Source organism: Daejeonella sp. (assembly GCF_049655485.1).
Lineage (GTDB): Bacteria > Bacteroidota > Bacteroidia > Sphingobacteriales > Sphingobacteriaceae > Daejeonella.
On record NZ_JBASJU010000108.1, the window covers coordinates 1 to 45119 of the forward strand.

At 41.8% G+C, this 45119-nt stretch carries 40 protein-coding genes, 2 tRNA genes and 2 pseudogenes; 24 read left to right on the forward strand and 20 right to left on the reverse strand.

What is annotated here, in order from left to right; all coding sequences use genetic code 11:
* Window positions 1-97: 97 nt before the first annotated feature.
* Window positions 98-862, forward strand: coding sequence for an MBL fold metallo-hydrolase (locus WBJ10_RS04415; RefSeq protein ID WP_424288323.1), 765 nt, complete (start codon window positions 98-100; stop codon window positions 860-862).
* A gap of 536 nt (window positions 863-1398) precedes the next feature.
* Here WBJ10_RS04415 and WBJ10_RS04420 read toward each other — a convergent pair.
* Window positions 1399-1482 (reverse strand) — tRNA-Leu (locus WBJ10_RS04420).
* Window positions 1483-1563: 81 nt separating this feature from the next.
* A tRNA-Leu gene (locus WBJ10_RS04425) sits at window positions 1564-1647 on the reverse strand.
* Between the two features lie 98 nt (window positions 1648-1745).
* On the opposite strand from WBJ10_RS04425, the gene WBJ10_RS04430 reads away from it, so the two are divergent.
* The 5 genes from WBJ10_RS04430 to WBJ10_RS04450 all read left to right on the forward strand — a co-directional run bounded on the left by WBJ10_RS04430 (window position 1746) and on the right by WBJ10_RS04450 (window position 6820).
* Complete coding sequence (locus WBJ10_RS04430; RefSeq protein WP_424288324.1) at window positions 1746-2183, forward strand: DUF2147 domain-containing protein; 438 nt, start codon at window positions 1746-1748, stop codon at window positions 2181-2183.
* Window positions 2165-3196, forward strand: coding sequence for a YCF48-related protein (locus WBJ10_RS04435; RefSeq protein WP_424288325.1), 1032 nt, complete (start codon window positions 2165-2167; stop codon window positions 3194-3196). Before WBJ10_RS04430 ends, WBJ10_RS04435 begins: the two co-directional genes overlap by 19 nt.
* A 122-nt stretch (window positions 3197-3318) precedes the next feature.
* Complete coding sequence (locus tag WBJ10_RS04440) at window positions 3319-3855, forward strand: class I SAM-dependent methyltransferase (protein WP_424288326.1); 537 nt, start codon at window positions 3319-3321, stop codon at window positions 3853-3855.
* A 129-nt stretch (window positions 3856-3984) separates the two neighbouring features.
* A complete protein-coding gene (locus WBJ10_RS04445; RefSeq protein WP_424288327.1) occupies window positions 3985-5613 on the forward strand; it encodes an acyl-CoA carboxylase subunit beta in 1629 nt (542 codons plus the stop codon).
* A 49-nt stretch (window positions 5614-5662) separates the two neighbouring features.
* Complete coding sequence (locus tag WBJ10_RS04450; RefSeq protein WP_424288328.1) at window positions 5663-6820, forward strand: dipeptidase; 1158 nt, start codon at window positions 5663-5665, stop codon at window positions 6818-6820.
* Window positions 6821-6825: 5 nt separating this feature from the next.
* On the opposite strand, the gene WBJ10_RS04455 is transcribed toward WBJ10_RS04450, so the two are convergent.
* The gene (locus WBJ10_RS04455; protein ID WP_424288329.1) at window positions 6826-9006 is read right to left on the reverse strand and encodes a DUF5916 domain-containing protein; all 2181 of its coding nucleotides are present in this window, start codon (window positions 9004-9006) and stop codon (window positions 6826-6828) included.
* A 137-nt stretch (window positions 9007-9143) separates the two neighbouring features.
* Here WBJ10_RS04455 and trxB point away from each other — a divergent pair, with 137 nt between their 5' ends.
* The 3 genes from trxB (at window position 9144) to WBJ10_RS04470 (ending at window position 11578) form a co-directional block, all read left to right on the forward strand.
* Window positions 9144-10109, forward strand: a complete 966-nt coding sequence (gene trxB, locus WBJ10_RS04460) for a thioredoxin-disulfide reductase (RefSeq protein WP_424288330.1) — start codon at window positions 9144-9146, stop codon at window positions 10107-10109.
* 133 nt (window positions 10110-10242) lie between these two features.
* Window positions 10243-10842, forward strand: a complete 600-nt coding sequence (locus tag WBJ10_RS04465; RefSeq protein WP_424288331.1) for a DUF4230 domain-containing protein — start codon at window positions 10243-10245, stop codon at window positions 10840-10842.
* Window positions 10843-10927: 85 nt separating this feature from the next.
* Window positions 10928-11578, forward strand: coding sequence for a hypothetical protein (locus tag WBJ10_RS04470; protein WP_424288332.1), 651 nt, complete (start codon window positions 10928-10930; stop codon window positions 11576-11578).
* Window positions 11579-11746: 168 nt separating this feature from the next.
* On the opposite strand, the gene WBJ10_RS04475 is transcribed toward WBJ10_RS04470, so the two are convergent.
* From WBJ10_RS04475 to WBJ10_RS04490, 4 genes are all read right to left on the reverse strand, one after another.
* The gene (locus tag WBJ10_RS04475) at window positions 11747-12349 is read right to left on the reverse strand and encodes a hypothetical protein (RefSeq protein WP_424288333.1); all 603 of its coding nucleotides are present in this window, start codon (window positions 12347-12349) and stop codon (window positions 11747-11749) included.
* Window positions 12336-12830 carry an RNA polymerase sigma factor gene (locus WBJ10_RS04480; protein WP_424288334.1) on the reverse strand — a complete coding sequence of 165 codons (495 nt, stop codon included), beginning with the start codon at window positions 12828-12830 and terminating at the stop codon, window positions 12336-12338. Before WBJ10_RS04480 ends, WBJ10_RS04475 begins: the two co-directional genes overlap by 14 nt.
* 39 nt (window positions 12831-12869) lie before the next feature.
* The gene (locus WBJ10_RS04485; RefSeq protein ID WP_424288335.1) at window positions 12870-13388 is read right to left on the reverse strand and encodes a hypothetical protein; all 519 of its coding nucleotides are present in this window, start codon (window positions 13386-13388) and stop codon (window positions 12870-12872) included.
* A gap of 180 nt (window positions 13389-13568) precedes the next feature.
* Window positions 13569-14198 carry a hypothetical protein gene (locus tag WBJ10_RS04490; RefSeq protein WP_424288336.1) on the reverse strand — a complete coding sequence of 210 codons (630 nt, stop codon included), beginning with the start codon at window positions 14196-14198 and terminating at the stop codon, window positions 13569-13571.
* Between the two features lie 140 nt (window positions 14199-14338).
* Between WBJ10_RS04490 and WBJ10_RS04495 the strand changes: the two genes are divergently transcribed.
* The 4 genes from WBJ10_RS04495 to rpmA all read left to right on the forward strand — a co-directional run bounded on the left by WBJ10_RS04495 (window position 14339) and on the right by rpmA (window position 17427).
* Complete coding sequence (locus WBJ10_RS04495) at window positions 14339-15745, forward strand: dicarboxylate/amino acid:cation symporter (protein WP_424288337.1); 1407 nt, start codon at window positions 14339-14341, stop codon at window positions 15743-15745.
* 87 nt (window positions 15746-15832) lie between these two features.
* Window positions 15833-16333, forward strand: a complete 501-nt coding sequence (locus WBJ10_RS04500; protein ID WP_424288338.1) for a hypothetical protein — start codon at window positions 15833-15835, stop codon at window positions 16331-16333.
* Between the two features lie 195 nt (window positions 16334-16528).
* The gene (gene rplU, locus WBJ10_RS04505) at window positions 16529-16840 is read left to right on the forward strand and encodes a 50S ribosomal protein L21 (protein WP_079701537.1); all 312 of its coding nucleotides are present in this window, start codon (window positions 16529-16531) and stop codon (window positions 16838-16840) included.
* 113 nt (window positions 16841-16953) lie between these two features.
* The gene (rpmA, locus tag WBJ10_RS04510; protein ID WP_424288339.1) at window positions 16954-17427 is read left to right on the forward strand and encodes a 50S ribosomal protein L27; all 474 of its coding nucleotides are present in this window, start codon (window positions 16954-16956) and stop codon (window positions 17425-17427) included.
* A 50-nt stretch (window positions 17428-17477) separates the two neighbouring features.
* Here rpmA and WBJ10_RS04515 read toward each other — a convergent pair whose 3' ends face one another.
* From WBJ10_RS04515 to bamE, 9 genes are all read right to left on the reverse strand, one after another.
* Window positions 17478-18452 (reverse strand): polyprenyl synthetase family protein, encoded by a 975-nt coding sequence (locus WBJ10_RS04515; protein ID WP_424288340.1) that lies wholly within the window; start codon window positions 18450-18452, stop codon window positions 17478-17480.
* Window positions 18453-18563: 111 nt separating this feature from the next.
* On the reverse strand, window positions 18564-20693 hold the full coding sequence (rnr, locus tag WBJ10_RS04520; RefSeq protein ID WP_424288341.1) for a ribonuclease R: 2130 nt from the start codon (window positions 20691-20693) through the stop codon (window positions 18564-18566).
* 270 nt (window positions 20694-20963) lie between these two features.
* Entirely contained in the window at window positions 20964-21608 is a 645-nt protein-coding gene (locus WBJ10_RS04525; protein ID WP_424288342.1) for a YceH family protein, read from the reverse strand.
* 175 nt (window positions 21609-21783) lie between these two features.
* Window positions 21784-21969: a hypothetical protein gene (locus WBJ10_RS04530; protein ID WP_424288343.1), complete on the reverse strand. Its 186-nt coding sequence runs from the start codon at window positions 21967-21969 to the stop codon at window positions 21784-21786.
* Window positions 21970-22049: 80 nt separating this feature from the next.
* On the reverse strand, window positions 22050-22454 hold the full coding sequence (locus WBJ10_RS04535; RefSeq protein WP_424288344.1) for a hypothetical protein: 405 nt from the start codon (window positions 22452-22454) through the stop codon (window positions 22050-22052).
* Between the two features lie 23 nt (window positions 22455-22477).
* Entirely contained in the window at window positions 22478-25057 is a 2580-nt protein-coding gene (topA, locus tag WBJ10_RS04540) for a type I DNA topoisomerase (protein ID WP_424288345.1), read from the reverse strand.
* 108 nt (window positions 25058-25165) lie between these two features.
* The gene (gene mnmA / locus WBJ10_RS04545; RefSeq protein WP_424288346.1) at window positions 25166-26254 is read right to left on the reverse strand and encodes a tRNA 2-thiouridine(34) synthase MnmA; all 1089 of its coding nucleotides are present in this window, start codon (window positions 26252-26254) and stop codon (window positions 25166-25168) included.
* Window positions 26255-26338: 84 nt separating this feature from the next.
* Complete coding sequence (locus WBJ10_RS04550) at window positions 26339-27706, reverse strand: NAD-dependent succinate-semialdehyde dehydrogenase (protein ID WP_424288347.1); 1368 nt, start codon at window positions 27704-27706, stop codon at window positions 26339-26341.
* Window positions 27707-27718: 12 nt separating this feature from the next.
* Window positions 27719-28120: an outer membrane protein assembly factor BamE domain-containing protein gene (bamE, locus tag WBJ10_RS04555; RefSeq protein ID WP_424288348.1), complete on the reverse strand. Its 402-nt coding sequence runs from the start codon at window positions 28118-28120 to the stop codon at window positions 27719-27721.
* Window positions 28121-28246: 126 nt separating this feature from the next.
* Between bamE and WBJ10_RS04560 the strand changes: the two genes are divergently transcribed.
* On the forward strand, window positions 28247-28999 hold the full coding sequence (locus tag WBJ10_RS04560; protein ID WP_424288349.1) for an MBL fold metallo-hydrolase: 753 nt from the start codon (window positions 28247-28249) through the stop codon (window positions 28997-28999).
* Between the two features lie 18 nt (window positions 29000-29017).
* Here the strand turns inward: WBJ10_RS04560 and WBJ10_RS04565 are convergent, their stop codons facing one another.
* Both WBJ10_RS04565 and WBJ10_RS04570 read right to left on the reverse strand, forming a co-directional pair.
* Complete coding sequence (locus WBJ10_RS04565; RefSeq protein WP_424288350.1) at window positions 29018-30190, reverse strand: aldose epimerase family protein; 1173 nt, start codon at window positions 30188-30190, stop codon at window positions 29018-29020.
* Window position 30191: 1 nt separating this feature from the next.
* Complete coding sequence (locus tag WBJ10_RS04570) at window positions 30192-31250, reverse strand: glycoside hydrolase family 2 TIM barrel-domain containing protein (protein ID WP_424288351.1); 1059 nt, start codon at window positions 31248-31250, stop codon at window positions 30192-30194.
* Between the two features lie 294 nt (window positions 31251-31544).
* Between WBJ10_RS04570 and WBJ10_RS04575 the strand changes: the two genes are divergently transcribed.
* The 3 genes from WBJ10_RS04575 (at window position 31545) to WBJ10_RS04585 (ending at window position 36182) form a co-directional block, all read left to right on the forward strand.
* Window positions 31545-33488 (forward strand): DUF1800 domain-containing protein, encoded by a 1944-nt coding sequence (locus tag WBJ10_RS04575; protein WP_424288352.1) that lies wholly within the window; start codon window positions 31545-31547, stop codon window positions 33486-33488.
* A 16-nt stretch (window positions 33489-33504) separates the two neighbouring features.
* The gene (locus tag WBJ10_RS04580; RefSeq protein ID WP_424288353.1) at window positions 33505-34770 is read left to right on the forward strand and encodes a DUF1501 domain-containing protein; all 1266 of its coding nucleotides are present in this window, start codon (window positions 33505-33507) and stop codon (window positions 34768-34770) included.
* Window positions 34771-34865: 95 nt separating this feature from the next.
* Window positions 34866-36182 (forward strand): peptidoglycan DD-metalloendopeptidase family protein, encoded by a 1317-nt coding sequence (locus WBJ10_RS04585; protein WP_424288354.1) that lies wholly within the window; start codon window positions 34866-34868, stop codon window positions 36180-36182.
* A 21-nt stretch (window positions 36183-36203) separates the two neighbouring features.
* Here WBJ10_RS04585 and WBJ10_RS04590 read toward each other — a convergent pair whose 3' ends face one another.
* A complete protein-coding gene (locus WBJ10_RS04590) occupies window positions 36204-36461 on the reverse strand; it encodes a SemiSWEET family sugar transporter (RefSeq protein ID WP_424288355.1) in 258 nt (85 codons plus the stop codon).
* A 461-nt stretch (window positions 36462-36922) separates the two neighbouring features.
* Here WBJ10_RS04590 and WBJ10_RS04595 point away from each other — a divergent pair, with 461 nt between their 5' ends.
* The 3 genes from WBJ10_RS04595 to WBJ10_RS04605 all read left to right on the forward strand — a co-directional run bounded on the left by WBJ10_RS04595 (window position 36923) and on the right by WBJ10_RS04605 (window position 41920).
* Complete coding sequence (locus WBJ10_RS04595) at window positions 36923-37492, forward strand: helix-turn-helix domain-containing protein (RefSeq protein WP_424288356.1); 570 nt, start codon at window positions 36923-36925, stop codon at window positions 37490-37492.
* Window positions 37493-37591: 99 nt separating this feature from the next.
* Window positions 37592-39907 carry an InlB B-repeat-containing protein gene (locus WBJ10_RS04600; RefSeq protein WP_424288357.1) on the forward strand — a complete coding sequence of 772 codons (2316 nt, stop codon included), beginning with the start codon at window positions 37592-37594 and terminating at the stop codon, window positions 39905-39907.
* A 78-nt stretch (window positions 39908-39985) separates the two neighbouring features.
* Entirely contained in the window at window positions 39986-41920 is a 1935-nt protein-coding gene (locus WBJ10_RS04605) for an OmpA family protein (RefSeq protein WP_424288358.1), read from the forward strand.
* Window positions 41921-41930: 10 nt separating this feature from the next.
* Here the strand turns inward: WBJ10_RS04605 and WBJ10_RS04610 are convergent, their stop codons facing one another.
* Complete coding sequence (locus WBJ10_RS04610; RefSeq protein ID WP_424288359.1) at window positions 41931-42914, reverse strand: hypothetical protein; 984 nt, start codon at window positions 42912-42914, stop codon at window positions 41931-41933.
* A 150-nt stretch (window positions 42915-43064) separates the two neighbouring features.
* On the opposite strand from WBJ10_RS04610, the gene rlmF reads away from it, so the two are divergent.
* The 4 genes and pseudogenes from rlmF to WBJ10_RS04630 all read left to right on the forward strand — a co-directional run.
* On the forward strand, window positions 43065-43976 hold the full coding sequence (gene rlmF, locus WBJ10_RS04615) for a 23S rRNA (adenine(1618)-N(6))-methyltransferase RlmF (RefSeq protein ID WP_424288360.1): 912 nt from the start codon (window positions 43065-43067) through the stop codon (window positions 43974-43976).
* Between the two features lie 195 nt (window positions 43977-44171).
* Window positions 44172-44549 (forward strand): RNA polymerase sigma factor, encoded by a 378-nt coding sequence (locus WBJ10_RS04620; protein ID WP_424288361.1) that lies wholly within the window; start codon window positions 44172-44174, stop codon window positions 44547-44549.
* A gap of 12 nt (window positions 44550-44561) precedes the next feature.
* Window positions 44562-44765 (forward strand): annotated as a pseudogene (locus WBJ10_RS04625) (RNA polymerase sigma factor); the annotation flags it as partial.
* A 53-nt stretch (window positions 44766-44818) separates the two neighbouring features.
* Window positions 44819-45119, forward strand: a pseudogene (locus WBJ10_RS04630) (YceI family protein); the annotation flags it as partial.

Sequence of the window (45119 nt, forward strand, 5' to 3'; positions counted from 1 at the left end):
TCGCGGACCTGCTTCAGAACACTGAAACAGATGATACTATATTAGATGAGAAGGAGAAGGCATTTCTTTATTTACTTAAACAAACTAAGCTCGAATTTTGAAGGTTACATTTCTAGGAACAGGAACCTCACAGGGCGTACCTGTCATTGCCTGTGATTGCGAGGTATGCATGTCAAAAGACAGCCACGATAAACGGCTTCGGGTGTCAGTGCTGATTGAAATTGAAGGTAAGTCTCTGGTTATCGATGCAGGACCAGATTTTAGATATCAGATGTTAAGGGCAGGAGTAAAGCATCTGGATGCAATATTATTTACGCACGAACATAAGGACCATGTCGCCGGGCTTGATGATGTGCGGGCATTTAATCACAAGCAACAAACTGAGATTGATGTATATGCAGACGCCCGTGTACTAGCGGCATTAAGGCAGGAGTTTCATTATATCTTTTCCGGAGCAAATTATCCGGGAATTCCACGTTTGGAGCTGCACAAGATTTCCGCCGATCAGAATTTTACAGTTGCTGGTATAGAAGTTATTCCTGTTACCGTAATGCATTATAAGCTGCCCGTTTTTGGTTACCGTATTGGCGACTTCACTTATATCACTGATGCTAAAACTATCGATGCAGAGAACATTGACAGGATGCGTGGTTCTAAAGTTGTTGTAATCAACGCACTTCAAAAGGAAAACCACATTTCTCATCTTACCTTAGAAGAAGCTGTTAGCCTGGCAGAAGAAATTGGTGCAGAACAAACATATTTCACCCATATAAGCCACCGTCTGGGTACTCATAAAAAGATTTCCAGCGAATTGCCGCCTGGCGTTTACCTGGCTTATGACGGGTTGCAACTCCATATGTGACCTAATTCTCTAATTATTTACTTGCCAGTAAGTACGGATAAGATTGATTTCTCGACAATAAGCCGGTTTGATTATTTGACGCCAGAATAAGAATAATAATCTTCACTTAAACATTGGATTAGGGCTATAAAAATTCATTTTCTTATTGTGTATTTCTTCGGACATTCCTCGGAAACAATAAGAATGCCATTCGGATAGAATTCGGAATCGCCCGAATTACCTCTGACTATTTTCCTTATTTTCTTTTTGCTAATTCCTAGCGATGCTGATCTGGATGGGGATCTATGCGGGGCACGAAGAAAGGAAGGCATGCATTCTCTTCATTGTGAAAAGACCTTTGGAAAGGAAGCAGATATATATATATCAGATTTGTCTCTGAGGAGAGGGACCGCTGCTCTAAGAGCGTGTATTTGGGGAGAATGTTGGTAGAATAACTAGTAAACCGTCAAAAAGTATATGTTAACGAAGGCTGGTATGGCATGTGCCAAAAATTCTGCGTAAAAAAACCGGACTTTGAATCAATCAAAGTCCGGTTGTGCCCAGGAGCAGATTCGAACTGCCACACCCGTTAGGGCGCCACCCCCTCAAAGTGGTGCGTCTACCAATTTCGCCACCTGGGCGTTAGAGTATCAAGAATCAAGTATCAGGTATCAAGATACAGCACGACAATGATATCATGTATTATATTCCCTTTTCAAACGTGCCCGAAGAGAGACTCGAACTCTCAAGGATTGTACTCCAACGGCTTCTGAGACCGCAACGTTTACCAATTTCGCCATCCGGGCGTTCTAAAGGACTGCAAATATAAAATCTTCATGCAAGATTTTGCCTGTAAAATATAAATTATCGATATTTTTATGAATCTCTACTAATCATCAGCACTATGGCTAAAAGAACACTCCTAGTATTTCTCCTTTTAATTAGCGCCACCTGGACTTTTGCTCAAAATAAGGAAGCTTTGGCTGGCAAATGGCTAACAGCATCCGGTGATGCACAGGTTCTAATCTATCCCGCCAAGGGGAAATTTTCAGGAAGGATTGTCTGGATAAAAAATCCGAATGACAACTCCGGGAAGCCTGAAACTGATGATAAAAATCCGGATAAGACACTTGCTAAGCGCCCACTTATGGGACTTGAAATGCTTAACGGTTTCTCTTATACTGATGATGGTGTATGGGAAGGCGGTACGATTTATGATCCTAAAACCGGAAAAAGTTACAGCTGCAAAATCAGCATGGTAAATCCAAATCAATTGCATGTGAGGGGTTTTGTAGGAATATCACTCTTGGGACGTACAGAAACATGGTCGAGAGTTCGATGAGAAATTGGATCTGTATTCTCGTGTTATACCTTGGCGGGATGTCTGGCTCATACTCTCAGGAAATTAAAAATTTACAGTCTGGAACAAAAACCAGTATTCGCGGCTTGTCTGTCGTTGACAATTCTGTTGCGTGGCTGAGTGGGAGCAACGGTTGGACTTCTGTGACCACCGATGGTGGATCAACATGGAAATGGAAACAAATACCGGGCTATGAAAAGTTTGATTTTCGGGATATCGAGGCATTTTCGGGTACTGATGCTATTATTGTAAATGCGGGATCGCCCGCAGTGATACTTCTTACAGATGACGGTGGATTCACCTGGACAGAAGTCTACAGAAACGAATCAGCTGACATCTTCTTAGATGGGATGGATTTTCAGGATCGCTCCAGGGGCGTCATTTACGGCGACCCTATTGGGGGTAAAATGCAATTGCTGAGAACCAATGATGGGGGCACGAACTGGGAGAATATCAGTGATAATTTAAAAGTGAATCTTAAGGAGGGCGAAGCTTCCTTTGCAGCGAGCGGTACTGGTATTCGGGCATTAAAAAATGGCAAACTATTTATCGTCAGCGGGGGGATTCAATCAAGGATTTTCGTGTCAGAAAACTTTGGCACTAACTGGAATGTTTATCCTTGTCCCATCATCCAGGGTAAAAATTCTACAGGCCCATTTTCTGTTGCTTTTAAAAATAATAAAAGAGGAGTTGCAGCCGGGGGAGACTATTTGTCGGACACATCGAGTATAAATAATTTCGTACTCACTAAAAGCGGTGGCAAAACCTGGTATAAACCCCTAACCGCTCCCTTTGGTTATAAATCATCTGTGGAATACATATCTTCAAAAGTGCTTATCACAACAGGTACGTCGGGCACAGATATCTCCCGGGACGGGGGAACAAATTGGGTAAAACTTGCAGACGAAGGATATAATGTGGTGAGAAAAGCTAAGAATGGTTCGCTAGTTTTACTTGCTGGAGCCAACGGTAAAGTAGCAATATTTCAAAATTAGGCGTAGTAGATTAAAATTTATTGAGATGGTGGAGTATTTATGTTATCTTTATTCACCATCCCAAGATTTACCCAAAAATATCAAATATTTGCATATCTTTCTTTTGCAGAAAAAAATGACCGATGATCTCCAAAGCCTTTAATTATATTAAAAACATACGGACGACGGGAGCAGTATATGAATCGTCCAGATTTGTGTCACGCAATATCACACATGAGATAAGCGCATACAAGCCTCAAATCGTTATAGAACTAGGCGCTGGCAGCGGAAATATAACAGAGCGTATACTTTCCAAACTTCATCCCGAATCAAAGTTATACTGTTTTGAAATTGAGCCGCAATTCTACGCTAAACTTGAGAATATCAGGGACAGCAGATTTCATCTGATTAAAGAGTCAGCAGCAGATGTCACGAAATATTTTGAATTGTCTTCAGTGGATATTATAATTTCCGGCTTGCCACTGAGCCTTTTTGACAATTCTGAACGTAGCCAGTTACTTACTGATTGCTATCTTCTTCTTAAAAAAGGTGGGGTATATCGCCAGTTCCTTTATTCGCTTCAAAAGAATTATTTCATGCCCATCTTCGATCATATGGAGATGAGTCTTGAAATGAATTTACCTCCCGCAGTATTGTATTCCTGCTACAAACTAAACTGATAAATTAGCAAATTTGGAAATGAGTAAATTAGCAATTTTGCTAATTCCATAATTTACTCGTTTTTTAATTTGCTAATTCTCTATTTGCTAATTTTTTAATTTGCTCATTCTCTAATTTACAATGCTCACATGGATTTGGAGTTCAATAAAAACGAAGATATTAACAAACAGCTCTTATACGAGGTGAAAACCCGACTTAAGACGATATATGCGGGAGGCGGCGAGAAGGCCGCTGCAAAGCAGAAAGAAAAGGGGAAAATGCTAGCCCGGGAAAGAGTTGCCTATCTGCTTGATAAAGACACCCCATGGCTTGAAATAGGCGCCTTTACAGCCGAAGATATGTACAAGGAGTTCGGCGGATGCCCTTCCGCTGGAGTGGTATGTGGAATAGGCTATGTTTCTGGCAGGCAATGTATGATAATTGCCAACGATGCTACTGTTAAGGCAGGGGCATGGTTTCCCATGACTGCCAAGAAAAATCTCAGGGCACAGGAGATTGCTATGGAAAATCGTTTGCCGGTAATCTATCTGGTAGATTCTGCAGGAGTTTTCCTCCCTGTTCAGGATGAGATATTTCCTGATAAAGAACATTTCGGAAGAATTTTCAGAAACAATGCCCACATGAGCTCCCAGGGAATCGTGCAGATTTCTGCTATTATGGGTTCCTGTGTTGCTGGGGGAGCTTATTTGCCAATTATGAGCGATGAAGCGATGATTGTGGAAGGCACGGGCTCTGTATTTCTTGCCGGGAGTTATTTAGTTAAGTCGGCAATTGGTGAAGATATTGATAATGAGACCCTGGGAGGTGCTTCGACCCACTGTGAAATTTCCGGAGTGACTGATTATAAGCATCCTAACGACAGTGCTTGTCTTGACTCCATAAGAAAGATCATGTCTATGATAGGTTCGCCGAAGGATGCTGGGTTTGATAGAATAAAACCCGCTCCACCGAAATTAAACGAGCAGGAAATATATGGCCTGTTGCCGGAAAATCGGGAGAGCCCTTATGATATGAGAGAAATCATTAAGCGGCTGGTGGATAATTCCGAATTGGAGGAATATAAGGAGCTTTATGGACAAAGTATTATCTGTGGCCTCGGAAGGATCGATGGCTGGGCTGTTGGAATTATTGCCAATCAACGCAAAGTTGTTAAAAGTAAAAAAGGGGAGATGCAGCTCGGAGGTGTGATATATTCTGATTCTGCAGATAAAGCCACGCGTTTTATAATGAACTGCAATCAAAAGAAAATTCCACTAGTGTTTTTACAGGATGTTACCGGTTTTATGGTAGGAAGCCGGTCTGAACAGGGAGGTATCATTAAAGATGGGGCTAAAATGGTCAACGTTGTTGCTAATTCCGTTGTTCCGAAATTTACTATCGTCATAGGGAATTCGTATGGAGCAGGAAATTACGCAATGTGTGGCAAAGCTTATGATCCGCGGTTGATCTTCGCCTGGCCATCTGCGAAAATCGCTGTTATGGGTGGATCTCAGGCTGCTAAGGTGCTGCTTCAAATTGAAGAGGCTTCGCTTAAAGCAAAGAGCGAGGTTATTACTCAGGAGAAAGAAGATGAATTATTGAAAAAGATCACCGACCGGTACAATCGACAAACCACGCCTTACTATGCAGCATCCCGACTTTGGGTAGATGGGATCATAGATCCGCTGGAAACTCGAAAAGTAATCTCGATGGGTATTGAAGCAGCAAACCAGTCACCAATTGAAAAGCAGTTTAATCCTGGAGTGTTGCAGACATAGGATCAAAATTCTTACTGATATAATTATGAACCTGACAGACCCTTTTACCATGAAAAAATTCCTGCTCGCGATTATTCTCTTCTCGTCAATTACGGCCTTTGCACAATCATCCAAATTGCATAAGAAGGCGATTGTTGTCGACACTCATGGAGATATCATGTCTGATCAGATTAAATCAGGAATAGATATCGGCAAGCGGCAGAGTGGAGGAAATTTTGATTTGGTGCGTGCCAAAGAGGGAGGACTGGATGTTCAGGTCTTTTCAATATGGTGTGATGAGACAGGAGGCTTCGCTATGGCAAACCGACAAATTGATTCTCTAAACGCTCTTGCTTTAAGACATCCGGACAAAATCCAACTAGTTAGGACGGCTTCTGAATTGAAATCGGCAGTCAAGAGAAATAAAATGGCTGCGATGATAGGAGTAGAGGGTGGCCACATGATTGAAAGCCGGATCGAGAATCTGGATGCTCTTGCAAAAAGGGGAATGACTTATATGACCCTTACATGGAATAACAGTACGCCATGGGCAAGCTCAGCTTATGATGAAACTTTTAGGAAAGATAGCCTTAAACATGTGGGCCTGACGGATCTTGGAAGACAGATCGTTAGACGCATGAATGAGCTGGGAGTAATAGTTGATCTCTCACACGTCGGTGAGAAGTCTTTTTATGATGCAATAGCCACTTCAACTAAGCCGGTTATGGCATCTCATAGTTCGGCTTACGAGTTTAATGCTCACCAGCGGAACCTAAAAGATGATCAAATTAAAGCTATTGCAAAAACGGGCGGTGTAGTTTTTGTAAATTTCTATAGCGGCTTTCTTGATAGTACCTATACGCGAAAACAGCAAAAATTTAATGCAGATCATAAAGATGAGCTAGCTGAACTAACCAAAAAATCGAACCGTTCAAGGGCACAGAATGAGATCAACAGGAAATATAGTCAGGAATTATATGAAATGAGAGCTCCGCTTGATCTACTGATAGATCATATTGACCATATGGTTAAACTTGTAGGGTCTGAACACGTGGGCTTAGGGGCTGATTACGATGGGGCAGAATCTTATCCCAAGCAATTGGATGATGTTTCTAATTATCCTGTTATTACGGAAGCACTGCTTAGAAAAGGTTACTCTAATAAGGATGTTAAAAATATTCTGGGAAAGAACTTTGTGCGACTACTAAGGGCTAATACCGGGAAATAAACCCCTTAAATATTCCACCAATACGTTAGTTTAAACACCAAAAAGCGATTTTTCACTGAAAAAGGTGAAGGCAGATAATTGTCTGTGTAAACAATAAATAAATCGGATGCAGGCTTGTATCGCCATTGAAGCCTGGTATTGATGTTGAGATTATCCCTTTGTTCATTGTACTGCACGAATCCTGTAAAGAAAAGTTTATTGGTCATAGTTACATCAAGTCGAGGGCCTACAAGCCAGAACTGGGTTCTGTCCCAAGGTTGTGGAAGCTTAATATCGTTATAGCTTGAGCTGAGCGCAAGACTGACATAGGGCTGAAAGCGGTATCCCAATTCTGAATTAATATTTAGCCGGGTTCCGTCAGCATAATAGCCTCCATAGCGTGTAGAAAAGGCAAAAGTAAACAAGCTTTGGGGCATAGAGACGAATTCCGTTCCCCATGCTTTCCACTGGTGTTCTGAACCGGCCGGTAAAGTGGCGCCGCCCAAATTGGTTGGATCAAACGGGCTCAGGAGTTTTACATAGTCAGTTGCTGCCCATGCTGCAAAAGTGGCCCTGCTTCTAAAGTTTATGTTATAGGCGAGGAAATTAGTGTTGTCGGTACGTCTAAATGATTGATCGAAGTAATTCGCAGAGAAAAATTTAGGCCCATGGCTCACCAGTTTTCCTTTTTTCGGGAAGAAAAGATACGCTGCCTGGGGATTCAAATTTATATATCCCGTACGCGGAACATAACCCACTTCCGCATTATAGTTCCGGCCTACAATCTCATGCTGCCAGTTAATATTCCAGTTTCCGCTGATGTAGTTGAGGTTTGCTGCCTGCATAAAATCATTGCCTTTTCTATCGGGACTAAAGGATTTCATGACTACAGCTTTTCCAGTCCAGGTATTAGTGGAAGAAGCAAGGTTATACTCCAAACCAGCATTTCGATTGTATCTGGAAATAGAAGCAGCTGCGTGCGAAGGCTGGAAATCAAGCGATTGTTTATTTATAAATAAGGCACTTATACTTGAACGGGCAAATACTCTTCGCTGCAGCGACATCACGGCAAAGTTTTGGGAGGGTAGCTCATTCCCTATTTTCGCTGTCTGCATGTCCATAATTCCAAGCCTCCAGTCTTTATTAAGTTTCCCACTGAGTCTTGCCCCGAATTGAATCGGAACTCCGAGTCCTATACGTCTGGAAAAGAAAGGCCTGATATTGGCATATCCATAATTTGAAAAGAGATCACCGTTTTCAAGAAAATACTGTCGTCGTTCAGGAAAGAAAAGTTCGAAGCGATCCAGATTAGGTACTTGCCTGTCCACTTCCACCTGAGAATAATCTGGATTGACAGTTAGGTCTAGGTTAAGGGATGATGTCACGGCGACTTTTACATCGCCGCCAATCTGGCGTTTTGAGTCGCGATTCACCGGTGTTTTAAGGAAGTCGTTTGAAATCCCGCCCAACACATAAGGAATGAGGGAAATATTTTGTCCCGGAACGGGCGGTGCCTGATCCCAAATAATGCTGCCGGTATATGCCAGGGAAGCAGTTGGAAATTGTCGTGGAACTGGTGCCCAGCTCGATTTTTCTGTTGATTTCAGATCGAGTCTGCTGAAATTGATTCCCCACTCTGTTATACCGGCTTTATACCGGATAGATTTGAATGGAATAGCAGCTTCAAAGACCCACCGATCCTCATAGTTTTTAACGGCGGAGACCCATTTATTGTCCCAACTTAGATCTACTTTGCTTCCGTCGAACATTATACCGTCCCACTGCGCTCCTGCTGCATTCGAACCGAATGAGAAACCATTTGTTTTATCATCAAAGGGATCCATGAACAATAAAAAGTTATCGTTCTTATTGAAAGAAAAATCCCTCCGAAGAGATTCTACGAAGTAAGGCCCGGGCTCGTGATAACAAATTGCGATGAGATAGAGATTTTCCTGATCGTAGCTCATCATCACATCTGTACGTACTTTGGCAAAACTGGTGTCCATCGGTTGCACCATGAAAAAGTTAGAAGCTACGTTGGCTTCTGTCCAGGTGCTATCGTCTGCTACTCCGTCGATTTTTATTGCTGATGAAGCCGGTTTTAGTTTTAATTGGTATGAAATGTTCTTCTTTTGCGCACGGGTTGAAAACGGAGTGCAGAAGAGGAATATAACAAGGATGGATTTTATGAAAAGGCTTCGCGACATCAGACGTTTAGGTATTTTCGGTAATAATAGTATTTTTTAATGAATAGAACCCTATCTAAAAGATTATAGAATTACCTGACAAATGCGTATTGCTGATGCGCATTCAAAGTTATAAATTTGTTTCTTAATTATTAGAAATGTCTCAAGAAACCGAACACGTACAATGCCTGATAATTGGTTCAGGACCAGCAGGATACACTGCTGCTATATATGCTGCACGAGCTGATCTAAAACCTGTGATGTATACAGGTATGGTCCCGGGTGGCCAATTAACCCAAACAACTGATGTGGAAAATTTCCCTGGTTACCCTGATGGGATCATGGGGCCGGAAATGATGGAAGATTTTAGAAAACAGGCTGAAAGGTTTGGAACCCAAATCCGATTTGGGTATGTAACAAAGGTCGATTTTTCACAAGTCCCTCATAAAGTGATTGTTGATGAGACAAAAACTATTACGGCAGATACAGTGATCATAGCTACCGGTGCCTCCGCGAAATGGCTTGGGCTTGAAAGCGAGCAAAAATACAATGGCTTTGGAGTATCAGCTTGTGCGGTATGTGATGGTTTCTTTTTCAAAGGCCAGGATGTGGCAATTGTAGGGGCAGGGGATACTGCTGCCGAGGAAGCAACTTACTTGTCTAAACTTTGTAAAACAGTTCACATGCTCGTACGTCGCGACGAATTCAGAGCTTCTAAAGCGATGCAGCATCGTGTTTTAAGCATCCCAAATATTATAATTCATTATAACACTGATACGAAAGAGATTATGGGTGACGGCAAAAATGTGACCGGGGTCAAAGTCGTAAATAATAAAACTAATGAAGAGAATGTAATCGACGTAAGCGGATTTTTCGTTGCTATCGGGCATAATCCTAACACAGAAATATTTAAGGGTTGGCTGGATATGGACGAAACAGGATACCTGATCACTCAGCCAGATAGCTCGAAAACAAATATAGAAGGAGTTTTTGCCTGCGGCGATGCACAGGATAAATTATGGAGACAGGCAGTAACAGCTGCAGGAACAGGCTGTATGGCTGCCCTGGAAGCGGAACGTTATCTGGCGGAAAAGGAGCATCCGGCACAGGTGGACGTTGTATAAAACGGATCAAAGAACAAAGAGAAAAGAGCAAGGACCGGGAATCGTTAGATAAATTTGCGGATTAAGATTGCTAATCCTAGTTCCTTGCTCTTTGTTCCAAACGGGCATTCTTTTTGCACTTAACCCCTTAACCATGAGCCTAACCACCCTCCGCACAAGAACCGCCGTCCTACTTACAGTGGCAATCACCACCATCATCCTAATATTAGCACTGTTTTTCTACATCAAAAGACAATTCTTTATTACGAGAACAGAGATCAATGAAGATGTGATGGTTGAGAAGATTGTGAGTATGGGGAAGCTTGAACTCGTGAAATATTCAATGAAAGACGTGATTGAGAAAAAGGAGATCAGAAACATTCTCCCCGACAAGCGCATTTTATTTGTAGCAGTGGGCGAAGTGACCGGTTGTATAGATCTTACCAAAATAAAAAAGAGCGACATTGTTCCGTCCGGTTCAGACTCACTGACCGTCTTCCTTCCGAAACCTGAAATATGCTATGTGAAACTAGACCATCAGCAGTCAAAAGTATATGATGTCTCAGGGGCATGGTTTCCCGGCGACTCGAAGAACATGGTGGAAGATATATATAAGATCGCCGAAAGGCAGATCCTGGAGAATGCAGGAAAGCAGAATATCTTAGGCAAAACGAATGAAAACGCACGATTGATCTTCAGGCCGATGCTGGAAAATATTTCAGGTAAAAAGGTTGGGATAGAATTCCGGCAGTAATTATCCTGCTACACTACATTCCTTGTTCTTATTTTTCTAAATTTGAGAAAGCGGTTTTACTCAATTTACCGTTAATCCTTTTGTTATGAATTTTAAAAGAATTGTAGGTTTCGCTTTAAGCGTTGTTTTTTTTACTTCTTGTGCTCCTGAAGACAAAAGTCCGGTTGTGGTTAAGAAACCTGAAGTAAAAAAAATTATGCAACCGTTTCGTTTTCATAAGGCGATCGAAGTGAAACCCGGTTTAACACTTGATATTGTGAGCTGGGGTAGGGGGTCAAATTCTGTTGGAGGTTTCCTGGTATTGAGATCTGACTCTACCCATTTGAATTACAAGTCCATGGCCAGCGAATTGGACGGTAAAATTGTAGACGCCTGGGATATGGATTTGGATTCTGATGGAAACCCGGAGCTCTATATTCAGTCAAAAGGCGAGGGTGAAGGTTCTTATCTTTCGATGTATATTTACGAATACAATGAAAGCGGCTCTAATCAGCAAATCCGATTTCCAGAACTTGGAAGTAGCTTGAAGAAGGGTTACAGGGGCAGCGACTCTATATATGTGAAGGACGGCAAACTAATGCGTGAATTTCCCTTGTTTAGCACAGGAGATTCGGCTGTTAAAGCTACTGGCGAGATTCGTAAATTGGAATATAGCCTTAGGAGTAATAGTCTGAACGTCAAAGAAATTGAAGAAGCTGGGAAAACTGATTTAAAAAAGCTGAAAACTGAAAACTGAATTTGAACTGGATACTAAAACTGAAAACTGAACTAATTGTCAATCAATCGGTGTTAATTAATGAAAGACACTAATTTTAATTAGAATAAAACAATATTTTAGGGTCATTTCCTTCAGCTTTTAGTTTTCAACATTCAGCCAAAAAGACCGTTCCAAAGAACGTTCATCTCACGAATCCGAATCCTCAAACTGCCTCTCAAGCCGCTCTAAATTCCCGATCATATCCTCAAGTTTGGACTCCTCTTTCCGGATGTAAATGCGCATCAATACAAAATAACAGAATGCGATCCAGGCAAATGTGAAAATTATGCCAGCTATAGTTACCCACAGGGATGCCAGAAAGGCGATTTCAATAAAATAAAGTATAAAACCTGCGGTGAAGAATATTGAGTAAACACGATATTTTCTGGTATTGAAGATAAATCTGTCGTGTTTATATTTTTTCAAATAAAGTATATATTCTCCAGGTTTATCTAATAGATTGGAATATGTTATGCGGCGATAATTTCCGATCAAAGCTATTATGTAGTAAAGACAGCAAGCCATAAATATGAGCATTGCCAAATGAGTAGTCCACATTCTGAAGGGGCTCTCTATCCACACATAAATCAGCATAGCGGAGGCTGCAGCCATTCCGGCCATTTCTAATAAGAGTCTGCTTGCAAGACCAGTTCTGGTTTTGCCAACTTTCTTTAAAACATCCTCGTGACTGACCTTCGGCAGCGCTACCTGGTTGTGCCAGATACTTTTCAGTGCTTCAAAATCTTTCATTTCTATTATATAATTCAGTCAGTTTTTGCTTAATGCGGTGAATTTTTACCCTCAGGTTACCTTCTGAAATCCCTGAAATGGTGGCTATTTCCGCATACGGTACCTCATCCAAAACCATGGTTATGATGATCCGTTCATTTTCTTCGAGTAGGGATATGCATTTATATAAAGACGCAACCTGCTCGTTTTTCTCCGAAACCTCTTCGCCCTTATTCTCAATGATATTATCGGTAAGCTCGTCTTTGGGCTGGCGCTTTTCGACCCGCAGATAAGATAGGCAAGTATTAACAGCGATTCGATAGATCCATGTGGAGATCAGCGCCTGGTTGCGGAACTTGTCAAGATTTTGCCAAACCTTCATAAAAGTTTCCTGCATCAGGTCGTTGGCGGTGTCGTCATCGCCAGTATAACCATAACACAAATGGTAAATCTTTTTTGAATTAGCCTGAAAAATATCTTTGAAAAGCGCTTCCTTGCTCAAACTTGTATTTTAATTTTAGATAAAGGGTAACAGCTTTTGTTACAGATAAAGGCTTTTACTAACCCAGCGCGCCTGACTATCTGCCTTATGAAGTAAAGTTTCAAACTCCCCCTGGTAGTCGAACTGAAGGTCTTCATGCAATTTGGGAAGTAATCTGCTGATTTTCTCAAGTTGACGGATAAAGATCGCCTGGAGTGGTTTATGGCTTGTATTCAGATCGGCGTAATGGAGAAAATTGGTGCAAAACCATAGAGAAAACTCAACTTCTACCTGTTTATTTCCAGTGTATTTTGCATACCGGTTCATTATCCGAAGGATTTTCCGAAGGCTCTTAGTGCTGTGATAGTAGTGCTTTTGCATTGCCTTAAAATCCTCTTCAAGAAAAGTTTTGACCTTTTCGGAGAATAGAAGCGGATCATCCGAATCAAAAAGCAGATAATTAAGCAACTCCTTATTTTCTTTTTTATACTTAGCGATCCTCAGGCATATTTCGGTTAATTCCTGTACGGTCCGACCTGCCAGCTCTTTTTTTATATCACTTAATTTCTCGGGCTTCATTTAAATATTGCTGTTTCGGATGGTGTGAAATTGGAACAAGGAATAAAGAACAAGGAACAAAGAACAAGGAACAAAGATCTAGGGGTATAAAACTTGCAAAAGTTCGTTAAACAACAAAGCTACAGCACTTTAAAATTCCTCGGTCCTTGTCCCTTGCTCCTTGTTCATTTTTCAATTACATCATTCCTCTACAATATTAAGGTCAGTGATGTCGACTCGGAATTCCGGATTCGAAAAAATGTTTTTTGATTTTCTGAATTCCTTCTCATTATAAGGGTCTATATCAATTTTTTTATCACGGGTTACAAAAGACCCGGTAATTTTAACATGATCACCTACGTTTAGTGATTGCATTTTCTCCCGAAGTGGTGATTGAGCATCGCTCAACCATTCCCGGAATACAATGGATTTGTATCTGGCGGTTTCTTCCAGATCAAAACCATCTATACTAGTTCCAAATGTTATCCTGATTTCCGATCCATTGGGGTCCGTCTTGGTATTGTCCAGCACTCTTACATCCCAGTCAGTGAACTTTGAATTCAAAGTATCAACAATATAGGCCTTAAGTTTTTTTACGGCATCGTCAATCATAACCGGCCTGTTCGGGTCGGTTAGTGCGGCATTATCAGCCTGATCTCTCGCTTCCTTTGCTACTTTAGCAAAAGACTGCTGTTCGGACACCCGAACGTCAGTTTGTGGCTTATTACTGCAGGATATTAATGTTAACAGAATCAAAAATAAAATTCGGTGTGGCCTGATAACGTAGCAAAGCTGGCTATTTGACGATAAAATACTGTAGAAAGCTTTCATTTTATAAGGATAATGTTGGCCTAATTTCGGTAAATTTCGCGGATCATTCATGTATAAAATTGTGCTTGATATGTTTTGATTCCTAAATCATCAATGTAAAACCAATTACTTACTTTTGTCCGTTACGCTAAAACCAAAATATGAAATTTAAAAATGTTGGACTAGTTGCTCTTATCGTTGTTTCCGTAGCTGCACTTTTGGCTTTTGTGGATCATTACAATGTTATACCAGTCAATAACACTGCTCTCATGTTCTCCAGATGGCTGGCTATTGCAGGATTGTTTCTTTATGGCCTTAAGAAGAAATCACTGACTACCTGGATATTAATTTCAATGGTAGTAGGAGCGGAAATCGGCCATGATTTTCCGGAGTTTGGTATGAAACTTCAGGTGCTAAGCAAAGTCTTTCTGAAGATGATTAAGACCATTATCGCACCACTTCTTTTTGCGACCCTGGTTTACGGTATTGCCGGACATTCCGACCTTAAACAGGTGGGTCGTATGGGCTGGAAATCGATTCTTTATTTTGAGGTTGTAACAACGGTTGCTTTGTTTATAGGCCTTGCAGCGATTAATATTTCTCAGGCTGGTATGGGAATTACACTCCCTCCAGGTGCTCAGGAGGAGTTGCCGGTAGTGCCGCCGCAATCCTTTAATGATATTATCCTGCATATCTTCCCGGAGAATATTGCTAAATCTATTGCTGAGGGTGCGATTCTTCAGATAGTGGTGTTTAGTATATTGTTTGGTATTGCTTTGGCGATGGTTAGAGAAGATAAACGTCAGCCCATGTTGCAGTTTACGGAGAGCCTTTCAGAGGTCATGTTTAAATTCACTAATATCATCATGTACTTCGCGCCGATTGGTGTTGGAGCAGCCATAGCCTATACAGTGGGTCATATGGGACTGGGCATCCTTGTGAATCTGTTTCATCTGCTACTCACTTTATATGTTGCACTTTTAGTCTTCTTGCTGGGAGTTTTGCTTCCTATAGGGTTAATGATTGGTCTGCCAATCAAGAAATTCCTGCAGGCAATAGCAGAACCTGTTTCGATCGCTTTTGCTACAACAAGTTCTGAAGCTGCACTGCCAAGAGCAATGGAAGCAATGGAGAGAATTGGTGTTCCGCGAAAAATTGTCGCATTTGTTATGCCTACGGGATATAGCTTCAATCTGGACGGTACAACCTTATACCTTTCACTGGCTTCGATTTTCGTGGCTCAGGCAGCGGGAATGCACCTCACATTTGGACAGCAGTTGCTTATTGTCTTTACCCTGATGCTTACCAGCAAGGGAGTGGCAGGTGTTCCCAGAGCTTCCTTAGTGATTTTGCTGGGAACAGCTTCATCGTTCGGAATGCCGGTATGGCCTATTTTCATCATTTTAGGTATTGATGAATTAATGGATATGGCCCGAACTTCCGTAAACGTAATAGGTAATTGTTTAGCAACAGTTGTAATTGCAAAATGGGAGGGAGAGTTTCATCCGCCGTCTGAACTGAGTGCACCGAATGAAAATCGTATCCATAAACTGGAAGACGAAATTTAATTAGGTGAAAGGTGTTAGTTGCAAGGTGAAAACTGAAAACTGACCTGAGAACTGAAAAAACAGAAAATAGTAAGATTATAAAAAGACATGACCGAAAGAGGAAAGAAGATATTTCTTGCAATTTGTATAATAACACCGTTCCTGTTATACTGCGTTTATTACTATTCCATTATGGTAAAAAATGCGCCATATAGGTTTTCAGACTTTGAGTCGATAACATTTAAATATGGGTTGGGGGATAGCCTAAATAATACCTTTAATTCTGCAACGGGCGACTTTCATTACCTCGATACTCGGGATTCTTTAGTGAAGACAAAGGTTAAGTTTCGTAAAGATGATTTGCTTTATCTGCATAGGAAAGCCGCTGAACTGGGTTTCTGGAATTTTCCAGAGGAAATATCCGGTGAGGGCAAGCCTGGTCACAGTACTAATTCACCGCACTACTATATCGAGTATAAGTATAAAGGAAAAACTAAGTCTGTGCTATACGACGCTCAAAATAACGAAAGCCCTAAGCTCAATGATGCGGCCAAGTCCCTTATAACAGAAATAAACAATATGATCAATGATGTGAGGGATAGGAAGTGAAGTCTGAGGTCAGATGTCTAAAGTAGGATGTCAGAAGTCTGATGTCTAATGTCAGAAGTCTGACTTCAGATGTCTGCGCTATGAATCTCCGATTTGTTCAGTCCTCAGAACTCCGACTTCAGACTTCTATTAGATTTCTTTTCTTTTAAAATAAAAATTTCTATATTTGCACCTCATTTAAAAAAACAATTAATAATGTACGCAATAGTAAATATAGCCGGACAGCAATTTAAAGTTGCTAAAGACCAATATCTTTTTGTACACCGTTTACAGGGAGATGAAGGCGCTAGTATTGAATTTGACAACGTGTTATTAGCTGAAAATGGTGGTAAATTCTCAATTGGTGCTGATGCATTAAAGGGAGCCAAAGTTTCTGCTAAGATCGTGTCTCATTTAAAGGGTGAAAAAGTGATCGTTTTCAAGAAAAAACGCCGTAAGGGTTACAAAAAGAAAAATGGACACCGTCAGCAGTTTACCAAAATAGAGATCACAGGAATCACTTTATAAGTTTAAGAGCAGTATTAGGTACTGATACTTAATACTTGACACTTGATACTTGATACTAATTTAGTCTAGTTTAAACATCCTGAATTGGCAACAATTCATAAACACAAAATATAATGGCACATAAAAAAGGAGCCGGTAGTTCCAGAAACGGTCGCGAGTCACATAGCAAACGTCTGGGAATTAAAATTTTCGGTGGTCAGGCTGCAATTGCAGGAAACATTATCGTGCGTCAGCGCGGTACAAAACACCATCCTGATAAAAATGTAGGTATTGGAAAAGATCACACATTATTTGCTTTGATCGATGGTACTGTATTTTTCAAGAAAAAATTTGACGATAAATCATATGTTTCGGTTCTTCCAAGGGAAGCACAGGTTGTAGTAGAAGATGCTCCAGTTAAGCCTAAGAAAGCAGTTGCGAAGAAAGCGGCACCTGCACCGAAAGCTAAAGCACCAGTGAAAAAAGCTGCTGCTGAGAAAGAAGAAGTTGCTGAACCTAAAGCCGCTGCGAAAAAAGCTGCTCCGGCGAAAAAAGCTCCGGCAAAGAAAGAGGCTGAAGAAGAAACAGCTGCTCCGGTAGAAGAATAAAAGATTACAAGATTGTTAAGAAGCGCCATTGCTAAATGCATGGCGCTTTTTTATTTTTCACGAAGTAGCAGTGTTTTAGCAAAGTCATTTAAAAGGGCTTTAGTATCATTTTGAACTGAAATCATATCAAGAGCCCCCAGCGCTTTTCTGACATAAACTTCCATCTGGTTTTCGGCAAGTTTTCTTATCCCCAGCTTGTCGTACATCGATGTTATCGCTTTTACTTTTTCTTCAGGTTCATGATCTGTTCCGTGTATCCATCTGGCGAGTTCCGTATGGTCCTCCTTTTGCGCTAATTCTTTTGCTGTAATAAGTAGAAATGTTTTCTTGTTAGCAAGGATATCGCCTCCAACTTGCTTGCCGAATTTTTCAGGGTCACCATAAACGTCGAGGATATCATCCTGAAGCTGAAAGGCAAGTCCAAGATTCTCTCCGAACTCATATAAAAGTTTTGACTGATGTTTGTCAGCGCCCCCAATCAATGCACCAATTTCCATGCTCCCGGCTAACAGTACAGCTGTTTTTTGCTTAATCATTTGCAGATATTCATCCATGCTGACATCAGCCCGTTTTTCAAAATTCATGTCCGCCTGTTGTCCCTGGCAAACTGCTGAAGCTGTATAGCTGAAAATATCAAGCACTTGTCGCAATATGACATCTTCTACCCTGATCATCATTTTATATGCCTCGACAAACATGACGTCTCCGGATAAAATTGCAGTATTCTTACTCCATTTGGCATGCACTGTTGGCTTCCCCCGGCGAAGGGGTGCTTTGTCCATGATATCATCATGCATCAGTGTAAAGTTGTGAAAGAGTTCGATGCCAATTGCTGCGTCAAGGGCTTTTCTGATATCACCGCCAAAAAGTTCAGCAGATAACAAAACTAATACAGGTCTCATCCGCTTTCCTCCAAGTTCCATTAGATAACTTATCGGCGCATAGAGTTCCGCAGGCGATTCGGTGTATTTTGTTTCAGCAATCGCTTTATTTATTATTTCTTGTAGTTGTGGAATAGAGTGCATTGATTGGGGTATGAAGTCTGAAGTATGAAGTTTGTAAGCGGAAGTTGGTGGTCGGAAGTCAGACCTTCTGAGCTCGAATGGTACGATTGCTCCGACCTCCGACTTCCGACCTTAATGAACCAATGTAAAATCAATCTGCCGTTTACCCAGATCTACCTTTTTAACCTTGATCGTAACTTCATCCCCCAGCTGAAACTTCTTTTTCCTTCTTTGTCCGATAATGCAATAGTTTTTTTCGTCCAGGACATAAAAATCATCAGTAAGATCGCGAAGCCGGACCATCCCTTCGCATTTATTTTCGATTATCTCGACATACATTCCCCACTCTGTGAGGCCTGAAATGATACCTTTAAATTCTTCTCCAATATTATTTTCCAAATATTCGGCTTGTTTATACTTAACTGATGCTCTTTCCGCATCTGCGGCTTTTTTCTCCATTTGTGATGAATGGAGCGACATTTTTTCATAATCTTCCTCGCTCACTGATTTTCCGCCTGTCAGGTACAGTTCCAGTAGACGATGAACCATAACGTCGGGGTACCTTCTGATAGGAGAGGTGAAGTGCGTGTAAAAATCAAATGCAAGACCATAGTGGCTATGCTTTTTAGTGGTATAAATTGCTTTGGCCATTGACCGGATAGCTAGTTGTGTAAGTACATTTTGCTCCTTTTTGCCTTCTACATCCGCCATTAAAAAGTTTAATGAACGCGCAGTTTCGCGGCCTGAACTGATATCGATCTTGTATCCGAATTTTAACGCAAATTGTGAAAAACTCAATAAAGCATCTTCTTTTGGCGAATCATGAGAGCGGTATACAAAAGTAAGCTTCTGCTTTCCTTTTCCTTTCTTGGCGATAAATTCAGCTACCTTTTTATTAGCCAGCAGCATGTAATCCTCAATGAGTTTATGTGCATCTTTACGCTCTTTGACAAATACTCCAAGTGGCTTTCCGCTATCATCCAGACGGAACTTTACTTCCGTACTTTCAAAGCTGATCGCCCCATGTTTGAATTTCCTTTCCCGGAGTATATAAGCGAGTTCGTTTAATTTCAAAAGTTCCTCGCTGTGCGTACCTGATTTATTTTCAAGAATTTCCTGAGCTTGTTCATAGCTGAACCGCGTATCAGAATGGATGATGGTTCTACCGTACCATTCGCTAATAACATTTGCCTCGTGATCTAACTCAAAAACTGCGGAGAAGCATAGTTTATCCTCGTTGGGTCTTAACGAGCACAGGCCATTTGATAAGCGCTCAGGAAGCATAGGAATAACCCTGTCGACGAGATAGACAGAAGTACCCCTTTCGAAAGCCTCTTTATCTAGAGCAGAATTTGGAAGAACATAATGGGAAACATCAGCGATATGGACTCCTACTTCTATATTCCCGTTATCTAAAGTTCTGTAGGAGATGGCATCGTCAAAATCTTTCGCGTCTGCCGGGTCTATTGTAAATGTTAGAATATTTCGAAAATCTCTTCGTTTTGCAATTTCGGCGCTAGTGATCGCTTCAGGAATTTCATCAGCTTCTTTTTCAACATCTGCGGGAAATTCAAGCGGAAAACCGTAATCCGCGAGTATAGCATTCATTTCCGCATTATTCTCACCCTGCTTTCCGAGTACGTGAGTTATTGTTCCAATCGGGTTTTTGGCATCTTCCGGCCAGTCGATAATTCGCGCAATTGCTTTCTCGTTGTCCTTACCACCATTTAAGCTATCCAGTGGAATAAATATATCATGAAGCATTTTACGGTCGTCCGGGACAAAAAATGCAAACCTCTCGGATAACTTAATGATACCCGTAAAGTCCATTTTAGCCCGGGTAATGATTTCTACAACTTCGCCGTCTTTTTTGCGTCCTTTGCTTTTAGCGTATACATATGCTTTAACAGTATCACCATGGAGCGCATTTCGCAGCTTCCGGGGTGCTATAAAAATGTCTTCTTCAAACTCGTCTTCGCTAACGATATAGGCTGATCCGTCCGCGGTCATGTCAACCCGGCCAGTAACAAACGTTTTCAACTCTTTCAATATGAACTTACCTCGTTCAGGTTCCGAGAGTAAGCCCTTACGGGTCTCTTCTTTTAAAATCTGAAGTATCTGGTCGCGCGATTCATCATCATGCAGGTTAAGTTTTGAAGCAACTTGCTTATAATTTAAAGCTTTGTGTCCTGATTTCTCAAAAACATCGCTTATAAGCTTTGTTAAGACCAGGTTAAAGTTATTGGATTTCTTTTTTGACATTTTGCACTAATTTTTGCTAAGATAATGATAAGTGGGATAACACTTGGAATTGGAGGATTGTTGTAGTCTGGAATAGGAATTATAGGATGCGAGGATGAATAGGATGCTGGGCGCAGATATGCTAGAATAGGATTCATAGGATTATAAGTTCAATAGTATGCCGGGCGCAGAAATATCTGGAATAGGATGTATAGGATTACAGAATGAATAGGATGCTATGCGGAAACGTGTTAAACAAGTAAGAATTGGTATGCGATTAATGAACCGTATTCAGCTTAATTCTTTCATAAGTTTATCAAATTCATTTCTCAGATCTCTAAGTTGGGTTTCCAGTGTGGAAACTCTTTCTTCAAGTTGTTTATTATCGCCTGTACTGGTTCGTTCGGTTTGGATTTCCTGAACATCCCCCATAACATCTCCGAGAAGGTGAATGTAACGAACTTCTTTTTGGCCCGGACGACGTTCAAGTGCTTTAATAAACGCAAGTTCAGGATCAGACAATTTTTGGAGCAGCGCATTCACTTCATCGAGAGTCTCAAATTCATATAATCGGCTGGAATTAGTATTGATTTCACCAGGGGTTTGACTGCCCCTTAAGAGCAACAAGCATATAATAGCCAATTCAGAAGGCACGAGCGGATATAATATGGCCAGGTTATGTTTGAACTTTAGGACGCGGCTCGTGCCGCCAGTTGCGGTTGATATTAGCCCTTTTCGCTTTAATGTGTCAAGGGTATTGACAATCTGTGCCTCAACATATTGGACAATTGGATTGCGAGACGTCTTTTGGTTGCAGGCAGCCATTAGACTGTTTATAGTCATTGGATAATAATCCGGAGTTGTTCTGCTCTTTTCGATTAAAGATCCAAGTACACGTTGTTCTGCTGCATCAAGAAGTGGTATTGTGTGATTCATTTTCAAAGATAACAGACGCCAGGATTTAGCTCTAAATTCTGTTAAAAAAAATGTTGATAAATTGATTACCCATTCCAGAAGCTTTTCACAAGAAGGACACCCTTTCCTGGACTTCTCCAGAGGTTCGTATCGTTTGCAGTACAGTTAATTGTAAAGTAGAGTATACGCAATAGATTTAGCCTGCCAACAGTGAACTACGGTTTCTCATTTTCATGATTTCTTTTCCGGCTTTTCGTAACCACATATCCTTTTTTACTTCGATGCCAGAATAAATGATTTCAGGTCTTTTCATCCCGAATAAATACTTCACCAGCGTCCCGTCAGGGTAAGCGGTGTTCGATACTTTTAATATGATTTCCATTTGAGCATTTTTATATACTCATTAGATATCAAGTACTGTGCCAGTGGTTTACAAACTCATTCTCAGGAGGCTGATATTTATCAACCTATCATAACTCCCGGTTTATTGAGTACGGGTATTCGGATGAGATTGGATTCAACGATACTTTCCGGGACAAAAATGAATTTCTTATCGAAGATTTCCCCATTAATGTAATAACTGAGCCAGTATTCGTTGGTTAAACCAAAAACCTGCTCATCTATCATTTCTATTACTGCATAATCCCGGGCTTTAATATCTCCAATAGAATGCCTCAAAATCGAAGTCTTTACTGTTTCACCATCTTTCTCTCCGTAGCCTTTAGAACTTACCAGTACGGTTTCTAATGGTTCATCTTTCATGTTTATCAAATAGACATTCCAGTTCTTAGTTTCCGGTGTTGCGCTCTCCATAACAACGGCAATTGATACATTTTCGACTATATTTTTTGGAAAATCTTTCTTCATATAATTTTCTCCCTACATGCGGGTTATTTTTTCGCTTTTGCAGGTGCCTTCTTGACAGGTGGTTTTTTAGTCGTCTTTTTTACCTTTGGCGCGAAAGCGTCCGGAACCTGATCAGTTATCAGTTTTTTAATATTCTCAAGAGTTAATACAGCTAATTCTTCGCTTGTGAATTTATCATTTGTCGCTGGGTTTTTACCAAGCTTAAGCATCAACTTTCCAAAGCGGATAAACGGCCCCCAACGCCCATTTTCTATGGCAATCTTTTCACTTTCCCATTGCTGGATGAAGCGATTTGATTCCTTTTCAATTTTTTTAGTGATTAACTCCTCTATTTCGGGCTGTCCCAGTTTGTCGAAATTATAACGGGCAGGAACATTGATGAATAAATTATTCCATTTGATAAATGGCCCAAAACGCCCTTTACCCTTCGTTACTCCCAGGCCCTGGAAGTGTGCAATAGGGGCATCTGCAAGGTTTTTCTCATTTATTATTTCTATAGCCCTTTCATAATTTACAGAGAGGGGATCTTCGCCTTTAGGAATAGAAATAAAATTTTCACCCCATTTTACATACGGCCCGAATCGCCCTAAACCAACACTTATTTCTTTGCCTTCGTAGTTTTCGAGTTGGAACGGAAGCTTAAAAAGTTCGAGCGCTTCTGCCAGACTTATAGTCTCGATCATCTGGCCTGCCCGCAGGCTTGCATATTTAGGTTTCTCGCTGTCTTCATTTTCTGCTGCCTCGCCAATCTGAACAAATGGACCAAACCGGCCAATACGCACGGAAATCTTTTTTCCGCTTGCTGGATCAACCCCCAGATCGCGTTCACCGCTTGCGCGATTAGCATTTTGAAGGGTAGTTTCCACTTCTATGTGAAAAGGTTTATAAAATGAACGAAGCATTTCCGTCCAGTTTTTAAGCCCCTGCGCTATTTCGTCGAATTCCTTCTCGACAGAGGCAGTAAAATTAAAATCGACTATTTTCTTAAAGTGTTCTACCAGGAAGTCATTCACCACCGCCCCAATATCAGTGGGGAAGAGTTTGTTTTTTTCTGCGCCGGTATTTTCCGATTTTATATCAGAGTGTATTTTCCCGTTCTTCAGGCTTATCACCTGGAAATCACGTTTCTTTCCCTCACGTTCCTCCTTGACCACGTAGCCACGATTTTGAATCGTAGAAATAGTAGGTGCATACGTCGATGGTCGACCGATGCCAAGTTCTTCAAGTTTCTTTACCAGGCTCGCTTCAGTATATCGGGCAGGAGGCCTTGTATAGCGCTCCGTGGCATTCATCTCCCGAAGATTTAATTTTTGTCCCTTAGATAAAGGCGGCAGGATTGAGTTCTCATTCTCCTCATCCAGGTTTATTTCCTGTTCCTCTTCATCTGTGGATTCAATATATACCTTCAAAAATCCATCAAATTTCATCACCTCACCATTTGCCACGAATTCCTCTTTTCTTGTGGAGATGTCAATTTTTGCTGTCGTTTTTTCAAACGCAGCTTCTGCCATTTGTGAAGCGATTGAACGTTTCCAGATCAGGTCATATAAACGTTGTTCTGAGGGATCTCCGTTTATAGTATGATGCTCAAAATAAGTAGGCCGAATGGCTTCGTGAGCTTCCTGAGCACCTGCTGATTTTGTTTTATATTTTCGTTCCTGATGGTATCTCTGGCCGAAAGCCGATTTTATTTCTGCGGCGGCAGCATTCAATGCTGTGTCTGATAGATTTACAGAATCCGTTCGCATGTAGGTTATCTTTCCATGCTCGTAGAGCTTTTGAGCAACCGACATCGTGCGGGCTACAGAAAAACCTAGTTTTCTGCTCGCTTCCTGTTGCAGGGTAGAAGTAGTAAATGGAGCTGCAGGATTTCTTTTTGTGGGCCTGGTTTCCAGGCTTTTTACGGTAAATAGGGCATCGGTACAATCCTTTAGAAAGCTCTCCGCCTGCGCCGCTTGTTCGAAACGTTCAGGAAGTTCAGCGCGGAAGATTTCTTTTTGATTATCGGTAGTGAAAATGGCGACTACTCTAAAAGCAGCTGTGGGTGTAAATTTATTTACTTCGCGTTCCCGGTCGACAATTAGGCGCACTGCAACCGATTGAACCCGCCCGGCCGATAGTGATGGTTTTACTTTTTTCCATAGAACAGGGGAAAGCTCGAAGCCTACTAGTCTGTCAAGGACACGTCTGGCCTGCTGTGCATAGACCAGGTTATAATCGATTTTGCGCGGATTTTCAATGGCTTTGAGAATAGCTGTTTTAGTTATCTCATGAAAAACAATTCTTTTAGTTTTATCTTCTTTCAATCCAAGGGTCTCGAACAGATGCCAGGAGATTGCCTCTCCTTCGCGGTCCTCATCCGAGGCTAGCCAAACCATTTCGGCTTCTTTAGAAAGTTTTTTGAGTTCGTTAACAACGGCTCTTTTGTCAGCTGGTACTTCATACCTCTGCTCAAAATTATTGCCTACATCAATTGCATCGTCGGTTTTAATCAGGTCACGGATATGGCCATAACTTGACTTTACGAGAAAGTCTTTACCAAGATATCCTTCTATAGTTTTTGCCTTCGCTGGTGATTCAACAATAAGTAGATTTTTTGCCATTCAGTAAAATGATATTTGCAAATAAAGACAATATTAAAGGGAAAGCCAAATCGGGGAGGCAGTATAAGCGATAAATGGGAGGTTTGGAAGAGTAAACGGCAACAGGTTTTATACCAGAAAACCCCCGCCTAACAAATCACTTCCTTCATAGAAAACTGCCGATTGGCCCGGAGCTATCCCAGAAACAGAATGGTGGAAATCGACTTTAACTGTATCACCTAATTGGGTTAGCGTACTTAATGCGCCTGAGTCTTTATACCTTATCTTGGTAATTGCTTCTAAAGGCTCAGTTATGCTGTCATATTTCACCAGGTTTATATTTCTCACCAGCGCTTCCGAACGTTCCAATTCATCTATTGTGCCCAGCATAACTGTATTTGACTCTGGAAGAATCCGGGTAACGAACATGGGATGTCCGAAAGCTACTCCCAGTCCTTTTCGCTGACCAATAGTATAATAAGGATATCCCAAATGCTTTCCCGCAATAGTTCCATTACTAAGCATAAAATTACCCGGGCCAATTCGCTCATCCAGATCCTGGACCTTATTCCTTAAAAAGGCGCGGTAATCATTGTCAGGTACGAAGCAAATTTCATAGCTTTCAGACTTGTTAGCCAGTTCAAGCTGTCCCATATCTTTCGCCATCTGCCTTATTTCCGCCTTGGCGAAACTGCCCAAGGGGAACTGGGTACGGGCAAGGTTCTCCTGCGAAACACCCCATAATACGTAAGACTGATCTTTATGCTCGTCTTTGCCTTTTGATATCACGTACCTGCCGCTATCCTGTTTACGGATATTGGCGTAATGGCCCGTGGCGATAAACTCACAATCGAGCTTATCTGCCCGCTTTAAAAGCGCCTCCCATTTAATGTGAGTATTACAAAGGACACAGGGATTTGGAGTGCGCCCAGCAATATATTCATCAACGAAATTGTCGATAACAAAATCGCCAAACTCCTCCCGAATATCAAGAATGTAATGAGGAAATCCGTATCCAACAGCCAGAGCCCGGGCGTCGTTTATACTGTCAAGACTGCAGCATCCGGTTTCTTTCGATGAGCCCCCGGCAGACGCATAATCCCAGGTTTTCATAGTGAGGCCAATGACTTCATAACCTTGCTCATGGAGCATGACTGCTGCCACCGAGCTATCTACACCACCACTCATGGCTACTAAAACTCTGCCTCTTTTACTCATTGATATTCAATTCGGTGCAAAGATAGGTGTTTGGAAGATCAATTTGAAGCGCAGACTGTCAGGGACGGGTCTTTTTTAGTCTTCCTACTTCACAAAAACTGTTTTTACGTTGACAAATTCTCTGATTCCATGATACGAGAGTTCTCGCCCATAGCCCGACTGCTTAATACCACCAAAAGGCAATCGCGAATCGGATTTTACAAAGGCGTTTACAAAACATGCGCCGGCCTGTAATTTTGTGGCTGCTATGTTTTCTGCCCTTTTAATATCCTTCGAAAAGATTGCGGCGCCCAACCCGAAGATGGAATCATTAGCAATTTGAATTGCATGTCCTTCGTCTTTCGCTTTGATAATTGCAGCTACTGGTCCAAAAAGCTCTTCGTCGTAAGCAGGCATACCTTTGCAGACTTCTGTTAATATTGTAGGAGGGTAAAATGCATTATTTACATCGGATATGACCCCGCCAAGCAGGCATTTAGCACCCATGCCAACACTTTTTTTAACCTGTTCATGAAGTTCGTTTCGCAAGTCGATTCTGGCCTGGGGGCCTATTTCGGTGGTTTCCTGCAGCGGGTCGCCTATGATTTTCGATGTCATTTTCTTCACAAAAAGACTAGTGAATTCCTCTTGAACCGATTCAACTACCACAAATCGTTTGGCAGAAATACAGCTTTGCCCGCTGTTTATTAAGCGGCTGTTCACGCAGGTTTCCGCAGCAAGTTCGATATCTGCATCCTCAAGAATTAGATAGGCGTCACTTCCGCCAAGTTCCAGAACAACTTTCTTGAGCATTGAACCTGCTTTTTGAGCAACCTTTTTTCCCGCAGCCGTACTGCCTGTGAGAGTTACGGCCATAATCAATTCATTTTCTATCACTGCATCGACCTCAGATCCCGGGATAAGAAGAGTGCGGAACACATTTTCGGGGAAGCCGGCAGATTTAAGAATATTCTCGATTTCAATTGCGCAACCAAATACATTAGAGGCGTGTTTTAAGACACCGCAGTTCCCTGCCATAAGCGTCGGTGCAAGGAAGCGAAATACCTGCCAGAACGGAAAGTTCCAGGGCATTACCGCGAGTATTACGCCTAAGGGCTGATAAGTAATAAAACTTTTAGAAGCCTCTGTGTTAACTGGCTCATCCTTTAAAAATTCGGCGCCATTGACTGCGTAATACTCGCAACAGTCGGCACATTTTTCTATTTCCGCAAGGCCACCTTTAAAAGGTTTGCCCATTTCCAGGGCCATCAATTTAGCCAGTTCGGCCTTCCGCTCGCGAAGAATTAATGCTGCATTATTTAAACAGTTCGCCCGCTCAGAAAAAGAAGTATTACTCCAGTCTTGCCAGGCTGAATAACTCGAGCTAATGATCTTATTAACTTCATTAATAGTGTGGGTTTCATAAGATTTAATTATAGTCCCGTTAAAAGGATTAATGGAGTCAATTATCATCGGGAAAAGGAATTAATTTTTTCTCACAGAATCACCATCAATGTTTTCTCTCAGTCTTTCACTCCGGTTTTCAATTGTATCTCCAGTTTTCTGAAGTGTTTCTTTAATATCTTTTCCAGTTTCTTTTAATTCTCTTCCGGTTTTTTCCAGAGTTGTTTCGATCGAATCGATCCGTGCCTCAGCACTTGTGATGATATCATAAACATTCCCATTTCTGAAAACCACTGTACGATCGGCAAGATCATATTTCCATACTTCGGCAACAAGGATATCACGCTTAGATGTCGGTTCACCGGCTAACTGAATGACTTGTTCTTTAGTCATTCCTTTTTGAATGGAAGAAAACTCTTTTTGCTTATCAACACATGAACCTAAAATAAGGATACTTAAAAGGACTAACAGATACTTTTTCATTTTCTAAATTATTATTTGGTTAGGAATTAAACATGTTAATTAAGATTAAGTTTTTTAATCCTCATCTTTGCTTTTTCCGTACTTATAGGGTAAATATCTCCCATATTATTAAAAGAAACCTGAATCATGAAATTCAAATTATTCACAGCAATTTTTTTCGCACTATCAATCACACAATTGATGGCGCAGAATCACTCTACGGACGAGATTAAAACCAGCAAAGGGTCTCTTAAAGTTCATCCTGTTATGCATGCATCATTCGTGCTAAGCTTGGATAATAAGACAATTTATATAGATCCAACAGGCAACCCGGAGATGTATAAATCATTCGGAGCCCCGGATATTATTCTCATAACTGATATCCACGGCGACCACATGGACCTTAGGGCATTGGAGGCCTTGAATACTAAAAAAGCAATAATTGTGGCTCCACAGGCTGTTGCTATGCAACTTCCTTTGTCGGTAAGAGAGAACCTTGTTATTTTAAATAATGGAATGGCGACCAGTCAGATGGCTATCATGATAAAAGCTATTCCGATGTACAATTTGCCCCAGGCGGCTGACTCACGACATACTAAAGGCAGGGGGAATGGATACCTTTTGACGATAGGGGGAAAGAGCATTTATATTTCCGGAGATACAGAAGATATTCCTGAAATGCGCGCCCTTGAAGATGTTGACGTCGCTTTTGTATGTATGAATCTGCCTTATACCATGGATATTAACCAGGCCGCGAGCGCTGTTCTGGAGTTTAAACCATCTATTGTTTACCCATATCATCACCGTGGACAGGATATCAATGAGTTTAAAAAGTTAATTAACGATAAAAACAGGAAGATTGAGGTGAAGTTGAAAAATTGGTACCCAACAACCAATTGAGAATGGCGTGTTGAGAGTCTATTTTTCGACTGAAAACCTATAGATAGATATCGTGTGATATTTTTCTCCCGGATTTAACACTGTGGACGGGAAAGATGGCTGATTTGGCGAATCGGGGAAATGCTGGGTTTCCATCGCGAAGGCCGTGCGAAAGTCGTCTTTGCTTCCATTTTTAAAGGTGTTCTTTCCCTGCATAAAATTGCCGCTGTAGAATTGCATTCCAGGTTCCTGCGTGAACACATCCATGACTATTCCCGATTTATCGCCTTTAACCCTTGCTGCATGAATCATCCCAGTTCCTTCCTTACCATTCAGGATATAATTGTGATCGTAGCCTTTCCCGAACTTCAGCTGCTCATCGCCTGCTTCAATTCTTTCACCAATTGTTTTTTCACGGGTGAAGTCAAAAGGGGTGTTGGTTACGCTTTTCAGCTCTCCTGTTGGGATAAGGTTGCTGTCGACCGGAATAAATTTATCTGCAAAAATTTGAACTGTGTGGTTCAGGATCATTCCGCTGCCTTCGCCGTTAAGGTTGAAAAAAGCATGGTTAGTAAGGTTCACCACGGTCTTTTTATCAGTACTTGCTTCATATTCCATCCTGATCTCATTGCTGTCAGTTATGGAATAGGTAACCTTGGTGCTTAGTTCGCCCGGAAATCCTTGTTCTCCATCTTCTGAAACATAGGTAAATATCAGGGTTCTGTTATCAGGTTGGCTTACACCCCATACCACGTCCTGAAAACCCTTTTTACCTCCATGAAGGGCATTTTGTCCATTGTTTAAAGGTATTTGATATTCAATACCATCAAGTTTAAACTTTCCGCCGGCGATCCGGTTCCCATACCTGCCAATGGTAGCACCAAAGTAAGGTTCAGTTGTTTTGAGATAGCCATCAATATCTTTAAATCCAACGACAACATCTGTCGCTTCCCCATTTTTATCCGCGATCTGCAATCCGACTATCCTTGCCCCATAATTTGTAAAGTGCGCAGTTATCTGACCGTTTCCTATCTCGTACGAGCTTATCTTATTACCATCTATTATTTTACTGAAGGCAGAAGTGTCCAGGGCAAATTTCGAGGCATTATTCATAGTATTTGTAGATTGAGAGATATTGTTACACGAAAATAAAAAGCTAGCGGAGCATATTGCCAGGTACAGGTAAACATTCGATGGCTTCGTTATATACATCTTATTTGTTGTTTAGTTTTTTTATGAGATCGGTTTCAGCGCTGCGGTATATTCTACCATCTGGCCAGAAAATATCATGGAACCAGTCTTTTGGCTGACTTCCATCTTTCAAGGGTGTATCCCAGGCATAAATGGTATTGGTTTTGCCAGCAACAAGACCCCAGTTAATAGCTCCAACCTTTTGTTCTTTCAGCATGGGCATGGTGTTTTCAAAGGTACTATTCTTAGTCCGGGCCATGTATTCGGTGCATATTAGCGGCCGGTCGTGCGTCTCTAACAACATCAGTACGCGTTTATGCCATTCCGGCGCTTCGTAGTTATGGTAGGTGATGATGTCCGAATTCGCAATCTGGAAAGCATTCAGTTTTTCAAAATCCCATCTCCAAAGTCCGGCTGTAATCGGCTGATCGGTATTCGCAGATCTTGCCCATTCGAATACTTTCGAGAGAAGGGGCAAAGAGCTTTCCAGTTTTCCGGAGTTGCCAGGTTCATTATAAAGGTCCCATAGAAGGATCCGTTTATCTTTAGCGAAATAGCTCATCACATCCTTTACATACTTCTCCAGTGCAGGAAAGTTTTCTGTCTCTTTGTGAGCCGGGTCACCCGGATCCTGTAACCATCCGGAATTGTGTATTCCGGGCAGAGGTGCCGGTTGCTTCCCAACAAATCCGACTTTATTCCAGCAATCATCGAAAAAAACAAAGATTGTCTTAATATGGTGCCTTTCGGCGATATCTAAATAACGCCCTATTCGTCCTTTGAATCCGGAAGGGTCTTGCTTATAAGCCAAACTGTGCAGGTAAACACGCATAGTATTGAATCCGAGACTTTCAGCCCATCCTAGCTCTCTGTCGATTGTCTGAGGGTCAAACGTTTCCGCCTGCCACATCTCTAGTTGGTTGACGGCATTGCTGGGGATAAAATTGGCGCCGTTTATCCAGGGATGTTGGGCATACCATTGTTTTGCTCTCTCTGCACTCCAGGGTATACCGGATTGGGCGTTTAGATTTAAGGAAACTGCCAGTAATAGGAGTGCAGCTATAAAATGTTTAATTCTCATGTTAATATATTGGCTTGATGAATAATTATCGGCCTGTCCTTGCGAGAGAAACGAAGCAATCTCTGAGGTGCAGGGGAGATTGCTTCGTCGTACCTCATCGCAAAGACACGATAAACATGTAACCTAATTATTTATAATTCTACGCTTTTATGATCAAAAAATCTAATCAGTTTGCATTTTGCTACCTGAAAGGAACCTCAAAAGTTCTAAAACTATCACTAATGCTCAATATTTTCGTTTCAATTTAATCCTTCCTGATTTTCGATAGTCAGAACGGTATAAAACGGCGCCAAAATGAAAACCGCAATAAGATATTTCTTCATACCGCTTGGCTTATTTTTTAGCCTGACACTATTTTCCTCATTCTTTTCTCATTCGCCAGCCAACCCGAAATTTCCTTATAAAGAACAAGGTCTTTCGGAGCGACAGGCAGCGGCTCATTTAATAAGCCGTTTTACCTATGGAGCGAAGCCCGGGGATATTTATGCTGTAGTGGACTTAGGATTAGAAAAATGGTTTATGCAGCAACTAAAGGGCGAAATGCAAGACGATGCACTTCAACTCATGTTGAAAAACTATGACGCCATTAACTTAAGCAATCAGGAAGTGTCTAAGATTTTCCCAAATGGTGGTCAAGTCCTGCGGATGGCAACTAGAGACGGCGTAATTCACAAAGATTCGGTTGCCCAGGCGGGTAAAAAGGAGTATAGGCAGCAACTTTTGGTTTACATGAAACAACATGGTTATAAACCCCAGGCAGAGCTTTATCGGCAGCTAATTAATCAGAAGATTCTCAGAGCGGCCTACTCGAACAACCAGGCAAGAGAATTGCTCACAGATTTCTGGTTCAATCACTTTAATGTTTCATTAACTAAGGGACAATCTGCTGAATTTATCCCCGCTTACGAACGGGACGTTATCAGGCCGAACGTTTTTGGAAATTTCGAAAATCTCGTCCTTTCCACAGCAAAGTCACCGGCTATGCTAACTTATCTTGATAATGTGATGAGTTCCGGTACGCCGGAGAATCTTCCGCAGGCAGTTAATCCACAGCTTCGAAATCGAATTGCTGCACGTGCGAAGATGACTAAGGTAGATACTTCAACCATGGCCAAAGCGGCTACCCAAATACAACAGAAGAAAAGATCCCAGGGTATCAACGAGAATTACGCCCGTGAAGTCATGGAACTTCATACTTTGGGTGTGGATGGCGGTTATACTCAATCGGACGTGACCAATGCTGCGCGAATATTAACGGGATGGACCATCTATCCAATGGAAAATGGATACGCCTCTGTTGTAAAAAATATGATCGAGAGGATAGGAGAAGATAAGCTGGCAAAACACGGCTTTGTGCACGAAGGGGATTTTCTTTTTGCTGCAAACCGGCACGACACGGGCGAAAAGGTGGTGCTTGGTACAAAATTTCCAGCCAACGGTGGATATGAAGAAGGGGTAAAGCTGCTAAAAATGCTGGCCAATCACGAATCGGCGGCAAACTTTATTTCGAAGAAAATTGCAACACGTTTCGTAAATGATAATCCGTCACAAAACCTGATTGATAAGATGAGAACGACGTACATCAAATCGAAGGGAAATATTTCTGAAGTTTTACTAACGATGGTTTACTCCCCGGAGTTTTGGAACAAAGATGCACTCCGTGAAAAGACTAAATCTCCTTTCGAGCTTGCAATCAGTGCGGTAAGGAGCTTGGATGCTCAAATCTTACAGCCTTACCAGCTTTTTACATGGATAAACCGGATGGGGCAAAAGATCTATTCTTATCAGGCACCTACAGGATTTCCAGATAAGGGCCAATACTGGATTAATACCGGTTCTTTACTGAACCGAATGAACTTTGGTCTGGCGCTCGCTTCTCAGCGTATTCCGGGGCTTAAAGTAAACCTAGCAGCTCTGAACAGTAATAGGGAGCCAGAAAGTTCGGAAGCGGCGCTTGTGACATATGGGCGGCTAATCATGCCTGAGCGAGATTTAAGTCAGACGATTGATCGCCTCAGGCCCATGCTGAACGACCCTGAACTACAAAAGAAAATCGATGATGCAGCTACCAAAGCTACACCGAAGCAGAAGACCGAGGAGGATTCTTTAATAATGATAGGGGAAGTGGAAAGACCTGTTAAGCCATCCTCTAAGGGTAATAAAACGGAGCCGCATAACACTATGCTGGCACAGGTTGTCGGTGTTATTCTGGGATCTCCGGAGTTCCAGCGTAAATAAAACATTAGTATTAATTATGATATCGAGGAAAGCATTTTTGAAAGCAAGCGGTCTTGCACTTTTTGGGATCAGTATAGGAGGAATCCCTACGTTCCTGGCTGAAGCAGCAACTTTGGTACAAACACCAGGGCTTTTCAAGCGTAGAAAAATATTAGTTTCCATCTTTCAAAGAGGAGCCATGGACGGCTTAATGGCTGTTACGCCTTTTGGAGACTCATATCTTCAGGCCGCCCGACCCGGTCTAATGATGTCGGCTGCAAAAGCGGGCAATGTAAATCCACTGATTGATCTCGACGGCCGCTTTGGTCTCCATCCATCAATGAGAGCATTGGAAAGTCTGTTCAATGAAAAGAGAATTGCTATTGTTCACGGTATTGGCTCCCCAAATAATACCCGATCACATTTTGATGCACAGGATTATATGGAGTCCGGAACCCCGTTCAGTAAGGGGACATCTAGTGGTTGGCTAAACCGTGCGGTTGGACTTATGGGCCACGATGCTACTCCATTTCAGGCAGTGAGTCTTACTTCCTCCATGCCAAGGTCGTTTTACGGAGACATGCCATCTTTGGCCATTAATAATTTACAGGATTTCTCCATCCAGATGAAAGGAAATCCTATGGGGACGAGTCTTGTGTCCCAGAGTTTTGAAGACTTATATGATCAAACTTCATCGGACTTGCTAAATCAAACAGGGAAAGAGAGTTTTGATGCTTTGAAAATGCTTCAGAAAGCGGATACCAAAAATTATAAATCTGCAAATAACGCGATGTATCCAAATACTGCTCTCGGTAACTCTCTAAAGCAGATTGCCCAGTTAATTAAAATGGATGTGGGTTTGGAGATAGCTTTCGCGGAATCAGGAGGTTGGGATACTCATTTTAATCAGGGGAAGGATACCGGGGTTTTCGCGAGAAATGTGTCTGACTTGAGTAATAGTATTTCAGCGTTCTGGACGGATATGACTTCCTACCATGATGATATAACGGTCATGACGATGACTGAATTTGGTCGGACTGTTAAGCAAAATGGAACCGGAGGTACAGACCACGGACGAGCATCATGTAATTTTATTCTTGGAAATGATGTGAATGGCGGACTTGTCCACGGTAAGTTGCAGCCTTTGGCAATTGAGAACCTGGAAGATGGGCGCGACCTAACGGTCACGACCGATTTTAGAAGTGTATTCAGCGAAGTGGCTAATAAGCATTTACTTATTAATAATAATAAAGTACTTTTTCCGGGATTTGACGGCAAGGTAATTGGGGTGATGAAAGGCTAGTCGATTTTCCCTTTTTATATTAAACTTTCACCCCCGGATATTCACAGATCAAAAACATTCAACTGAAAATTGCTGTTCTTTGTAAAAGAGACAGAATGAATTTTAGCTTCCCAAAGAGAACCCTTGTATTTTTATTTATCATTTCCACCTTCTTCGGATGGTCGTGTCAGACCGGACCATTTAAGGTATTTAAATCAGCTTCGCCCCACGAACTATATGAACGGAAGCTAATCAGTTCAGGCCTGGGAAATACCGCCATTGGCAAATCGTGGATAGAGTTTTCCGATGAGGTGCTGGAAGATCCTTTGGCTATTGAGATCCCTTACCTGGAGAAAGGCTACTTTCCACCAGAAAAGGTGCAGGCTGCAGCCTTTAGCTTTAAAATGGAGCGCGGACAAAAACTTAGTATTAAACTAATGCGGAACCCACAGATAGGTTTCATGGTTTATACCGATATCTGGGAACGTGAAGAGAGTGGAACTTTAGACTTCATTGGTTCTTCTGATACTTTGGGAACTGACTTTCAATCAGAAATCAACCGAACGGGAACTTATATTTTGAGGCTTCAGCCGGAACTCCTTGCAGGTGGTAACTACACCCTCGAAATTACATCCGGACCCTCTTTAGACTATCCCCTTAAAAGTTACCAGAATAATCAGATCCGCAGTTTCTGGGGTGACGGTAGGGATGTCGGTGCACGCAAACATGAGGGAGTAGATATTTTTTCACCTTTTCGAACACCTGTATTGGCGATTTTACCCGGGACCACCCGGGTTAATGAAAGTAAGTTAGGTGGGAAAGTGGTGTGGCTTCGTCCGGAAGGAAAAGACTACTCCGTATATTATGCACACCTTGACGAACAGACTGTTAGCGACGGGCAGTTCGTGCAGATTGGCGATACAATAGGAAGGATGGGTAACACGGGTAACGCTATAACAACGCCTCCGCACCTGCACTTTGGAATCTATACAAGGGGAGGTGCAGTTGACCCGCTGCCATTTATCAACCCCCGGATGAAAGACGTGCCGGAAATTACTTCTAAAATGAGCCTGATCAACGATACACTGAGGACTGTTGGAAGTGGTTCGTTTACAGATTCAAAAAAAGGAAAGTCAGTATCATTAAAACAGGGGACTATTGTTCAGGTTAAAGCGGCAAGCGGCCCTGGATATAGAGTTGAACTACCGGATGGAACCCGTGGATTTTTGACATCATCAAAGCTTGCGGAAATTTCAGAGAGACTCCGGTCAGTTAAAATTGACCCTTCTCAAACCCATATATACGCAAAGCCAGATACATCAGCCGCGGTTAAAGTGACGCTAAAACCTGAAGAAACAGTGGATGTGATAGGAAGTTTTGGGGATTTCGATTTGATAAATATTGGCAAAGTACGCGGTTGGATTAAACGGTGATCGCTCATAAACGATTCTTAATTATTTATACTTCCCGTATTTAAATCGTAGAAATAGCATCGCCACATCCATCAGGAATGCGAATGCATTGGTTATAATGATCGGAAGCGATTCGAGTTTGATCCCATACCAAAACCATAACCCATTCCCGCCAAGAAGAAGGATAAACATTAAAGAGCTTACATCAACTTTTTTTTCCTGAATGGATTTAACGAACTGGGGGACTAATGAAGCAGCCGTTAGTGTTCCGGCAATTATGCCAATAATCTGTTTGTCCATAAAGGCTTAATACAGATATAAAAATTTTTGTTTGGCGCAAATCTGGTTTAAAGTGAAATTTTACTTTTTGGACGTTACTATAAATGATATACAAGGAAGAAAAGTGTAGACGATCAAACAAAAGCTTCAGCCGACCAGAAAAAATTCTTCCAGATGGTGCTATAATCCATAATATAATGAATTGGCCGGGTACATGGATGAGTTTATTTGATGAATTCTGTATCAATTTGATGCATATATTCCTTTATAACCGTCACTTATTGCGTGAAATGTTAAAAATTTTAATTTTAAAATAACTGTATTATAATTTATAAAGAAATCTATTTCATTAATAGGAAAGATATGGTTCTTCAGTGTGTCTAAAGAGCGATATTCTCCCTTGATTTTCTATACCAGCTATAAGTTCTGCAAATGGAGGTACCGTAAAGCTTACGGGGCACTTGGTTTGCACTATAGTGTTTATGGAGATCTATATTAGAAACATGCTGAGTATACGGTGTGTAATGGTTGTGGAATTGCAATTGAATAATTTGGGTTTTCCTTGCCGGTCGATTGAAATTGGAAAAGCCGAAATAATAGGTGAGCTTAAGTCAGACGACCTCTCTCATATAAGAACTACCTTACAAAGGTGCGGCCTTGAGCTTGTAGATAGCAAGAAAGGTATACTTGTAGACAAAATCAAGAGTGCCATCATCGAAATGGTAATGGATTCCAATAAGCAAACTAAAATTAGGTGCTCTGATTTTTTGGTTTCAAAACTTAACCATGATTACACCTACCTGGCTAACGTCTTTTCTGATATGGAATCGACAACAATAGAGCAATTTATTATCCTTACCAGAGTACAAGTTGTAAAAGATCTTCTTATAAAAAGTGAATTAAACCTTAATGAGATCTCGTGGAGACTAAATTATAGTAGTGTTGCACACCTATCGGCACAGTTTAAGAAGATTACAGGTCTTACCCCATCGCAATTCAGGCGATACGCAATTGAGGTTCCTCAAATGTGTGAATTATATAAACATTCGTAAAAGTTGTATAACATCCTGGTTTTTTATTGCACTAAGTTTATATAACCAATATTCTGTTCAAACCAGGGGTATTGAAGATTCCTAAACTTACTTATTTTTATGAAAAAACAATTTACGTTACGTGCTGGTAGTGCCACACTACGTGCTTACCTCGGCTTCCCAAAATTGGGTAGTACGATGTATTATTTTGCCATGCTTTTCCTGGTCTTCCTTTCGGCCTGTAAAAAAGATGATTTTGAAGGGGAGGTTATTGGCCTTTGTCCAGTAGTAGTATCCACTGACCCAATGGATCTAGCAGTGGATGTCCCTCTTAATAAACTCATTACTGTAACCTTTAATACGGCTATGAATCCGGCAACAATAAACAATACATCCTTTGTAATCAAACAAGGGAGTACGGTAGTTCCCGGAGTGATTGCCACAACAGCTAATCCAGCTGTATTTACTTTCAAACCGAATGCACCTCTACTTCCTTTTACGAAGTACTCGGGAACGATTACTACTGCAGCGACAGACACGTTACGTACGGCAATGGTTGCTGACTATAATTGGACGTTTACGACCATTCCGGTAGTTACAACTGCGTCAAGTCCATTGGCAACAGGGACTACTACGGGAGGAGGATCTTATGCGCAAGGATCGCAGGTTACGGTTACTGCTACACCTAGAACGGATTATACCTTTACTAATTGGACAGTTGCTGGAACAGAAGTTTCCAGAAGCGCCAGTTATACTTTTACAATGGCAGGTAACAAGGACCTGGTAGCTAACTTTGCCCCTGTGCCAATCGGACGATTCGCTGTGAATCTTTCTTCAAATCCGGCTGCAGGTGGAACAACTACCGGCGCGGGTTCTTATGACCCAGGTGCTTCCGTTACTGCAACTGCGACCGCTAACCCTGGATTTGTATTTGTTGACTGGACTGAAAACGGGACCAGAGTTTCAACCAGTTCAAGTATCCAATTCTTTATAAATTCAGATAGAACGTTTGTCGCCAACTTCAGAGCGATACCGGCAAATCAGGTAGCCCTTGTATTATCATCTAATCCCCCAGCGGGCGGAACTACAGATGGTGAAGGAGCATATGCTGTCGGTACTTCCGTAACGGCACAGGCAACTCAAAATGTGGGGTATACCTTTACCAATTGGACTGACCAAATTACCGGAGCGGTATTATCTACAAGCCCGAATTATACATTCGTGTTAAGCACCAATCGTAGCCTAAGAGCGAATTTCACACTTAATACCTATACGCTTACTACCAATGCGACGAATGGTACGGTTACCAAAGCACCGGATCAGCCAACATATAATCATGGAAGTACAGTTGTACTTACGGCAACGCCGAGTCCAGGATTTGTGTTCTCAGGATGGACTGGTGATGCCACTGGTTTAACTAATCCGCTAACGGTGACAATGGATAGAAATAAAAATATTACTGCGAACTTTACAGCGATACCGACCAATGCGTTTACTTTAACGGTAATAGCCACCAACGGGTCAGTTACGAAAAACCCTAACACCCCTACTTATGCCAGCGGATCGACGGTGCAGCTTACTGCAACTCCAAATACTGGATTCCGATTTACAGGCTGGAGTGGCGATGCCACCGGTTCAACGAACCCGCTGACGGTGACCATGAACGCAAATAAGACGATTACTGCTAATTTTTCCCCATTAGCCCAACCACTATTTACTTCAATTTTTGGAGCCTTCGGTGGAAGCGCAGGTATAACTAACCAGGGTATTAATACGCGAATCGTAAATGGAAGTATTGGTACCACAGGCGTGTCTACACTGATAACCGGGTTCCATGACGGAACTACAGGTGATGTGTATACAGAAACTCCACTTAACATTGGATTGGTTACCGGCAGGGTTCATGCGGCACCTCCTGCTCCGGGATCTGCAGCTTCAGCCTTAATCGCAACTAATGCCTTAGCAGCGATGCAAGCCTTTTATATCAGTATTTCACCAGCTAACAGGCCTAACGGTACTATCCTTAGTAATGATGAACTCGGCGGTAGAACATTAGCTCCGGGAACATACAAATCTGCGAGCGGTACATATGCTATTACAAACGGAAATCTTACGCTTGATGCACAGGGTGATCCTGATGCAGTATGGGTATTCCAGGTACCTACAGCATTAACAGTAGGTGTAGCTGGCCCGACCGGTGCGCGCAGTGTGATATTGGCAGGCGGCGCCCAGGCACGTAATGTTTACTGGTACGTAGGTTCAGCGGCAACTATTAATGGTGCAGGTGGAGGAGTTATGGTTGGAACGATCATTTCTTCATCGGGAGTTACTTTCTCTACGGCAGGGAATGCAGCTCAAACTGTACTAAATGGAAGAGCACTATCACTGGTTGCCTCGGTAACTATGGTTAATACAACCATTAACGTACCTCAATAAGCTTTAATAAATCTAAAAAGTAATCCCCTTTGGGGGATTACTTATCAAATAAAATTGAATTTTTAAAACAAGATCTATATGTTTTTCAAAATTAAAATCATTCAAAAAATTATCATTTGCTCGATAATGATAATCCTGGCCCACGGGACTGTTCAAGGGCAAACTTCACCCTGGTGGTTCGGAGTATCAGGCGCTGCCAACCTTAATATCTATGATGGTACCACCCAGCGGTTGAATAATTCGCTGTTTGTTCCCACGGCATTCCACAGAGGATTTGGAGTAAAGCCTTATGGCTCATTATTCCTGGAGTACAGATCGGGCCCGATTTGGGGTGCTATACTGAATGTGGGTTATGATGGGCGCGGAGCTAAGTTTAATAATGTGATGGCTCCCTGCGATTGCCCTGCAACGCTGAAATCAGATTTAAGTTACCTAAGTGTGGAGCCTAGTTTAAGAATGGGTTCTGCAACATCTAATTTCTTCTTTTTTGCAGGCCCAAGAATCGCCTTTAACAGGGATAAATCATTCGCCTATACGCAAGAAAAGCAACCAAATACGGATGCTGATTTTAGTGCAGTACGCAAGACCATTATTTCCGGCCAGATAGGAGTGGGTTATGATTATATCATATCATCTCCTGAAAAGGAAGCCAAAGTGGCTTTTTCTCCGTTTTTGTCTTTTCATCCTTACTTCGGCCAGGATCCGCGCGATATTGAAAGCCTGATGATCTCAACGATAAGAATGGGTGTTGCCCTTAAATTTGGTAAAGGTAAAGCTGAGGAGATCGCAAAGACTCCTATTGCTGTTATACCGGTGGCTCCAGAGATAACTTTCTCGGTTAGAGCCCCAACAACGGTGGCTGTAAAACGCCAGGTGAGCGAAACCCTGCCATTGCGTAACTATATCTTTTTTGATGAAGGTTCTGCGGCTATTCCAAACCGTTACGTCATGTTATCAAGAGACCAGGCAAACGATTTCCGTGAGGCTCAGCTCCAAAACATACAGACACAAAGTATGGGCGGACGTTCAGCCCGCCAGTTAAATGTATATCACAATATTTTAAATATAACCGGAGACCGTTTAAGGGCGAATCCAGGTTCTACCATCTCTTTAAGTGGTGCCTCTATGGCTGGCCCGGCAGAGGGAAAACAATTTGCTGAAAACATAAAGACTTACCTGGTCAATATGTTTGGAATTGATGGATCAAGAATTACTACTATGGGCCGCACCAAACCACTGCTTCCATCTGAGCAGCCGGGTGCTACTAGAGAAATCGCTTTGCTTCGCGCGGGCGACAGACGTGTGGATATCGAAAGTACATCCCCTGAATTGCTAATGGAAGTTGGAGGCGGAATGATGAAGCCGATACAAATCGAAGCGGTTCAAATCGATCCGGAGGATAGCAATGTAATTTTCAATATTGGCGGAGCAATCAGCGAACTAAAATCATGGACAGTTGATGTTACTGACGAAAATGGCAGAAACCAACGCTTTGGTCCTTTCACCGGAAACCGGGAAAGCATCCCTGGAAGCAGAATATTAGGTGATCGTGCTTCAGGTAATTACAAAGTGACTATGATTGGGGAGACCAAAAGTGGTCTGAGTGTTACTAAAACAAGTAATATGAATATTGTGCGCCAGGATGATAGCCTTGAAAAAGGATACCGTTATAGCATACTATTCGACTTTGACCAGTCCAAAACTATTCAAACCTATTCCAGCTTCCTGAAAAATGTGGTTAGTCCGCAGATACCTGATGGAGCTACAGTAATCATCCATGGCCATACCGACATTATCGGCGAGCCGGAATACAATCACACCTTATCGCATAACAGAGCGGCAGAAGTTCAAAAAATTCTTGAAAGTGCTTTAGCAGGTGCAGGCAAGAATAACGTGCGGTTTGAAGCCGAAGGATTTGGAGAAAATGAAAGCAGGTCACCTTTTGAAAACAGGCTTCCTGAAGAAAGATTCTATAACCGAACAGTTATAATTGATATCATACCAAAGAAATAAACGTTTTATATTAATTCTTATACTGAAAGAGCTCCCGTTTCGGGGGCTCTTTTTGTTTAAAAGCAAAGCCGTAAGCAATCCCGATGCTCATGTAAGCATAGCTATCTTCAAAATAAATATTGTAATCATCCTGTCCCCGGTAACCTGTTCCAATCGTTAACCCAACGTTATCCATAAACCCCGGCTGATAAATAAAATTGACACTCGTGTTGAATCGTTTCCCGGCATTTGTTATGGAGAAATTTTGATAGGTATCAAGGATGTAAGTAAAGTTCGCATGTATGCGATAATGGTCCCGGTACTTATTCGCCCTTTGGACCTTATGAATGTCATAAATCCAGCTTCCATTCATGCGGATAAAACCATAATTTCCTGCTAATTCTTTCGAATATCCCAGCTTGAAAAGGCCAGTATGGATTTCTAGTCCTAATGAGGCGAACTGGTTCTCTGATCGGTTCGTACCTTGAGTGCTTTTACCGAGAGTATAGTCAAGCGTATAATAATTTGTCGTAAACTTTCCTTTCCCCCGGTTGAATCTGCCTATTGAGTCGAGCGTAGGCCCGTCCTGTCCGTTCGAATGATGAGAATATGCTAAAGCTAAAAACCGGGGCCGTTCGGGATCATTATTAAGTCTTCCGAAAACTTTCAGACCGGGCATATAGCTCGGCGAGCGCACGGGAGCTTTGCGTGCATCGAGTAATCTTAATTTGACCCTTGGCGAGAAGAGGGCAAAAAATCTGGATTTGCTCGTCTGAAAAATGGCCACATTGGGATTGACATCCGCTACAAGAGAGGTTTTAATCCGGTTTCCATATTCGTTACCAAAGAATCCGGCCGGGGCAGTCTGTCGGTAAATACTATTAAATGCCGTATTAGTAGTCTGAGCGTCTTCACTAATGGTATCCCGTAGGCTGCCAGAAAATGCGATCTCTGTCGTGAACATCACCATTAGTGTGATTATATAAATAAATGCCTTTGATAATTTCCAATTCATGTTTCATAGAATACGAATTTCTTTGAAAAGCAGTTTTGAAGTAATCCCATCCAATCAAGCATTTTTTACTCACAAAGCTGAGATCAATCTTGAATCTCTTCCACATTTTGATTGAACCAGGGATTGCTTTTATTTGTCTAATTTAGACACATGAAAAGGGCAGGCATTTCCAGAGTCGATGAAAAGGTGCAACTCCATACCCGGAACAAACATCGTGGACTCTACGATTTCCCGGCGCTAATAAAATCAGTTCCCGAACTTGAGAAGTATGTGGCACTTAATTCCTTTGGCGACCAATCTATTGATTTCAAAGAACCTGCTGCAGTAAAAGCACTGAACAAAGCCTTGCTTCATTACTTTTACGATGTTCAACTCTGGGATATCCCTGAAGGTTATTTATGCCCGCCGATTCCAGGTAGGGCAGATTATATCCATCATCTGGCTGATCTTCTAATGGATGAACAGGGTAAAAATCCTACGGGAAAAGCGGTCAAAATACTGGATATTGGCACGGGCGCAAACTGTATTTATCCCCTTATCGGCCACAAGGAATATCGCTGGAGTTTTGTCGGTTCTGAAACGGACCACATCGCCATACGCTCGGCAAAAAATATTATTGAAGCAAACGCCCTTAACGGGATAAGCATACGGAAACAAAGTTCCGCCTTTGATATTTTCCAGGGAGTGATACACCACGGCGAAACTTTTACTGCGACTATGTGCAATCCTCCTTTCCATTCATCCCTGCAGGAATCAATGGCAGGTACAGAGCGTAAATGGAAAAACCTTGGGAAACAGGGAGATGGATCCGATCTCAATTTCGGAGGTAAGAATTCAGAACTTTGGTGCGAAGGAGGAGAGTTGCGTTTCGTATCTAAAATGATCCAGGAAAGTGTGGCATTTGCCGGCAATGTAACCTGGTTTACATCACTTATCTCAAAAAAAGAAAGGCTCCCGGTTTACTACAAGGAACTGGAGAAAGTCAAAGCGACATACATCAGGACAATTCCCATGTCGCAGGGACAAAAACATTCGAGAATACTTGCCTGGACGTTCTGTTAGGGTCACCTTCCCACTTTAAGTGTTCAGTCACCACCTTCAGTTTTTCCACTTTCAGTTTTCAGTTTCCTACTTCACCTTTCACCTTCAAATTTTCCTCTTTCCCCTTAAAACTCTAGTGCTATAAAAATCGTAAATTGTAAAATGGGAAGGCAACCATTCTACAATTTCTAACGTGTAGTTAGTAGAATTAAAATTGTGGTCAACGGAAATGAACTTAAGCTTTTAATTGTCAGATGCATCAAGAGGGACGTAATTGCCCAGGAGTTGCTTTACAGGAATTTTTACGGCTTCGCAATGAGTATATGTCTGCGCTATTCTTCAAATCGTTCTGAAGCCCGAGTAATTATTAACGACGGATTTTTAAAGGTGTATAATAATCTGCACAAATTCGATGCAGAGAAGTCATTCCAGCCCTGGGTGAGCAGGATTATGGCGAATACTGCTATTGATCATTATCGTTCTGAGTCGAAGCACATGAATTTGCTGGATATTACTGATGTGGACGAAGTGTTTGAGCAGACTACTATTGAACAAAAACTATATTATGATGAGTTGGTTAAACTGGTCCAGTAGCTTTCTCCATCATACCGGACCGTATTTAATTTATATGCTGTCGACGGACTTACACACGAGGAAATCGCCCAAAAGCTGCATATCAGTGTTGGAGGGTCAAAGTCTAACCTGTTCAAAGCTAGGAAGAGATTAAGGGAGATTATAAAAGGACTGTATAAACAAAGTGAAAAGATAATTAATAGCAACGAACCGTTGATTGAGGCAATATTCGCCTGAGACACGCGGGGGTTAGTGTGGGTGTTTGACGAATCTAAACAAAATTAAAGTTGATGTACGTTCCGCTTATTATAAGTTTTATAATTTCTCTCCTGTCTGCGGCAGAGATTATTAAACCAATTTTTATTACCAAAAGCGCCGAAATAACACTTTTTTCGGAAGTTCCAATGGAGAATATTCAAGCTCTGTCTAAAAATGGCTATGGAATAATTAATGCCGAGAACGGTGAGATCCAGTTTGGCGTCTCCATCAGAAGCTTCCAGTTTAGAAAAGCCCTTATGCAGGAACATTTTAATGAGAATTACATGGAATCCGACAAATTTCCTGCCGCCAAATTCAAAGGAAAGTTAAGTA

What these genes read in the sequence shown, in the direction of transcription:
- rnr (WP_424288341.1), bottom strand. Translation starts at nt 20,693, where the DNA reads ATGTCAAAAAAGAAATCCAATAACTTTAACCTGGTCTTAACAAAGCTT.
- WBJ10_RS04475 (WP_424288333.1), bottom strand. Translation starts at nt 12,349, where the DNA reads ATGAAAGATTTTGAAGCACTGAAAAGTATCTGGCACAACCAGGTAGCG.
- WBJ10_RS04565 (WP_424288350.1), bottom strand. Translation starts at nt 30,190, where the DNA reads ATGTATATAACGAAGCCATCGAATGTTTACCTGTACCTGGCAATATGC.
- WBJ10_RS04490 (WP_424288336.1), bottom strand. Translation starts at nt 14,198, where the DNA reads ATGAAAGCTTTCTACAGTATTTTATCGTCAAATAGCCAGCTTTGCTAC.
- WBJ10_RS04550 (WP_424288347.1), bottom strand. Translation starts at nt 27,706, where the DNA reads ATGATAATTGACTCCATTAATCCTTTTAACGGGACTATAATTAAATCT.
- WBJ10_RS04465 (WP_424288331.1), top strand. Translation starts at nt 10,243, where the DNA reads ATGAGCCTAACCACCCTCCGCACAAGAACCGCCGTCCTACTTACAGTG.
- WBJ10_RS04485 (WP_424288335.1), bottom strand. Translation starts at nt 13,388, where the DNA reads ATGAAGCCCGAGAAATTAAGTGATATAAAAAAAGAGCTGGCAGGTCGG.
- WBJ10_RS04570 (WP_424288351.1), bottom strand. Translation starts at nt 31,250, where the DNA reads ATGAGAATTAAACATTTTATAGCTGCACTCCTATTACTGGCAGTTTCC.
- WBJ10_RS04435 (WP_424288325.1), top strand. Translation starts at nt 2,165, where the DNA reads ATGGTCGAGAGTTCGATGAGAAATTGGATCTGTATTCTCGTGTTATAC.
- topA (WP_424288345.1), bottom strand. Translation starts at nt 25,057, where the DNA reads ATGGCAAAAAATCTACTTATTGTTGAATCACCAGCGAAGGCAAAAACT.
- WBJ10_RS04515 (WP_424288340.1), bottom strand. Translation starts at nt 18,452, where the DNA reads ATGCACTCTATTCCACAACTACAAGAAATAATAAATAAAGCGATTGCT.
- WBJ10_RS04470 (WP_424288332.1), top strand. Translation starts at nt 10,928, where the DNA reads ATGAATTTTAAAAGAATTGTAGGTTTCGCTTTAAGCGTTGTTTTTTTT.
- WBJ10_RS04440 (WP_424288326.1), top strand. Translation starts at nt 3,319, where the DNA reads ATGATCTCCAAAGCCTTTAATTATATTAAAAACATACGGACGACGGGA.
- WBJ10_RS04525 (WP_424288342.1), bottom strand. Translation starts at nt 21,608, where the DNA reads ATGAATCACACAATACCACTTCTTGATGCAGCAGAACAACGTGTACTT.
- trxB (WP_424288330.1), top strand. Translation starts at nt 9,144, where the DNA reads ATGTCTCAAGAAACCGAACACGTACAATGCCTGATAATTGGTTCAGGA.
- WBJ10_RS04590 (WP_424288355.1), bottom strand. Translation starts at nt 36,461, where the DNA reads ATGGACAAACAGATTATTGGCATAATTGCCGGAACACTAACGGCTGCT.
- WBJ10_RS04500 (WP_424288338.1), top strand. Translation starts at nt 15,833, where the DNA reads ATGACCGAAAGAGGAAAGAAGATATTTCTTGCAATTTGTATAATAACA.
- WBJ10_RS04605 (WP_424288358.1), top strand. Translation starts at nt 39,986, where the DNA reads ATGTTTTTCAAAATTAAAATCATTCAAAAAATTATCATTTGCTCGATA.
- WBJ10_RS04445 (WP_424288327.1), top strand. Translation starts at nt 3,985, where the DNA reads ATGGATTTGGAGTTCAATAAAAACGAAGATATTAACAAACAGCTCTTA.
- WBJ10_RS04600 (WP_424288357.1), top strand. Translation starts at nt 37,592, where the DNA reads ATGAAAAAACAATTTACGTTACGTGCTGGTAGTGCCACACTACGTGCT.
- WBJ10_RS04450 (WP_424288328.1), top strand. Translation starts at nt 5,663, where the DNA reads ATGAAAAAATTCCTGCTCGCGATTATTCTCTTCTCGTCAATTACGGCC.
- rplU (WP_079701537.1), top strand. Translation starts at nt 16,529, where the DNA reads ATGTACGCAATAGTAAATATAGCCGGACAGCAATTTAAAGTTGCTAAA.
- WBJ10_RS04530 (WP_424288343.1), bottom strand. Translation starts at nt 21,969, where the DNA reads ATGGAAATCATATTAAAAGTATCGAACACCGCTTACCCTGACGGGACG.
- WBJ10_RS04455 (WP_424288329.1), bottom strand. Translation starts at nt 9,006, where the DNA reads ATGTCGCGAAGCCTTTTCATAAAATCCATCCTTGTTATATTCCTCTTC.
- WBJ10_RS04585 (WP_424288354.1), top strand. Translation starts at nt 34,866, where the DNA reads ATGAATTTTAGCTTCCCAAAGAGAACCCTTGTATTTTTATTTATCATT.
- WBJ10_RS04535 (WP_424288344.1), bottom strand. Translation starts at nt 22,454, where the DNA reads ATGAAGAAAGATTTTCCAAAAAATATAGTCGAAAATGTATCAATTGCC.
- rlmF (WP_424288360.1), top strand. Translation starts at nt 43,065, where the DNA reads ATGAAAAGGGCAGGCATTTCCAGAGTCGATGAAAAGGTGCAACTCCAT.
- bamE (WP_424288348.1), bottom strand. Translation starts at nt 28,120, where the DNA reads ATGAAAAAGTATCTGTTAGTCCTTTTAAGTATCCTTATTTTAGGTTCA.
- WBJ10_RS04495 (WP_424288337.1), top strand. Translation starts at nt 14,339, where the DNA reads ATGAAATTTAAAAATGTTGGACTAGTTGCTCTTATCGTTGTTTCCGTA.
- WBJ10_RS04430 (WP_424288324.1), top strand. Translation starts at nt 1,746, where the DNA reads ATGGCTAAAAGAACACTCCTAGTATTTCTCCTTTTAATTAGCGCCACC.
- WBJ10_RS04560 (WP_424288349.1), top strand. Translation starts at nt 28,247, where the DNA reads ATGAAATTCAAATTATTCACAGCAATTTTTTTCGCACTATCAATCACA.
- WBJ10_RS04610 (WP_424288359.1), bottom strand. Translation starts at nt 42,914, where the DNA reads ATGAATTGGAAATTATCAAAGGCATTTATTTATATAATCACACTAATG.
- rpmA (WP_424288339.1), top strand. Translation starts at nt 16,954, where the DNA reads ATGGCACATAAAAAAGGAGCCGGTAGTTCCAGAAACGGTCGCGAGTCA.
- mnmA (WP_424288346.1), bottom strand. Translation starts at nt 26,254, where the DNA reads ATGAGTAAAAGAGGCAGAGTTTTAGTAGCCATGAGTGGTGGTGTAGAT.
- WBJ10_RS04575 (WP_424288352.1), top strand. Translation starts at nt 31,545, where the DNA reads ATGAAAACCGCAATAAGATATTTCTTCATACCGCTTGGCTTATTTTTT.
- WBJ10_RS04580 (WP_424288353.1), top strand. Translation starts at nt 33,505, where the DNA reads ATGATATCGAGGAAAGCATTTTTGAAAGCAAGCGGTCTTGCACTTTTT.
- WBJ10_RS04595 (WP_424288356.1), top strand. Translation starts at nt 36,923, where the DNA reads ATGGAGATCTATATTAGAAACATGCTGAGTATACGGTGTGTAATGGTT.